Consider the following 51,154-nt stretch of genomic DNA (forward strand, 5'->3'; position numbering starts at 1 on the left):
CGCCGCTTTGCGACATACACTTTCTATGCGGGAGCGCGATTCCTTAAATTTGATGAACTTGGCGTCAGACTCTAGGAAAACACAGGCGAATATGATAAAATAACGACTGAAAAAGAAGCAATCACAGAATCAATTTCTGATGAAAAAGGAGAGATAACTATGTACAAGCGCATCCTGCTCAAACTCAGCGGAGAAGCTCTGTCCGGACAGGGAACCAATTTCGATCCCGAAATTCTGAAATCGCTGGCCAGCCAGATCAAGGAAATTCAGGATCTGGGTGTTGAAATTGCGATCGTCGTCGGCGGGGGCAACTTCATCCGCGGCAAAATGGCGGAAAAAATGGGGATTGAGCGTGTTCAGGCCGACTACATGGGCATGTTGGCAACAGTGATCAACGCGCTGGCGATTCAGAGTTCGCTGGAACAGATCGAAGTGCCGACGCGTGTGCAGACCGCGATTGAGATGAACAAGGTCGCCGAACCGTTTATTGCCCGCCGGGCGATCCGGCATCTGGAAAAGGGCCGCGTCGTGATTTTCGGCGCCGGCACTGGCAGTCCGTTCTTCTCGACCGATACGACTGCGGCGCTGCGGGCTTCCGAGATTAAAGCGGACGTTATTCTGATGGCGAAAAACGGCGTTGACGGCGTGTATTCCGCGGATCCGAAGCTGGATCCCAATGCGGTTAAATATGATCGCCTGACGTATATGGATCTGATTCAGAAGGGACTGGCGGTCATGGACACGACTGCGACCTCCATGTGCATGGACAACCACATCGACCTGATCGTCTTCAATATGAATCAGGAAGGCAACATCAAGCGCGCCGTCATGGGCGAAAGCATCGGCACAATCGTAGAATAAACAGGGAGGAATCATACGATGATGAAAGAAATACTGGATAACAGCCGTTCTAAAATGCAGAAAGCGATCGACACGTTCAGCGAACATCTGGAAACCATCCGCACCGGCCGCGCCAACGCCGGCATGCTTGCGGGGGTGGAAGCCGATTACTACGGCTGTCCGACGCCGATCAATCAGATCAGCTCGATCACCGTGGTTGAAGGCCGCCAGCTGGTCGTCAAGCCGTACGACTCGAGCTCGTTAAAAGCGATCGAACATGCGATCAACAAGTCGGATCTGGGATTAAATCCGCAGAACGATGGTTCTGTCATCCGCATTAACGTTCCAGCTCTGACGGAAGAAACCCGCAAGGAATTATGCAAGAAGGTTTCCAAGCTGTCGGAAGAAGCGAAGATCGCGGTCCGCAACCTGCGCCGGGATGCGAATGAAATCGCGAAGAAAGACGACACGCTGACGGAAGACGCAGAAAAAGAATGTCTTGAAAAGATTCAGAAGCTGACGGATGAAATGATTAAGAAAGTTGATTCCATCGCGGCTGAAAAAGAAAAAGAAATCATGACAGTGTAACGGCAAAGCTCACCTTGTAGTGAGCTTCTTTGATAAGGAGCAACGGTATGGAAGAAAAAATTAGACATGTAGCGATTATTATGGACGGCAACGGACGCTGGGCGAAAAAGCAGGGCAAGGTCCGCACGGCCGGTCATTACCAGGGCGTGGAAAATGTGCGCAACATCGCGATCGCTGCCAACGATCTGGGAGTGGAAGTGCTGACGGTGTTCGCCTTTTCGACGGAGAACTGGAAGCGCCCGGAGGAAGAAGTCAGCTATCTGATGAAGCTGCCGTCGGTCTTCTTTAAACGGTTCCTTAAGGAACTGATGGAAAAGAACATCCGGATCACGATGATCGGTGAAATGGATCAGATCCCGAAGGAGACCGCCAGGGTGCTCCAGGCGGCGATCGACGATACGAAGGCCAATACCGGCATGATCCTGAACTTCGCGATGAATTACGGCGGCCGGCGGGAAATTGTGTTAGCCGCCCAGGCGTATGCCCGCGACGTGCGCGACGGCAAGGCCAGCGATACGATCAGCGATGAGCAGTTCGGCCAGTATTTAATGGGCGCGCAGTTTCCGCCGCTGGATCTGTTGATCCGCACCAGTGGGGAATACCGGATTTCTAATTTCCTGCTTTGGGAAATTGCGTATGCCGAAATGATCTTTGTCGATGAAGCCTGGCCGGAATTCACGCCGGAGCTGCTCAAGCAATGTCTGGATCAGTTCAGGCAGCGTGACCGGCGGTTTGGAGGCGTCAAGTGAAACAGCGCATCCTGACGGCGGCGCTGATCATCGCGGTCGTTTTGCCGCCGTTAATTCTGGGCGGGGCGCTGATCGACCTGTTGATGTTGTTCTGTCTGGTCACGGGGGCGTATGAAATCACGCATTGTCTGAAGACACCGCGGAAAAATGGATTGATGATCGCAATGATCGCGGTCATGATCGGTTTGGCGTTAGTCGGCCCGGAGTGGCTGGGTGCCGGTCTGGCGCTGACGCTGGTGCTGCTGTTTGCGGCGTCCATTGCGGATCCGCAGCTGAATCTGAACGATATCACGCTGGTTTTCGCGATGCTGACGGTGTTCGTCATGGCTGTGCGCTCGATCATTTCGATTTATGACCGGAACTCGTGGCTGATGATGTATGTGATTCTGGCAACCTATCTGACCGATACCGGCGCTTACTTCTGCGGTTATTTCTTCGGCAAGCATAAGCTGATCGAACGGATTTCCCCAAAGAAGACGGTTGAAGGCGCGATCGGCGGCTGGCTGTGCGGGACGGCAGGAGCGTTTATCTTCGCCTGGGCGATGCTGCCGGAGCTGCCGTTGGGCTTGGCCCTGTTTGGAGCGGCGACGATGGCGGTTGTCGGACAGCTGGGCGATCTGGCGTTCAGCCTGATCAAGCGGCATGTCGGAATCAAGGACTTCGGTTCGTTCCTTCCCGGACACGGGGGGATTTTGGACCGGATCGACAGCTTACTGTTTAACTTATTGTATTTTACGCTGATTTTAGCGATGGTGGTGTAATATGAAACGTTGTTGTGTATTGGGCGTGACCGGCTCGATCGGTGTGCAGACGGTTGACGTTTGCACAGCGCATCCTGAAGCCTTTCAAATCACGTCGATCAGCGCGGGCCGCAACATCCCGCAGCTGAAAAAACTGATCGCGCAGCTGCCGCAGTTAAAGGCGGTCTGCGTGCAGGAGGAAGCGGATTGTCAGCGCCTGGCTCAGGAATATCCTGATCTGGAATGGGTCTGGGGAGAAACCGGGCTGCTGCGCTTAAGCGAACGCGACGATTACGACGTGCTGGTCAACGCGCTGGTCGGTTTTGTCGGCCTGAAGCCGACGCTGCAGGCGATTGAAGCCGGGCACGATATCGCGTTGGCGAATAAGGAAACGCTGGTCGTGGCCGGAGCCTTTGTCAACGCTGCCTGCCGTAAGCATCACGTGACGCTGCTGCCGATCGACAGCGAGCATTCCGCGATTTTCCAATGTCTGCAGGGCAGCCGCAGGGAACAGCTGAGCCGGCTGATCATCACGGCCTCCGGCGGCAGCTTCCGCGATAAGACGCGCGAAGAACTGCGGGGGGTGACGGTCGCTCAGGCGCTGGCGCATCCGAACTGGTCGATGGGCGCTAAAATTACGATCGACAGCGCGACGATGATGAATAAGGGGTTTGAGGTCATTGAAGCGCACTGGCTGTTCGACGTCGATTTTGATCATATCGACGTGCTGATTCATAAAGAAAGCGTGATCCATTCGCTGGTCGAATACCAGGATCACGCTGTGATCGCCCAGCTGGGCACGGCTGACATGCGGCTGCCGATTCAGTATGCCCTGAGCTACCCTGAACGGCTGGAGCTGTTCAACAGTCAGCCGCTGGATCTGGCCGCGGTCGGAACCCTGCATTTTGCCCCTGCCGATTTTGCCCGCTATCCGCTTTTGGGGTTAGCATATGAAGCAGGAAGAAAACAAGGAACGATGCCGGCGGTAATGAATGCCGCCAATGAGGAAGCCAACGCTGCATTCCGTGAGGGGAAAATTTCATTTTTAGACATTGAGGAGCTGGTGATCGACGCCTGCCGCACACTCGCTTTCACGGAAACACCATCCCTGGATGCGATTTTTGAGGCGGACCGCCAGGCCCGTGAATTTGTGAAATCACATCTGAAAGGAGCCTAAGCAATGGCAATTTTGTATTTTATCATCCTGCTTTCCGTCATTATCATCGTGCATGAATGCGGTCATCTGATCGCTGCGAAGTGTTTCCATGTTTATTGCGGAGAGTTTTCAATCGGTATGGGACCGAAGCTGTGGGCCTGGAAGGGCAAGGAAACGACTTTCACGCTGCGCGCGCTGCCAATCGGCGGTTACGTCGCGATGGCAGGCGAGGAAGGCAGCGAGTTTGAAGGCGTGCCGCACGAGCGGACGATCAAGGGCGTGTCGCATTGGAAGCAGATTGTCATCATGCTTGCGGGTGTGATCATGAACTTCGTGCTGGCCTGGCTGATCTTCGCTTCGATCATCCTGATCAACGGCAGCTACAACATCGCGCCCAAAGCGGTGGTCGGCGGCGTGGTCGAAGGATCGCCGGCGGAAGCCGCGGGCTTTGTCGAGGGCGATGTGATCACCAAGGTCGTGTTCGCTGACGGAACCGTCGTCAAGCCGTCCAACTTTTATGAGATCCTGACGTATTCGATGGACAATACCGAGCCGGTGACCTACACGCTGAAGCGCGGCGATGAAACGCTTGAAAAAACGGTGACGCCGGTGTATAACGAACAAGAACAATCGTGGCTGGTCGGAATCAAAATTCCGCCGGCGACGCAGGTCAAGACCACGCTGCTCAACAGCGGTTATTACGGCGCTCAGTATATGGGGCAGACCGTGAAAGAACTGGTCACCGCTCTGACCCGCTTAGTCAAGGGGATCGGCTTTGAAGACCTGTCCGGGCCGGTCGGAATTTATCAGGTGACTGAGCAGCAGGCCAGTCTGGGATTACAGAACTACATTCTGCTGATCGCGCTGTTGTCGCTGAACGTCGGCGTCTTCAATTTGCTGCCGCTGCCGATCTTAGACGGCGGACGGATTCTGCTGGTGATCGTTGAGATGATTATCGGCAAGCCGCTGAATCAAAAGCTGGAAGCCGGAATCACGGCGGTCGGCGTCGCGCTGGTGCTGCTTTTGATGGTCTACGTCACATGGCAGGATCTGATGCGGTTGTTTATCTGATAGCTTCATTTCCTCAAAGGCGAGGAAGGCATAGAAATAAACAGGAGGAACGAACATGAGTATTTTAGTCACAGGCGGCACCGGCTTCATCGGCAGCCACACAACGGTGGAACTGATCAACGCCGGCTACGACGTTGTCATCATCGACAACCTGGTCAATTCCTGCAAAGGCGTGATCGATCGGATTGAGAAGATCACAGGCAAGCGTCCGCGCTTTTATGAAAACGATCTGTTGGACAAAGCCGCGGTCGAAAAGGTATTTGAAGAAAATGAAATCGAAGCGGTCATTCATTTCGCCGGATTAAAAGCGGTGGGCGAATCGGTGACGATTCCGCTGACGTATTATCATAACAATCTGACCGGTACGCTGATTCTGTGCGAGGTCATGAAGGCGCATAACTGCAAGAAGATCGTATTCTCGTCCAGCGCTACGGTCTACGGCGATCCGCATAAGGTGCCGATCACAGAGGACTTCCCGCTGTCGACGACCAATCCGTACGGGTCGACGAAGCTGATGATCGAACGGATCTTAAGCGACGTGTTCGTTTCCGATACGGAATGGAGCATCATGCTGCTGCGCTACTTCAATCCGATCGGCGCGCATAAGAGCGGGCTGCTGGGAGAAACGCCAAACGGCATTCCGAACAATTTAGTGCCGTACATCGCCCAGGTCGCGACTGGCAAGCGTGAATTCCTGCGGGTCTGGGGCAATGATTACAATACGGTCGACGGAACCGGCGTGCGCGATTACATCCATGTCGTCGATCTGGCGCTGGGCCACATCAAAGCCGTGGAATACGTGCTGAAAAACAAGGGCGTGGAAGCGGTCAACCTGGGAACCGGCCACGGCTATTCCGTGCTGCAGGTCAAGGACGCCTTCGTCAAAGCGAGCGGCAAAGAAATTCCGTTCAAGATCATGCCGCGCCGGCCGGGGGATATCGCAACCTGTTACGCCGATACGACCAAGGCGAAGAAACTGCTGGGCTGGAGCGCCCAGTATGGCATTGATGAAATGTGTCAGGATTCCTGGTATTTCCAGCAGCAGAATCCGGACGGTATCACCGAATAACAAGACAGGAGCGAGGAAGCGGTCAAAACGACCGCTTTTTTTTGATAATTGGCGGTGAAGACGATCGGTAGGTCTGAAGGGAGGTCAGAAAAAATTCGGGAGGAATAAGGGGGAGCAGCGCCTGAGGATTGCCGGTTCATCAGAAAGTTTAAGAAATTGAACTTTTCGTTGATGGATAACATCATGTGAAAATGTTATCATGAAGACGGAGGGAAGGAAAATGAAAAAATTGATCATTAGTATTCTGTCTTTATTGATGGCCGTGTCGCTCACAGCGTGTTCGTCAGCCAAGGAAGAAACCTTTGAAGGCTCAGCGCAGGGATACGGCGGAACCGTGACTGCCAAGGTTACGTTCAAAGCCGACAAGATTATCGCGGTTGAAGTCAAGGCGCCGGATGAAACCGAAGGCGTCGGATCCCGGGCAGCCGAAGAACTGCCGGAGAAAATTGTTGCGGCCAACAGCGCGGACGTGGACGTTGTCGCCGGCGCGACGATGACATCCAAAGCGATCCAGTCTGCCGTGCGCCAGGCGGTAAACAAGAAAAACGGACAAACGGAAACGGCGGTTCATTTGAATGCCGGCACCTATTCCGCAGTTGTCACAGGTCACAATGGTGAAATGACAATTGAAACGACCGTTGATGAAACGTCGATCAAGGAAGTCAGGGTGATCGAGCACACAGAAACGTTTGGCATTGGCTATGGATCCGTGATGACGCCGGTTGAAGTCTTGTCGGAGCGGATCGTAAAACATCAGACAGTCAGCGTTGATAACGTCTCGGCGGCGACCGTGACGTCTTCCGCAATTAAGGCCGGCGTCCGGGACTGTCTCACTCAGGCCGGGGCTGAGGAAACGGCGTTCAGCGAACCGGCACCGATTGCGAATCCGACGGAAAGCGAATATACCGTAGATATCGCGGTCGTCGGCGGGGGAGCTGCGGGACTTACGGCAGCCAATACGGCGCTGGATGAAGGAAAATCGGTGCTCCTGGTTGAAAAAACGGGAATCACTGGAGGATCCACCGTGCAAAGCGGCGGCAATATTTTCGCTGCCGAGACAGCGGCGCAGAAGGCAAACGGCGTGGAAGACAGCGCTGAGGAGCTTTATCAGTTTTTAATGAGCTATGATGAGGACCATCTGTTGAATGAAAAGATGATTCATGACTATGCCTATGGTATCGGCAAGGACTTGGATTATCTGGCCGATAACGGCGTTGCCGTTACCTATGTGACCACCGCCCAGCCGACGCTGACGCCGAACCGCCTGCATTTGACAAGCCCGAAGAATGAAATTGCTTCCGGGATTGGCGGCGGGATTACCGTGCCGCTGACAAAGTCAATGCTGGAAAAGGGCGGAACTTTACTGCTGGAGACTCGCGCAGAAACACTTCTGACGAATGAACAGGGAGAAGTCATCGGCGTTCAGGCGGTGAATCAGGCGGGCGAAACCGTAACGGTGAAAGCCAAAGCGGTGATTCTGACAACTGGCGGCTATGGCTCAAACCCAGAGATGACAGCGCGGTTCGCGGCGTTTAATCCAATTTTCAACTCTGCCGCCAGCAGCACCGGCGATGGTCTGACGATGGCCGGCAAGGTCGGCGCACAGATCTTTGAGTCCGACGGCATGCAGCTGCAGTATGTCGACTTCAATACTGGTGAAACCGGCAGTACCGCCTCCGGACTGGTGGTCGATATGAAGGGAAACCGGCTGGCGAACGAACACAGTTATCAATCTGTTTCCGCAGAAGCCTTTAAGCGTGAAAACAATGCGGTGAATTACTATATCACAGCGACGCGGGACGGCGTCTGCGCGGAAAGCTATCCTACTGTCCAGTATGGCGTCACGCTGGAAAACGCGGTCAAAGCATCCAGCCTCGATGAGCTGGCAGCCTTGATCAAAGCCGATCCGGAAACGCTGAAAGCCACTGTCGCGCGCTATAACGAGTTATGCGAAAAAGGAACGGATGATGATTTTGGCAAGCCTTCCGACTATCTGATTCCAGTCGAAGGTGATACCTACTATGCCTTTGCCCGCTATCCGGTTGCGGCGGCGACCTTCGGAGGGTTGGTTATTGACGAAACCGGGCATGTCCTGAATCAGGAGAATCAGGCGATCTCCGGTCTGTACGCGGCAGGAGAAGTCGCGCTGACCGGCGTGTTTGCCAACGTGTATCCAAGCTGCGGTTTGGCGATCGGCAATTCAATTCACATGGCCCGCAACGCGGCAGCGGCCGCCTGCGGAGAATAACAGAAAACGGCGCTTTGCTTTCGCGCCGTTTTCTTGTTACAATGAAATCATGAATATTAATGAGCTGAAATATTTTATTAAGGTCGCGGATCAAGGAAGCTTATCCAGAGCGGCCAATGAATTGTATATCTCCTATCAAGGTCTGTCGAAGTCGATCAAGAACCTGGAAACGGAGCTGGATTGTCCCTTGTTTGAAAAGCTGGGGAGTGGTTACAAACTGACGGAATATGGCGACGAACTGTATCCTGCCGCAAAGCGGATCGTCAGCGAATGGGAGACGCTCCAGCTTTCCTTAAACCAGATCCAGCGCCGCCGCCATCAGTTTTATCACATCGGTGTGGCGATGGGCGTCGACACGCCGTTCGTCAATTTTCGCAGCCAGCTCGATCAGTTTCTGAGAAAGCATGGCAACGTCGTCATGATCGACGCCTGGGATTCCTATTGTGAGGAAAAGATTGAAAGCGGAGAACTGGATATCGCAATCACGTTCGGGCCGGTGGATGACGTGCGTTTCGACTGCACGGTGCTGCATCAGGGAACACTGGCGGCCCTGGTGCATCCGGAAAACGTTCTCTCAAATAGAAAAAGCCTGCGGATTCAGGATTTAGCGGATCAAAAGATCATCACCGTAAACCGTTACTTCCGAAATTATGATATTTTGATGCAGGCCTGTCAAAGCTGCGGCTTTAAGCCGAGAATTGTGTTGAATACCGTAAATTTAACCGCGACGCTGTTCGGTTATCAGGACAGGAAGGCGATCGGGATTTCCAACAATCTGTGTTATCCGACGGAGTCCATTGGAGAATACAAGGTGATTCCCGTGCTGGATCAGAAGACGACCTGTCAGATCAATCTTTTAATTCATCCCAGGCAGCGCAAAAATAAGGCGATTCAACAGCTGAAGCAAGAGCTGCTGCAATGCTTTTTCATCAATACCGACGTTAAGTGTTGATACCATCATTCTGGAAAAGGGCAGGGAATTGAAATGAGCTGGCCCGGCGCAATAGGGATAAGCGGAAAAAATGGTCAGATCAAGCTTGCGGTAAAGGTTGACGAGTTCAGAATTTCTCAGAACATTTTGAACTGAAAAACGGAGGTTATCGGCATTTTTTCCATAGAAGGCGGTCTTTTTGACCGTTTTCATTTTATGAAGAAACAGATTTGCAAGCTTTTTTAAATCCAAAGAGGAAAGAAACAAGGGGAGAGAAAAACAAGGGGAGAGAAAAACAAGGCGGTGTCGAGATGAATAATTTACCATAGTAAACCTTGTTGCCAAATGAGGACTATGGTACAATGATACCAGTGGCAAAGGAGGAGTTTTATGCCCCGATACGATCAGTTGTTTCAGGAAATTGTCCACACGATCAAAGAAGATTACGCCGGCTTTGCGATGTGCCGGGATCACCACGATCCACGTCCTTACGTCCATACCATCGGGACGGCGTTTATGAAAAAAGAATTGGATGCGGATTTGTTTTTCCGTCAGGTCAATCAATATCTTGCGGAAACCGGCGACCGCAACCTGCGTTTTTTGCGGCATCCCGGCCCGGATTACCAACCCTTTACCAACGGCTTTTTCACCCGACGCAAAGGCGAGGTACTAATGGTCAGCGAGGTGCATCAGGAAGATCAGCTGCAGCCAAAGGACGAGATTATCGCGATCAACGGCCAGCCGCTGTGTTTTTATACGGAAACATTGAAAAAGCGGGTGTTCTATTCTGATCAGAATGACCGTCAGATCTGGACGGGGTTTTTGAAAATGGCCGATCAGATTACGGTGCGCCGGAACGGACAGACCTGGGTTATGCCGCTGCGTCGTTTTGCCAGGACAGAAGTGCTGAAAACAAATACGATAGTCGTTGAAGAGGGGAGTGCGGTGCTTAAAATCGAGCGGATCGACGAAACCCTGGAACGACTGGTGGAAGAAAACAGAGAGCTGCTGACGAAGGCGGATTCGATCATTCTGGATCTCAGGCGCTGTGAGGAAGGGTGGGAATCGTCGATGTTCTGCCTGCTGCCGTATATTTTGGATCAACCGGTACCGGTGTGCGAGGTCATGGAAGGGCAGGGACTTCTGACCCATTATACCGGGAAAAATTGCCATCGCCGGATTGATCAGCTGAAGACGATGATGACGGACCCGGATCTGGCTCCCATCGCATCCGAAATGATCGAAGAACTGGAAGCGAAAGCGGATCTGGGCTGGGTTCTGGAAACAGAAGCTGATTGGGGCGCAGAGGAAGACGCGCTGATTCAGCCGGTTAAGCCGGAGCGCAGAACGGTGCTGATCACCGATCTGTTTACCGCCGGGGTCGCGGAAGAGCTGGCCGATCTGGCCTCCCGTTCATCACGCTGCACTCTCGTCGGAAGACAAAGCAGCGGCCGTTATCAAACCTGCAATCTGATCTCCGTCGTATTTGACGATTTGTTTCAGCTGGATTATCCGATCAGCCGCCGCCAAGCGTGGACAAGAGATCAGCCGGCGGGCGTGCCTTGCGATATTGAAATCGAATGGACGCCGCGGGAATGTGATGAAGATCTTCTGATGATCAAAGCCAAAGCGGCTGCCAAGGATACGGACAATTAAAAAAATTTTAAAACAGGAGAAAATTCAACAGGAGAAAATTGAACAGGAGAAGATAAATCAGGAGAAAATACAAAAGCCAGCGGCTGCGGCGGGATTCCCGTTTCACAGCTTCCGGCTTTTTTCTGTATAAAAAGACGCCGGAACCGTTCACGTTGTTCCGTCGTCCAGATTTTATTCCTCGCTGATGAACTGACCTGCCAGCCGGCCATGCGTCACCGCCATGCCAATCGAGTTGCCTGCGCATGGCGTGGAGTAGCCTAAGCCGTAGCGTCCGCCCAGGCAGTTGCCCGCGGCATACAGCCCTTTGATCTTCTTGCCGCTCATGTCCAGCACGTTCTGGCGTTTGTCGGTGACCAGACCGGACATCGTGACCATCATCGGCGTCGGCTTGTCGTTCTTCTCGCTCTTGACCGCGTAGAACGGGGCTTCGTCGACTGGAATCATGCAGGAGGCGTCTTTGCCGTAATCGGTGTCCTTGCCCGCGTAACAAAGCTGGTTATAGGCTTCGATCGAGGCCAGGAAGGTTTCTTTCGCCGCCCCGGCATAGCCCAAGTAGTCCGCCAGCTCCTCCAGCGTGTCCGCCTTGATGACGGTTGATTCCATACGTTCAGCGACGGTGCAGCCGCGGATGGTGCCGCCTTCCGGTCCGCTGACCAACGCATCCATATCGTTGATCAGATCAATGTAATACTGCGGCCGGCCGGCGTTCGGTCCGCCGTGCTCCAGCCCCGAAGCACAGACCGATTTCAGCCATTTCTTATCGGTAACTAAGCACAAGGTGCCCTCCGGCTGACGGGCGCAGGCGGTTTGCGCCGCGGAGAGGTTGCCTTCATTGGTAAAGCGCTCGCCCTCGCTGTTGAGCCACAGCATCGCGTTGCAGCCCCAAGGACCGCTCGGACCGCCGCCTAAAAGCATGCTTCCGCGCGGCGCCGGTTCGATCATGCCGCCGGCCCAGCAGCCCATCTTGACCGCTTCACCCTTGCGTCCGCCCATGAAGGAGAAGAAGTCCGGCTGTTCGCCGCCGGCCCGCTCAAAGCGTTCCATGTATTCGTTCAATAAGGCCCAGCACATATCCGCGTTGCCGGCATAATCGCCGCCGCACAGGATCGCGCCTTTGGTCGTATTGAATTTAATATAGCTGCCGTCGCTCGCTTTGCCCGCGACGCCGATGATGTCTTTCGCCTCGTTTTGAAGCAGGACGATGGCTTCCGTACCGTAGTACCACTCAGCCCCCAGCTGCTTTGCCTTGTCGATGCAGGCCTGGTTGATCAGCGGCAGCACCGAGTTTGCCGCGACGCCCTGGATCGGCTGGTCGTTGTACTGCCCCATAAACTGCGCTGTGGCCGCCCAGGTTTTGGTGCCCGGGGTCATCGGGTAATCGTAGCGCAGGCAGTCGTACATGTCGTTGCCGGCCTGAATTTTCTCATAATCCATGTTCGCCTGCATGATCAGCCAGCCCTCTGGCGTATTGTCATACGTGTAGGCCTTGGGATCAACGCCCATTTCCTTGGCGACTTCCAGCATGTGATCGAGGGTTGGGCCGGAATTGTGGACGTAAGACTTGACGATCGCCGGGAAGCAGCGGCCGCCGGAACGGGTGACGAATTCGTTGACGACTTCGCCCAGATCATAGGTGCCGAAGCCGATCTCCTGCTGGAGCTTGGAGTTGAACGCGCCGATATCTTCGCCATACCAGGTAAACAGGTCTTCCTCCATCCGCTCTAAGACTGCGACTTTCAATCCCGCTTCCGCAGCAGCTAAGGCCGCCTGTACGCCGGCGTGACCGCCGCCGACAACGACGACGTCGACATTGACTTCCTTAGCATAATCGCTGATGACCGGAGCTTCGCCGAGCCAGTCGCCCGGGCCTGAATAACCGGTGATCCGACCGGTTGGCGTGGACGGTGTGGCCGAGGCGTCCGGGGATGCGGTAGGGGTCGTGGATTCCGTGCTGCAGCCGGCTAACAGACCTGCGGCGGCGACGCCAAACGCACTGGCAGCGGCGCCTTTAATGAAATCACGACGGGAAATTCCTTTTTTGTAACTCATAAGTTCTCCTTCCTCATAATAATTTAATCAGATAAAATATTTACCATAGTAAAATAATTTATCTGTGAATATCTTATCACAATAGTTTATTGGAGTAAATTAGTATTCAAAAGTTTGTCCTGGAAGTTTCGACAAAGTTTGACTTTCTGAAGTGATTGCATGATAATTGATTCGGTGATGATATTATGACGATGAATAAAAATGCCGACAGGTCGCTGATTCTCGATTCCATGCCGGTAAAGCAGGCTTTAATCCGCCTGGCGGTTCCTTCCATCCTGGCCTCGATGGTCACAACAATCTATAATATCGCGGATACGTTTTTCATCGGTCAGCTGCACAACACGGCGATGATTGCGGCGACAACGGTCGCGATGCCGATCATGATGCTGACGCACGCGTTCGGCGAGTCGATCGGCGTCAGCGCCGGCAGCTATATTTCGCGGCAGCTGGGGGCGGGCCATCGGGATCAGGTCAGCCGGATTGTTCAGACGACGATGACGCTGGTCGTTTTGATCTCCATCGTGCTGCCCATTTTGTTTATTACTTTCCTAGGTCCGTTGTTGGGAATGTTCGGAGCGGAAGGCGACGTCACGATGTATGCGGCGCAGTATGTGACGATTTTACTGGTCTTTGCGTTTTCGCAGATCATCAAGCTGACGATCGTCCATCTGTTAAGAGCGGAGGGCGACGTGAATTTTCCCATGGCCGCGATCTTTGCCGGGGTGGTGGCGAATCTGATCCTTGATCCGATTTTTATGTTTGACTGGGGTTTGAATTTAGGGATCGCCGGCGCGGCGTGGGCAACGGCTGCGGCCCAGTGTCTGTCGTTGGTCATGTTGTTGGGGAGGTTGTTGTTTAAAGCTGAGGCTGTGCGCTGGAATCCGCGGGTATGGATGCTGGATAAAGCGGCGGTGCAGGAGATTCTGAGCCTGGGGGTGGCGGTGTTTGCCCGCCAGGCGCTGCCGAGCGTCACTTACAGCTGTCTGGCAATGCAGGCCAGCGTGTATGGAACCGATTTTCTGGCAGGGATCGGCATCGCGAAGAAATGTCTGAATTTAGTCATGTTCGCGATCATCGGCTTCGCGCAGGGGTTCCAGCCGTTTGCAGCGTATAATTACGGTGCCGGCAACCGGCCGCGGCTGAAGCAGGCGCTGAAAAGCGCCTTGACATGGGTAACGGTATACGGCTGTTTTGCGGCGGTCTTCTATCTTACGCTGGCGCCGCAGATCGTGCAGATCTTCTCCCGCGAGGCGGCGGTTATCGAAATGGGCCGGATGATGCTTTATGGCTATGCGGTCTCGATGCCGGTCGTTGGAGCTTATAATATCGCGGCGGTGCTGCTGCAGGCGCTGGGAGAGAAGCGTTCGGCGTTCTTTTTGTCGATCGCCCGCCAGGGTTTGTTTTATATTCCGATCATCTGGGTTCTGCCGACGCTGCTGGGCAAGCTGGGCATCTTCATGGCGCAGCCCTGCGCCGATTATCTGACGATCCTGACGGTGATCTTCTTGTGCCGGCATTTATTTGTCGATTTGATGAAAGGTTAATATTGGTAAGGAAAAACAGGTTTTAACGCGCCCCGGTTTATGGTAGAATACCATTAGACTGGGGTAATGTTACTTATGAGAAAAATGAAGAATAAAACGACGATGCTGCTGGCCGGCGGCCTGGCTGTCGTCTTGATTCTCTTTGCCGCAGCGGCAATTTACTTCGGAATGATCGTGAAAGATCGTTCCGGATCGCAGCTGCCTGAAGAAACGGAAAAGCCGGTGATGGTCGAACAAGGCGGTCAGGAAAAACCGCAGGAAACGCAGGGACTGGACGCCGTCGAGGTCGATCTGGTCAACGCGACGGTCTATCGCTTTGATGAACTGGACTTCCAGTTTGCGATCGCGAAGGTCCGGGTGAAGGCGGAAGAACCGATTAATATTTCGCTTGAGCATTTCGCAACGTCCGAAGGCGTCAAGCTGAATGACATCGACAGCTATCTCGATCAGCTGGATAAGAATGGTTTATATATCGGCAAGCAGAATGTCTGGTTTGAATTGGTGTCCAGGGAAAACAGCTACGTTGCCAATATCTTTGTGCCGATTAAGGATAAAACGGCGCAGTCGGCGGCGATTAACGTGGATTTCGGCGATAACGCGCCGATCCAGCTAAATCTGAAGGAAGCGACGGGGACCCGCGAGATGCTGGGTTACGTCGCGGAAGACGTGATCACTGATGGCAAGACATATCAGATGCAGGTCGGCGTCGCTTTCCAGATCGCCAGCGAGGAAATGTATCGGACCTTCGACGATGGCAGTGTGGAGACCGCGGGTCTGCCGTCAACGGCTGAAGTCTATGTGTTCCGCCTGGACGCGGTCAGCCTTTGGGGCGACGAACTGGTCGTTGAAGACGCGGTTTATCAGGTCGAGGGCAGCGGGAATACATTCCAGGCGCTTTCCTCGAATTTCCATTCAGAAAAATATGATAACATCCTGGGTAAAACGATCAAGGAAAAAGACAGCGGCGTTTTATTCTTCATTACGTATAATCCGGAGAAGGAACCGATCACTTATCAAGGCAAGCTGAAGCTGAAGATCAGGGGACAGGAAAACTGGATTGAAATTACCGTCAGTTTATAACAAAGGGGGAAGACGATGAAACAAATCTGGAAAATGGCTTTGGCTTTGGCAATGGCCGTCACGTTGGTTCAGGGTTATCCCTCGGCTAATGGAAAAATGGATGTGAAAGCAGATGAAACTTATCCGATGGGCTGCGGTAATTTCGAGGTCGCTTATGTTACGGATAACGGCGGTTTCAGCACGATTGGCTGCTATAATGACTTTACGCAGGCTAAAAATGAAATGTACGCGCACGGCAACGATGCCGTCGTTCGTCATAATTCCAGCAAATCACCGACAAAGATTATTGCGATGACCTCAGGCGTAGCGGCCAGCTATTCTTACCGGCGCGGGTATGCCGACGGCAGTTCGCGGCGGGCCTACGCCACGATGGATATTACGCAGTATCTGTCGACGACAACCAATGAAAAGACGACATACGTTACCAGCCACCGTGAAATGATCTATAAAGGAACTTATTCTTACAATACGGGCAATGGTTCCGGCCGGATCGCCGTGAATCTGACTGGCTTTGACGGGTATACCAATCTGGATCAGGTCGATCTGATTCCGACGAAATTTCTGACCAACAACATGCGGATTTTGTTAGGCGGCAACAACGACGGCAGTCCGTGGGAATCGCCGTTCTGGGTGCGGCCGCGGCAAAGCTATTATGAGGTCGTACAAAACGGGAATTATAAAGAACTGATCTATCACTGCTGGTCGTATTGGGCCAAGTCGGATACGCCGCAGGATTATTCACAGACAATCGGACCGGCTGAAAGCTGGATGAACGTCGGCGCAGTTTATTACACGAATGATATGCATGCTTTGTATACGGACCGGTATTTCCAGAATCCGGTGATGGTTGAAGGCAGTCCGGCGAAGTATTATAACTACTACGAATTTCTGCCGCTGCGCAGCCGTACGAAATTCAACGGTGATCAGCTCAACGGCTTCCTGAACAGCCGCGGTTATAACGAAGTGGCTTATGATTATGATCATCTCCAGAGCAATCAATCCAAGATGGTGAATTCCGGCTGGTTCTTTGTCAACGCGCAGGAAACCTACGGTGTGAACGCGCTTTTGGCCTTCTGTATGGGGCTTTTGGAATCCGGCTGGGGCCGTTCTTCCATTGCGATCAATAAAAACAATCTGTTCGGCTGGAATGCTGTGGATTCCAATCCAAGCGGCAGCGCTGATAAATATGACAATATCGAATCTGCGGTCACGCAGCACATGGCGGTGAATCTGCGCGGGTATCTGGATATTAACGACGCCCGATTCTTCGGTTCTCATCTGGGCAACAAGGGCAGCGGGTTTAACGTCAAATACGCGTCTGACCCATATTGGGGATTAAAAATTTCGGCACTGGCTTATCAGGTCGATAAATATGTTTCCGGCAACGACGGTTCGCTGACGGATTACGGCACCTATTCGTTAGGCGTTATCAACCAATATGACGCCGCGGTTAAGCGTTATGCCGACGCCAATTCACAGACGCTGTATACAACGCGCTATGGCGCAACCTATCAGAATGACTTCACCGTGATTCTGCAGTCGGAAAGCAATGGCTGGACGGGTTTCCCGACAACCAACGGCGTCCGCTCGGATGGAGCGTTAGTGCCGCATAAGGGCAATGGTTACGAAGCTTATAACTGGCAGAACAGCGTCGGTTATCTGCAAAGTTCAAAGATTTCCAAGCTGTCCGCCGGAATCTTTGACAACAGTCAGATCGGTAAAGTGCCGACTGGGGACGCGGTGCAAAAAGTAGCTGCGATGGCGTGGAAGGACAATCTGATCGCCTTGAACGGACAGGCCTACCGTCCGGGAATTTATGTTACAGATTCCAATAAAGTGACGCAGAAGCTGGTCGTTTATAACCAGTATTATGATACGAAAGAATTTGAATTGACAAGTACTGTCGCTGAGAAGGAACAGGTCAGCTTTAAAACGGAGGCACTGGACTTCACGACCCTGGCGGAAGGCAGTTACTTCTTTGAAATCCAAACGGAATACAGCGAGCTGAGCGATTACAACAACAGCTTCTATATCGGCGCGTTGGAGACGTTGCCGGAGACAAAGAAAGTGGGCAATAAGACTTTCAGCTTCAGCGTAAAGGACAATGTCCTGTTCATGTCAGTCATGTTGAGCGGCAGTGAAGAGGGCGGCGAGTCCGGCGATCATCTCAAGAGCACTGTACGCCAGGCACTGTCCAAATTTGAATATGCGGATGAGCATACACTGCTTATCGAAGGGACAGCGTTTATCAATGGTTATGATTTCAAGGAGGATTCCGAGGTTTCGCATCAATTACTTCTGACGAATCTGGAAACCGGTGAAGTTACAACGATTGAAGCGGTCACGTTGCTGGCGCCAAATCCGATCAACCTGTACGACGGATTTACTTACAGCAAGATTAATTTCAGCGCTTCCGTCGATCTGGCGGCGCTGACGCCGGGCAGCTATTCGGTTAAAATTCAGATCCGCAACGGCGAAGTGAAGATGTACGCGAATCTGACCAGCTTTGATTCCAATTTCCTGCCGGAAATGAAGACGTTGGGGGATTACCGCGTCCAGATTGTCCAAAATCAGCTGTATAACTACCGGTATGAGATCAACATTGAAAAATCAGATCTGGATTATTCGCTGATTAACAAACCGACAAAGCGCAATTCGGCGTTTGATTACACGAAGCTTTCGCTGGAAGGCGGCCGTCTGAATCTCAACGGTATGGCCTGGATTTACAACGCACAGTTCAAAGCAGAATCACAAGCTTCTCATGCCTTGATCGCCGTCGATGAAAATGGCGTGTCTTATCCGCTGGAAGCGCAAAATCAGGCTTGCTCGGTTGACTATGCGGAGATGCTGGGATCGAAATTCAGTATGAAGAATGCCTGCTTTACCAGCGCTGCGGATTTAAGTCAGCTGCCGGAAGGAGATTACCGGCTGTATTTGGATATCAGTGCGGAAGGATATCGGGATATTTATGAAATGACGGACATTTACTCACGAGCGATTGAAACGGTTACTGTAGACGATCGCAGTTATGCTCTGTTTATTTCTCCGGTTCGCTATCGGATGGTGCTGAGCATCACGCAGAATGGACCGAACACTGACGGCGGTGACGATAAAGGCGATACACCGCCAGCGAATGCCGTACAGGCGTCAGAGCTGCCGGTTGAAGATCAGCCGGTTGAAGCTCCGAGGCCAAGTTCGCTGGTTGTTCCAACCCCGAGCGCTATACCGGACGGGGAAAACAACGAAGACGAAACACCTGCTGAATAAATAAAAAAATGCAGAAACAGAGTAAAATCTGATTCTGCATTTTCATTTTATGAAGTCGGATGATAGCGATATCGCACGTCTTTCCAGGTTGATTATTGTCTTAGGGAAAAAATGACCGTCTGTTTATTCCCGTTTTTTGATTTTCTGGTAATGGTAACGGTTGGACAACAAGGCGACAGCGCCAAAGGCTGCTGTGCCGATACCCGCTAAGGTATAACCCAGAATCAGCTGGCTTGCACCGCCGAAAAGAAAAACTACGCTGGCAATACCGCCGATCATCGTTCCGATTTTATCCGCAGCCGGGGAGGGGGTGCGCAGCGCCTTTGATTTCTCGATCAGGGATTGGGTTATTACGGATGTTTTAGCCGTCGCTTTTTGTGTTCGCTCCATGGCGGTCTGAGTCAGATCGGTCGGCGAGGGGATGGAATTTCTGACTGTGTTCGGTGATTTTTCTTGATTCATAAATACCTCCTGATTTTTTGTTTTTTAAATGGACGATCGTGGTTTAGATGGAAGCGGAGAAGAGTGATTTCAAAGTATAAAACCGACCGTCGGTCTTTAATCCTGCTAAGAAACAGGCTGCCATTTTACAGCCTGTTTATAAGCTACTTGGATCGAATTTCACAGGGAAGTCAGATTATTGGACATAGGCTTGGATCAAATCAGCGATAAGCGAATCATCAATTAAATCTAAGCCTAGCTGAATCATCACCGATTGCAGATAGCGCAGCCGGATTTCAGTTTCTTCGCTGTTTCGATGAAATAAAACGGGATTGACCCAATAGTTCAGCAGCATTAAGAAGACTTCTGCACAAAGCTCAGGCTGCTGGACGTGCAGCGAACCATCATCGTTGCCTTCCCGGATGAGTCCGGCAACGATCGGCGCATCTTGTTGAACGCAGGTCTGAATTCCATTGACGACAAAATGCGGATCGAGCTGGGATGCTAAAGCCTGATCCAGCGCATGTGTTTCGGCATCCGCCGCCAGCTGTCCCAGGATCTTCTTCAGTTTTTCTTTGGCGTTTTTACCCGGCGTATCACGGATCAGTTCCTGAAACCGCTTGTTCACGTATTGAATTCGCCGCTGCATCACCGCGTTCAGGATCTGTTCTTTGGATTTGAAATGATGATAAAGTCCGCCCTTGGATAATCCGGTCGCGTCAAGAATGTCTTGAACGCTGGTTTGTTCATAGCCCTTTTCAACAAAAAGTCTGGCCGCGGTAACGATGATTTTTTCTAACGTTTGTTCCGGATGTTTATTTCTTGCCATAGCTTCTCCTTATAAACCGACGGTTGGTCTGTATATATCTTATCTGGGATTGTTAACCGCGTCAAGTTAAAGTCGTCGAAAATGAAAATTGTGACTTTAATTTAATTTTATCTTTTTAAACATAAAAGAACTGTCCTGGACTTGTTTCTGAATTGGGAACTCGTCAAGACAGTTCTATTAATTAATGATGCGGATCAATCATGGTCAGCTGAACCCGGTGACGTTCTGCGTCGATCCCGTAAACCCAGACCTTGAGGATGTCGCCAATGGATACGACTTCGCTGGGGTGGGAGATCCGGCCCTGTACCATCTTGGAAACATGGACCAGACCATCCTCATGCAGACCGATATCAACGAAAGCGCCGAAATCAACGACGTTGCGGACGACGCCTTCCAACTCATCGCCCGGATGCAGATCTTCCAGCGTGAGGACGTCATGCCGCAGCATCGGTCCGTCGAATTGTTCACGGTAATCGCGCAGCGGCTGGGAGATCGCTTCAATCATGTCTTGAAGCGTATACACGTCCGTGTCAAGCTGTTCGGCGGTTTTTTCCAGATTTAACTGGCTCAGTTTCTCGCGGCATTCATCGCTGCCGAACTGGCTGATGCCTAACAGTTGGCACAAGCGGTGAGCGGCCTGGTAGCTTTCCGGATGGATCGGCGTTTGATCCAGCGGTTCCTCTCCATCGTGAATCCGCAGAAAGCCCGCCGCCTGCTGGAAAGACTTCGCGCCCAGCTTCGGCACTTCCAATAACTGCCGCCGGTTTTCAAAGCGGCCGTGTTCGTTGCGGTAGGCGACGATCGCGTTGGCGGAGGCTTTTGTCAGACCTGAAACATGACATAAAAGCTCGCTGGAAGCCGTATTGACGTCGACGCCGACGCGGTTGACGCTTTTTAAAATCGCGAAATCAAGCCGCTCATTTAAAGCCTTTGCGGGCAGATCATGCTGATACTGACCTACACCGATACTTTTCGGATCAATTTTAATCAGTTCAGACAACGGGTCCAGAATTCGTCTTGCGATCGAAACGGCGGAGCGCTGCTCGACGTGCAGATCCGGAAATTCCTTCCGCGCTAATTCGCTGGCGGAATATACCGAAGCGCCAGCCTCGGAAACCAGTGTGTAATCGACGTTCAGGTTTTCTTTTTGAATGATCTCGGCAATGAAGCTTTCAGTTTCACGGCTGGCTGTACCGTTGCCGATCGCGATGACTTCGATTGGATATTCTTTCAGAATCGACAGAAGTTTAGCTTTGGCTTCAGCTTTTTTGTTTACCGGCGGATGTGGATAGAAAACGTCGATTTTCAGCATCTTACCCGTGGAATCAATGACAGCCAGCTTGCAGCCGGTCCTAAACGCCGGATCGACGCCGAGGATCATTTTGCCTTCCAGCGGCGGCTGCAGAAGCAGACGTTCAACGTTCATTGAGAAAATCTCAATCGACTGCGCCTGCGCTTTTTCGCTCAATTCCCCGCGGACTTCACGTTCAACGCTAGGGAATGCGAGCCGCTTTAAACCATCCTGCGCCGCTTCCTCAATCAGACTCTGACAGACGGTTGTGCGGTCATGCGTCACACCGCGGATCGCGTAATTGATCAGAAACGTCTGGTTGTAGTCCAGGGTTACCGTGATGACTTTTTCTTTCTCAGCCCGGTCGATTGCCATAACCCGATGATTTGCCAGCGTGCTGATCTTTTCTTTGTAATCGTAATACATCTTATAAACTTTGTTTTCGTCTTCGTGCTTTTTCTTTTCCTTACAGAGAATAAAGCCGTATTTTTCAATTTGTTCCTTGATCTTCCAGCGCAGCTTTGCCTGGTCGCTGATGCGCTCAGCCAGGATATCCTTCGCTCCCTGCAGCGCTTCTTCCACTGTCGGGACCTGATCGTTCAGATATTTTTCCGCCTGAAGAGTTGGATCGCCCGAACGCGGGCAGGAAGCAATCCAATCTGCCAGCGGCGTCAGCCCTTTGGCCGCGGCATCCGTCGCGCGAGTCTTGCGCTTTTGTTGATATGGCCGGTAAATATCGTCAACCTGCGAAAGCTTGGTGCAGGCTAAAACCTGCTGACGCAGTTCCTCCGTCAGCTTGCCTTGCGTTTCAATAATCCGCAGTACGTCTTCTTTCCGTTTTTCCAGATTGCTTAAATACTGGACCTGCTGCTGAATGAACAAAATTTGTTCTTCATCCAATCCTTTTGTCATTTCTTTGCGGTAACGCGCGATGAAAGGAACTGTGTTGCCTTCTTCCAAAAGCTTTAATGTATTTCGCACCTGGGCTGGCTCAATGTTGAGCGAAGCCGCCACCGGCTGAATCAGCTGTTCAGTTTCCATATTCATTCCTCCTCGTGATGATTTTTATCATAACACGAAAATCTTTTCATAGCTTCAAAAATTTGTAAGAATTCAGACCAGTAACTTCCAAAGAAAGTCTACAAACGCCGTTTTTTAGGGATTGGAAATATGATATACTTGTTAAAGTACAGGAGGGCAATATGAATATAGATTTTTCGAATAAAAAGACGATTGCGCTGCTCAGTGCCGTCGGTGTATTAGCTATCGCGACGATCGCAGCCGTAGTCGTTTTGTTGACGCTGCCTGGTAAAGCGATTCAGGTAGAAGATTTCTCAGGGAAGACCGTCGAAGAAATCAAAAAATGGGCGACTGAGAATAAGCTGGGTGACAGTCAGTTGGTAGTCGAGTACGAATACAGCGATACCATTGATAAGGACAAGCTGATTTCGCAGAGTATTGCCTCAGAACAGAAGCTGAACAAAGACAGCGTTCTGACGGTTGTCTTCTCGAAAGGTCCGGATCCGGATGTCGAAGTAACGCTGCCGGATTTTAAAGACATGACCGAAGAAGAAATTGAGAAATTCGTGGAAACGAATAAACTGTTGGATGTCACGTATGAATACGCTGTCGATGAAAAGATCGAGAAGGGAAAATTCATCAAGGTCAATGTGACCGATACCGTAATCAAGCGCAGTACGATGCTGGTGTTTACGATTTCCCAGGGAAAAGACGGAACGGGTGAACAGATCATCGTCCCGGATTTCAGCGATTATACCAAAGCGAAGATCACAAACTGGGCGAAAGCGAATAAAGTGACGATCAACTGGAAGGAAGAAGCCAGTGATAAGATTGCGAAAGACAAAGTGATTTCCCAGGATCCAAAGGCTGGGGAAACGATCAAGACCGGCGATAAGATCACGGTAACGATGTCGTTAGGGAAAACGGTAACGATGAAGTCGTTAGCGAAAATGAGCAAGGATGAAGCGAAGAAGTGGCTGAATGACAATGGTCTTGTCGGTGAGTTCAGCGAAGCGTACAGCGGCTCCATTGAATATGGCCATGTCATTTCCAACACGCCGGAAAAGGGCGACGTGAAACAGGGAAGCACGGTGAAAGTCAAGATTTCGCTGGGTAAGATCAAGCTGGAATCGTTTGTCGGCAAGAAGAAAGAAGATGCCGAAAGCTATAAAAAGAAGATCAATAACCTGGAAGGCAATCTTACCTTTACGTACAGCGAAGTAGAAAGCACAGAGCCTGTTGGAACAATCGTTTCTCAGGGGTATGACGGGGGAACTTATCTGGCTCCGGGAACAACGGTTAACTTCCAGATTTCCAAGGGAAAATCAATCACCGTTGAAAACAAAGCCGGTGTCAGTGAAGATGAATTCAAGAAATATATCAGCGGCTTGGGTTTAAGTCTGGGTACCCGTTCCACGGCGTATTCCGATAAGGCGGCCGGGACGATTCTTGAAAATGAAACCGGCAAGAAAGCCGCAGGATCTACGGTTTGGTACAAGGTATCGTTAGGTCAGTTCAGTCCGGTGGCCGGCGACTTTGAAAATAAATCGGTTGCGGAAGCCCGGAAGATTATTGAAAATGCCAATAATTCCGGGGCCGGCTGGAGTTTCTCAGAAGGTGCCAGCGAGTTTAACGACAGCGTTGCTTCCGGCAATACCTTCGGCTGTTCCATTTCGGGTAAAACGGTAACCTGTAAGGTTTCTAAAGGAAAAGGGATTACGGTTAAGAATTATGTTGGCGGTTCCGCGCCATGTTCCACAAACAGCTGTTCTGTCGACGGCGTAACGATTAAGCAGGTTTATCAGTCGGATTACAGCGATGTTCCTGCAGGACAGGTTGTCGATCAGTCGGTTGGCGCCGGTACTGTTGTTTCTTCGGGAACGGAAATTACATTGACTTTGTCGAAAGGACCGAAGCCGGTTACAACGGCGAAGGTTCCGGATGCTCCATTAACAGTCTATAATGGTACGAGCTATGAGGATTGCAAAGCAAAGATTCAAAATGCTTTCAACAATGCAGGATTTAAAAATCTGACTTTTGTGAAAGTAACGGGCGAAGTAGACAATAAAGATGGTATCAATGGCGTTGTAAAATCAATTTCCGTGGATTTAGGTGCAGAGATAGAAACATCGACGGAAATTATCATTGAGATTTATTCCGCCAGCTAAAATCGGTGAATGAGAGGAAACAGGATGATGCGCGACAAAACGCTCATCCTTTTTCTTATTCCGAAGCAAAGGAAAATTAAGCGATAATTTTTAACTTTCACGATTAATTTAATGATATAATGAGAACCAAGAGGTATTATATTTTGACCTTGTTGATAACTGAGGATTAAAAGCTGAATTTTAAGATCAGAAAAGGTTATTCGCATAAACGATGAGATTGAAATGAATAAATTGATTTACTGTGGGTGGAATGCTGAAATACAGGAAGTTTCAAGGAAAGGAAGTAAATACGATGTTTGATTTGGAAAAAGCAGATCAGTTTATACAAAAACAAATTCAGACACATCCGTTATTTGAATTTTACCGGATTGTCGACGTGAATACGTATGAGGTTCATGAATGGAGAAAGTCACAGTTGGTCGCGAACGGCGAACATTGTTTTCAGGTGTGGAGTCGTAATTGTGCCTGCCGCAACTGTGTATCCCGTTTGGCTGTAGATGAAAACCGGCCGATAATCAAAATGGAGACGACGCAGGATAACCGGATTTTTCTGATTGAATCAGTGCCGCTGACTGAACTGGGTGATCATTACGCGCTGGAATTGATCCGTGAAGTTACAGATAATCTGTTGTTCACCGATCCTGATCATAAAAACAACGTCATGTTGACAGACATTATTTACAAAATGAACGAACTCTCGACGCATGATTCCTATACGGGACTGTACAATAAGCGTTTTATGGAACATGAGCTGAACCGGGATATTTCAGAGTGGAAAGAAGAGAAGCCGCTGACGATCGCCTTGCTAGATATTGACCAGTTCAAGGCGGTCAACGATACGTACGGACATTTGATGGGCGACCGGGTTATTTTAGCTCTGTCGCAGGCATTGAAAACCTGTGCGGAGAGCCATGGCGGCTGGGCCTGCCGAGTTGGCGGCGACGAATTCCTGATTACGTTTAACGGTTTAAATCAAGAACAGGCAGCGCAGGTAATTCAGGCATTCCGTCAGGAAATGGCGCAGCTTCAATTCAGCGAAGCGGCGCGAGACTATCACATGTCGATCAGCGTAGGCATCGTAGAATACAAACCGGAAATTCAGGATTGGGAAACCTGGTTTACATTGGCTGATCAGGCAATGTATCAAAACAAGCAGAGCGCGGATCAGAATAATAAACTTGCCCATTCTTAGACTCTCCTTTACAATAAAAACATAGAGCGAGAAGGAGGGACGCAGGATGTTGACAAGGCAGGAATATCTTCAAAATCCATGCCGGGCTTCGGCGCTTCCCTATTGGAAACTTTGTGCTGGAAATCTGCCGGAAGGTGTTGAGGTCATTCACGAAAAAGAAGCTGGAAAAAGGATCGGAGACGTCAGCACTGCGGTTGAATGCTATTTCCGGCTTTTTCATCATCTCGATACTTTGTCCATAGACTCTCATTCAGAAATTGTGCTGCAGACGGCTTGGAAAGAAGTAAACGTATTCGCGGAAATCATCAATGCGTCATATCCGGATCTGCGGGTCAGCGAAGCGCAGCTGCTTCAATTACAGGCGCAGGCCTGTTTCAGCCCTGAGGGTTGGGTTGTAGCTCTTGATCGCCAGAGCGGCAAACCGCTGGCCTGCGGAATTGCGGCGTTGGATCGGCAGATGCAGGAAATCAGTCTGGAATGGATTCAGGTTTTGCCCGGGAAGCGCGGCCGCGGGATCGGCAGAAGTTTAGTCATGCAGCTGTTGTCCAACATGAAGGACAGGGCACGCTTCGCCACAGTCAGCGGCAGGGCGGATGGCCCCTGCTCCCCAGAGCTGTTTTATCGAAAATGCGGTTTTACCGGTGATGATATTTGGATAGTCAGGCGGGAAACGCTGCAGGCGAAGCAGAAAGCGGGATCATCAGGAAGAGAATCAAAGAAGTAAATAAAAATCAACAAACAGGAATGACGAATATAGAGGTCAAAATCCGGGATGTCATAGAAGAAAGGGGGACTGAACGATGATAAAAAGAAAATGGCAGAGAAAGGGAACCGCGATAACTTTGATGTTTCTTTGCGCTCTGTCCCTCGTCAGCTGCGCTTCGATCCATTATTACTGGTATACGCAGTCGGAATCTTCCATAAAACTCAGCGTCAAAGCTGGAAAAGTCCAACGGATGCTTATTATTACCAATGTAAGTCCGTCGGAAGCTGTGAAGCTCAACAAGGAGAAGGCATGGCTGGAAGGGCTGGACGTCGGCGATTACTTTGAAATCGGAGAACATCCCGAAACGTTTTTTCTAGTCCATTATACGGATCCGGGAAAAGGCGGAGTGGTTTTCTATAACTTTAACTTTGAGGCTTCCGACTTTGATCCGAAAAAGGAAGACGTGATCGCTATTCTGGATCATTTTGGGTTAACTGAATCTCTAAATTGGAAAACCAGAACGATCAGCTTGAAAACGTTAACTTCTTCGCAGACATGCCATTTCCATGCGCTTTTTGAATTCGGCGACTTCCAACGGTTAAAAAAACCGGAATGGTTTGAGGAACGCTGGCAATCGAACTAAACTGCCACGCCTTACGAATTTTGACAGGACGATCACGCTCTGTCAGAATTCGTTTTTTTTGTTGCTGCCTTGAACCGAAGCAAAAGACCAAATAAAGGGTGAAAACAAGAAAAGTTAGAAGTTTTTCGAAGAATGAGAAAATAAGTTGGAAATTGAACAAAAGAGCTTGCAATTAATGACTACAAAGTGTAGTATGATAATTGACTACAAGATGTAATAAAAAGGGAGGGAGAAGAGAACATGGAACTGATGTCTGATTCTGAAAAGGAAATCATGAGATTGATCTGGGATCATGGGGGTACGATGACGATCAGTGAATTGCTGGACCAGATAGAACAAACTGACCATGATTGGAAACGCACGACAGTGCGGACCTTTATCTCCAGATTGATCGACAAAGGAATGCTGATCAGCCAGAAGGAAGGCCGGGGCGCGCTGTACGTCGCGCGCATCAGCGAGGAAGAATATTTGAAAACTCAGTCGGTTCAGTTTGTGAATCAGGTGTTTGGCGGGAATGTCAGTACGCTGCTGACGTCGCTGTTCGGGCAGCAATGCCTGGAATCCAAAGACATTGAAGAACTGGAAAAATTTTGGGAGCAGGGGAAGGAGAAATTGAAATGAACACCTTCATGATCGGTTTCCTTTCAGTTTCGGTTTCCGCGTTATGGATGGCCGGCATCGTTGTACTGCTGGAAAAGCTGCTGAAAAATCATTTGAGTTTCCGTTTTCGCTACGGACTCTGGCTGGTTGTGATTCTGCGGCTTTTAATTCCGGTATCGCCGGTAGCCGGGGTTGTCGGTACTTTGTTTTCTGAGAAAACCTGGAACCCGCAGCCGCAAGCTCAGCTTGCGGCAAGGACGCCGGAAACCATCAGGAATCCTGTTGCGGATCAACAAACAAAACAACCGGAACAGGAAGTCCAGAGCGATCCGGTTCAGGATATCCGATTCCTTCCAACACCGGCGCCTTCCCGATCAACCTGGCAGGTTGATCAGCCCGCCTGGCTGGACGATCTGATCCGATCAGCCTGGGTGCTGTGGTTAAGCGTTGCCGTGGTGCTGATGGTTCGTCGGATCACGAGCTATCAAGGATTTCTGCGGTTTATTAAAGCCGGCAGTTTTCCATCCAGCCCGAAGACCCGGCAATGTCTGGACGAGGTTCGCCAGAAAATGGGCATCCGCCGCCAGCTGCCGGTCTGGATTAACAAGCTGGCAGTATCGCCGATGCTGCCCGGTGTCTTTCATCCGATGATCATTCTGACTACGGAGGATTGCGGCCCTGAGGAAATGCAAATGATTCTGCGCCACGAACTCACGCATTATCAGCGCAAAGATATCTTTACAAAATGGCTGGTTCAGCTGGCGGTCTGCATTCACTGGTTTAATCCTGTTGTTCGCCTGATCGGCCGCCATATGGAAAGTCTGTGTGAGCTGGCCTGCGATGAACAGGTGCTGCGTTCTCTCTCGGCGCGGGAAAAACGCTGCTACGGCGACACGTTGATCCACACGTTAAAGGATAAGGGAACCTATGGCGATATCATCGTATCAATTACGTTGAATGAAAACTTGAGCTTGTTAAAAGAAAGGCTGAGTGCAATTATGGATGAACAAAAGTCAGGAACTGCACGGGCGTTGATCTCGATGGCCGCCGGGGCTGTATTGTTTGCCAGCGGTATTCTGTGCGGTTCTACGTTGAGCTGGAAAACACCGACGCCGGCCGCGGCGCCGGTGATGACGGCCACGACCTCGACAAACCAGAGAACCTTCTATTTTTCCGGCAGCGTCTATACGCAGGGCTACATCGTGACGCTGAACTGGGCGGGAGCCGACCGGTCGGAGGATGGCAGCGTGTATCAGGATTCGCTGATCAGCGTCGCCTTTGACGAAAGCATGAAAGCGGTCATGGACAATGAGGAACAGATGGAAGCCGTCCGTCAGGCGGTTTCCGAACAACATGCGCGGTTGGTCCGCAACAACAGCTCACTGGCTTCGCGCACGCCGCTTTTGACCTCGATCGAAGGTCCCTACACCGAATCTGCGGAGGAACTGGCTGTCCGCTTTCATAAGGAAAAGAAAATGTCGCAGTTCAGAGCTGTGGCTGCGAAGCTGAACGAGGAAGCGGCTGTAAACATGGCCCGCACCTTCTATGCATCGAAGGAAATGGATTATTTTGCGGTGCTGGCCGACGCGCTTCCGGAATCCGAAATTCTCGATTTGAGCCGGCAGGCTTATCAGAGTCGGTATGAGGATGCGTTTGATCTGTTGGTACCGAAGCTGCCGCAGGAGCAGATTGAGACGTTGGCGCAGCAGGCTTATGCGGATATGCGGCTTGATGATTTTGAAATCGCGCTGCTTTCCCTGCCGGCTCCGCAGCGGTCTGAATGGGCGGAGAAAGCCTATGCGGATAACCAGTTGGCGTATTTTATGGAAACGATTCAGGATCTGCCGACAGATCAGCTCGGTGCGTGGGCCGACCGGATTTATGCCGATCAGCGTCTTGAATTCTTTGAAGAGATCGCAAGTTCGCTGAGTTCCAGGCAGCGGGAAGCTTTGGCAGAAAAAGCCTATGCCGATAACCGCGTCGAATATTTTAAAGAAGCTTTCTATGATTTGCCACAAGAGAGCGTCGCGGCGTATGCTCAGCGAGTGATCGACGATCAGCGCTCCCGGGATTATCTGTTTGTCTTTGACGGGGATCTGCCTGGCGAGCTGATGGATAAGCTGGCGATCCAGACTTATGATGAAAAGCAGGATGAGCTGTTTGACCGAATTATCTGGGGCCTTTCCAAGGAAACCGCGAAGACGCTGCTTGAGCGGGCGTATGCCGACAATCGGACAGAAGTGCTTTACCGGCTCTATTCCAAAGTTGATAACGAAACCCTGAAGGCGCTGGTAGATCAAGCCTTTAACGATCATCGCACGGATGTGTTTATGAATTTGTGCAATGATTTGACCAGCGAACAAAAGGCCGAATATGCCAATCAGGCCTATGAGAATCAGAATCTGGATATTCTGTCAAACCTGATTTACGATCTTCCGCACGATCAGGTTCTCTCGCTGGCGCAGAAGGCATATGATGATCAGCAAGTCCGTTATTTCGAGATGGTGGTCTGCGAATTGAATGCGGCGGATATCGCTAAATTCAGAACGCAGGCGAAAAAAGACGGACGCGACGAGTTTTATTCTATGCTGGAAAATTATTGATTCAGAAGTTCGCCTTCTGACAAACTGGCGATCAACTGCCGGTCAGGCTCTCTGTCAGGATTTCTGACTAGTCCGCCCTTGTTTGGCATCGCTGAATCCAGTTTGAAATTAAAGATGTTCAGAAATGTCAGAAAATTCATTTCAGGCTTTTTACCGGAAGTGGATGAAATCGCCGCTTAGTTATGTTATAATGAAAACCGCATAGGGCTTTTAAGCGGATCCAGAGAGATCGCAAGGCTGAACTACATTAAGGGGAAAGTCCTTTTGCACAAAACCAAAAGGGCTTTTTATTTAAGCCCGGAAAGGGGTATTTATGTCACAGCGAGTAGAAATGATCCTCGACGTCAACGAAAAACCAAAACCGACTCAATGGATTCTGTTAAGTTTCCAACATGTCTTTGCGATGTTTGGCGCCACCATCCTGGTCCCGGTGCTGACCGGCTTTCCGATTTCCGTCGCCTTGTTTGCTTCCGGCATCGGAACGATTATTTACAGCTGCATCACCCGGTTTCAGGTTCCGGTCTACTTAGGTTCTTCCTTTGCCTACATCAGTGCTGTCCAGATTGCGGTCGCGGCGATGAGCGGCGATGTCAGTGCGGCGCAGACCGGGTTAATCCTGATCGGTCTGGTCTATGTCGTCGTTTCGATTCTTGTCCGTTTCATTGGCAAGGACTGGATTGACAAGCTGCTTCCGCCGATTGTCATCGGTCCGATGATCGCCGTTATCGGTCTGGGCCTGGCGGCCAATGCGGTCGGCAACGCCGGCTTTGTGACCGGCGGGGATTGGAAAGTCATGCTGACAGCGGTCTTTACCTTTATTCTCACTGCCTTGATCTCCACGAAGGCAAAAGGCTTTTTCAAAATCATTCCATTCCTTTGCGGAATCTTGGGCGGTTATGTGTTTGCGCTGGCTTTAGGCATTGTGGACTTTGCGCCGCTGCAGGAAGTTCTGCAGTCAGGAAAGTTCTTGTCGCTGCCGGAATTCATTCTGCCGATTGCCGTGCCGGGGTTTAAGAGCTATCACCTGTATTTCGGACCGGAAACATTCGCGATCCTGCCGGTGGCGCTGGTGACCATTTCCGAGCATATCGGCGATCACACCGTGCTGGGCAAGATCTGCGGCCGCAATTTCCTGAAGGAACCGGGCTTGGATAAGACGTTAATGGGCGACGGTATCGCGACGTCCATTTCGGCGCTGTTAGGCGGACCGGCGAATACAACCTATGGCGAAAATACGGGCGTCATCGGGATGACGAAGGTGTCCTCGGTGTACGTGACTGTCGGCGCGGCCTGCATCGCGATCGTGCTGAGCTGCGTCCCGATTGTATCGGCGTTCATCTCAACGATTCCCAACGCCGTGTTGGGCGGAATGTCGATCATTCTGTACGGCGTCATTGCTTCCAACGGTCTGCGGGTTCTGATCGACAATCAGGTCGATTTTGGGCAGCAGCGCAATCTGATCATCGCTTCGGCCATGCTGGTCATCGGCTTGGGCGGCGCCGTTCTGCCGTTAGGCAAACTGGTCACCCTGTCGGGCACCGCGCTGTCGGCGACTGTGGGCATTGTGCTGAACCTGATCCTGCCGCGGGAGAAACAAACTGCGGAAAAATCAAAATAAATCTCAGATTTCACTCAGAAAAAAAGCAGCATGCCGCTGCTTTTTTTCTGACGGCGAAGATGGATCAATTCCAAGTTTCGGATTGGTTCACAAGAGCTGGGTCGTTTCGTTGCTTTTTTAGCCCGGAACGGCTTTCCTGATTGCCAGGCGGGATTTTCATTCCCTTCCGGCCTGTTTTCTGGTAAAATAAAGCACGGTGATAACATGCAGCAGATATTTATACAACAGAAAACCCACGTCGGAAGCGTGATCGAACCGGATCCGCAGCAGCGCCATCATTTACAGCGTGTCCTGCGGATGAAGGAAGGGGAAACCCTGCGCGTGATCGACGCGGAAGGCGCCGTTTTTTGCGGCGTGCTGGACGGCGCGGGTCAGATTCAGATCACAGAACTGCTGGACGAGGACCGCGAGCTTCCGGTAACGCTGACGTTAGTCGCTGGTCTGATCAAAGGCGAGCGCTGGGACTGGCTGCTGCAGAAATGCACGGAGCTGGGCGTCAGCCGGATCGTTCCGTTTCAATCCAGCCGCACGGTCGTGAAGCTGGAACAGGATAAAATAGATAAAAAATTAGAGCGCTGGCAGAAGATTGTTCAGGAAGCCAGCCAACAATGCAAGCGTACGCAAAGGCCGCAGGTGTGCGCACCGATCGAATTGGCCGACGCCGGCGCGTGGCGGAGCGAGCAGAACTTCGTGGCGTATGAAGATGAAGCTTTGCACGGCGGTTTGCTGAGCGCTCAGCTGGAAAAGGGCCGCAGCGTGACGCTGGTGATCGGCCCGGAAGGCGGTTTCAGTCCGGCTGAGATTGAAAGGCTGCAGGCACAGGGCTATCGCTGCTGCTCGCTGGGCAAACGGATTCTGCGGGCAGAAACGGCGGCAGTGGCGGCGGTCTGTCTGGCTGGAGCCGTGCTGGAGGGTTAAATGATGAATCCGAAAATGATTAAAATTCTGCGCAAAGGCAACGATCGGGAATTTCTGAAACTGAATGAGGTCCGCAAGGAAACCGCGCGCATCAACGCCCGGCTGAAACCCTATCAGCTCGATCGTCCGGTAAAAACGGCGCGGGATGTGTATACGCTGAGCATTCTGGAAGAGGGCTTGAAAAACAAGCAGAAGATTGAGGAGCTGTACGAACAGACGCGGACGGAAATGCTGGATATCTGGGAGATCATCGACTATCCCAAACGCAATGAATTCGTACGGCCGAGAATTCAGGAAGCAATCGCGGACATGAAGAAATTTACGGTTGAGGACAAGCTCGTGATGATTCCGTTCTTCGATCCGCTGATCAACGCGCTGTACGATCACGAAACCGCGGTGCTGGAGCTGCCGCAGTTTTTCAAGATGGTTAAAAGTTTCGCAGATAAGATCGTTGATCCGTTAATCTATGGACGACTGCCCTATGACGCGGGCTTTGCCTCGCCGCAGGTGATTTTCCAGAATGAGCAGGGTTTTGCGGTTTACGAGGGCCGCGTGCACTGTCTGGAAGTTTTTGCGTTTGACGGCACGGAAACCGAGCTGCCGCTTTCACTGGTCTGTACCGGTGAAAAGCTTGATCCCGCTCAGGGCGCGCCGCTGGCGGCCGCGGTGCTGAGTCAGGATCCGCTTCAGATCCGCGATGCGTGCTGCGCCAGCGGCTATATCCTGCCGAAACTGAAATCAAAAATCGCCCGCATTTCAAGGCCGTAAGGCCTTTTCCTTTGGCAGGGCGAGAATGACCGTTAAAAGACTACCTCCGGGGTTAAAAGTTTGGTATAATATCCATCATGGAAGGGGACGAATTCATGGCGAGTGTCGCAATTTCAACGTTGGGCTGCAAAGTCAACGCCTACGAGTCGGAAAGTACCGCTCAGGCGCTGCGGCAGCGCGGCTATCAGACGGTGGACTTCAAGGAGAAAGCCGACGTTTACATCATATTTACCTGTGCGGTGACCAATACCGCCGCCAGCAAGAGCCGGCAGAAAATCCATCAGGCCCGCCGGCAGAACCCGGACGCTCTGGTGTGCGCTGTGGGCTGTTACGTCCAGATTCAGGCGGAACAGATGTGTGAGCAGGAAAAGATCGACATTCTGGTCGGTTCCAGCGGTAAGGACAAATTGCCGCAGCTGATCGACGAAGCGCTGCGCCAGCGCCGCGAGCCGATTGTCGAGCTGCATGACGTGCGGACGTCCGCCGAGTTTGAAATGCTGCCGCTGGATGAATTTGAACATCAGACGCGCGCGTACTTAAAGGTGCAGGATGGATGCAACCAGTTCTGCGCTTACTGCATCATCCCGTATGCCCGCGGCCGGGAACGCTCGCTGCCGTTGGACGAAGCGCTGAAGGAAGCGCGGCGGCTGGCTCAGAAGCATAAGGAAATTGTTCTGGCCGGGATACATACCGGCCGGTATGGGAAAGATAGAGACACCAGCCTGTGCGAATTGATCCGCGGGATGTGTCAGATTGAACCGCTGGAGCGAATCCGGATTTCGTCGATCGAGATTACAGAGATCACTGATGAGCTGCTGACGCTGATGGAAACGCAGCCGAAGATCGCCCGGCATCTACATATTCCGCTGCAGGCGGGCTGCGACGCGACGCTGAAACGGATGGGCCGGCCGTATACGACGGCGCAGTTTCTGGCGCGGGTGGAAGAAATCCGCAGCCGGATTGACGGGATTTCAATCAGCACCGATCTGATCGTCGGTTTTCCGCAGGAAAGCGAAGCGGAGTTTGCTGCGACGATGGCCTTTCTGAAGCAGATTCAGTTCAGCTTCATTCACGTTTTCCCTTTCTCCCCGAAAACCGGAACCCCGGCGCAGCGGATGAGCGGTCAGATTTCATCAGAGGTGAAGAAGCAGCGGGCCCATCAGGTTGGCGAATTCTCCCGCAACAGTTATTACGCGGTAAAAAGCAGCTGGATCGGCAAGGACGTCGACGTGATTATCGAAACCTGTGAAAACGGCGCTGCGTTCGGTCACAGCAGCGAGTATCTGCCGGTGCAGATCGAAGGCGAGTTTGCCAGCGGACAACGGGTTGCAGCCCGCTGTACGCATATGCTTGGGGATCAGCTGGCAGCGCAGGCGCAAGGAGGTCAGGAAAAATGAAATTATCCGCATTATTTGACAACGCTCCGGACATTGAAATTGAAAATCTGATGGTGGACAGCCGGGATGTGCTGCCCAACTCCATTTTCTTCTGTATTAAAGGAATGATTCACGATGGTCACCGCTACGTTAACGCGGCCGTGAAAAACGGCGCGGTCTGCGTCGTTCACAGCGAGGATATCAAGCGCAACAACGCGAATGTCGTTTACATCAAGGTGCGCGACGTCATCGCCGCGCTCAATCAGGTCGCGGCCTGCTTCTATGGCTATCCGTCAAAGAAAATGGTGGTCTACGGCGTGACCGGTACTAATGGCAAGTCGTCGATTGCCTGCATGATCCGCAACCTGCTGGATCCGATCTATGCCTGCGGCTACATCGGTACCATTTCGATTGAGTATGGCGACACGAAGCTGCCGCCGTTACTGACGACCCCGGACATCGTGCCGCTGCAGCAGATTCTGCATGATATGGCGGAAGACGGGATGAAAGCCTGCGCGCTGGAGATCAGCAGCATCGGTCTGGAACAGCACCGCACGGACGGCGTGGACGTCGACATCGCGATTTTTACGAATCTGACGCATGATCATCTCGATTATCACGGGACGATGGAGAATTACTTTGAAGCGAAGAAACGCCTGTTCGACCAGCTGAAGCCGGATGGCACAGCGATTACCAACAAGGATGATCCTCACGGCATGGCGATCGTCGCCGACTGCCCGGCCCGCGTTGTTACCTACGGCGTGCTGGAAAAAGCGGATTATGAAGCGAAGGATATCCAGCTCAACGCGGACAAAACCATCTTTACCTTAGTTCATAATGGCCATGAATACCCGGTCCAGACCAATTTGGTTGCGATGTTCAATCTGTATAACCTGTTGGCGGTGATCGCCGCGCTGCATGAGGGCGGTTTGCCCATGGAACAGATTCTGGAACAGCTCAATACGATTCCGCAGATCGAAGGCCGGATGGAACGGATTGAAGAAGGCCAGCCGTTCAATATCATCGTTGACTTCGCGCATACTCCGGACGGCCTGGAACAGATCTTCAAGTTCGCATCCGCGATCACGCCGAAGGAGAAACGAATCATTTCCGTGTTTGGCTCCGCGGGGAAGCGGGATACGAAGAAACGGCCGGTTTTCGGTCAGCTTGCGGATAAATACTGCGACCTGATCATCTTAACCGAAGACGATCCGCGCGACGAGGATCCGATTCAGATTGCTGAAGAAATTGCTTCGGGTATTCAGAAGACCAACCGCATTATCATTGAAAGCCGCTATGACGCAATCCGTCAGGCGGTGGAAGTGGCCAATGTCGGGGATACGATCCTGATTTTAGGCAAGGGCGACGAAACCTTTATTTACCGGGAATTCGGCCGGGAGCCGTGGATGAGCGATCCGGCAGCGGTCCGTGACGCCTTGCGCAAGTATTATTTTGAAACGGAGGAGGAAGATGAAGATGAAACCGTTGAATAAGTACATTGATCACACTCTGCTAAAACCTGCCAGTACCCGCAGCCAGCTGGAAAAGCTGTGCGCCGAAGCCCGCGAACATGATTTCGCGACCGTCTGCGTCAATCCCTGCTGGATTCCCTTCTGCAAGCAGCAGCTAAAAGGCAGCGACGTCAAGGTCTGCACCGTCATCGGCTTTCCGCTGGGCGCGATGACCAGCGAAGCCAAGGCGTTTGAATGCCGCGACGCGATTGAAAAAGGCGCGGATGAAATTGACATGGTCATCAACATCGGCGGCGTGAAGGACGGCGATCATGACGGCGTTGTCCGGGATATCAAAATGGTCCGGGAAGCGGCGGGCGCACATACGCTGAAAGTCATCATTGAAACCTGCCTGCTGAGCGATGAAGAAAAGGTCTTCGCCTGCAAGGCCTGCATGGAAGCCGGCGCGGATTTCGTAAAAACCTCGACAGGATTTTCTACCAGCGGCGCAACGGTGGAAGACGTGCGTCTGATGAAACAGACGGTCGGCGATGTCTGCCAGGTGAAAGCGGCCGGCGGCGTGCGCAGCTTTGATGATTTAAAGGCAATGATCGAAGCGGGAGCCGACCGGATCGGAACCTCCAGCGGCGTCGCGTTGCTGGCGGGCCAGGAAGCCGCGGGGTATTAACCGCTGCTCTTGGAATTCGTAAAAAAGAAAAATAAAAAACCGGCACTGCCGGTCAACGAAGAGGAAGCTGAAAACTTCCTCTTTTTGCATGCAAAGAAGATTTTAGAGGTGTCTGATTATATCATCCAGCATAAAATCTCGAGTTGTTCCATGAAATAAATCAATTTTTAACCTGTTTCTCTTTTAAGCCATTCTGGTATTCTTCTTCAATCCGTTTTGTTTCTGCCACACTTTCCTGACGCTTTTGTTCTTTTGCAAGGGTTAATGCGATCCGCGGCCATGTAGACAACAACGCCGAAAGCAATGACAAGCCCACCGTAAAGAGAGGCATCAGAACAGGAGAGCCCCTGCATACTGTCTAAGATAATTCCCGTAAATATCTGCGCAATAAAGACCAGTGAGGTCAGCAAAAATGAAGAGAGTTTGGGAACAATGATGTTAAATAACATCACAACCCCCACACCCAGGACTCCGCCAAAATAAATCCAGGGTTGAGACGTTCCGCTTAACGGTGCTCTTTGGACAAGATCACTCCATTTCACGGTGGCTGCGGCGAGCAGTATTGTAATAGGAAGTCCGATCAGATGGTTGATCAGCGCGCCCTGCAGCGCTCCTGTTTTTTCTGCCAGATATGCGTTGATGGTTCTGGATAAGACCACGGATATGCCTGCGGCACACGCAATTCCAATCGCAACGACTGCATTTTCATCATCCAACATCATGAAGATTCCGAGAACTGAAAGACACAGACTGATCAGTGCTGATTGTGGAAACGGTCTTTTCTTCATCCCCAACAAACCCAGTTTATCAATGAACAAGGAGGCAGCTGTCTGCCCCAGCAATCCCAGTGCAACGACGCTGGTTATACTCATCGACTCTGCCGCAATACATTGAAATACAGTAGTGCAGACCCCGATCGCTCCGCCCAGATAAATCCATTTTGGATGATGCGTCCACAGTGGCTTTTTTCCTTTTTTCAAAAGGCAGAGAGATGCGGAAGCCGTGCCTGCGATATGAATCAATACGGATGCTGAGAATACGCCATATTGTTTCGATAATTCTCCGTTTATTGAAACCATAATGGCTAATAGTATACCGTTAACCAGCGCTAAAATCGGATACAATTCAGACCACCTCTTTACTTCGAGGATAACAAAATTCTGTTTATCCTGCATAGGACATAGGTCATAGTGCTTTCAAACGCATTCGTATATAATTGATTTGAGGTGATTGATATGGAGAATATACCCCTTACTAAAGCCCATGAAAATAAGCTCGCAGAATATGGCCTGGAAAATGTTCCGCTTCAATCTTGTGGCTGCCAGCGTTTTGCGCCCGGGGAAAATGTTTGTCAAGAAGGTGTTTCCATGCCATGGATCCTCATTGTGATCAGCGGCAGTGCGAAGGTTTGCCGGACAACGCCCGACGGAAAAAGCTTGATTTTGTGTTATTACATTTCTTCCGGTCTGATTGGTGATATTGAACTCATGATGAGACAGAAAAATGCCACAACGACGGTTAAAGCGATCACCGACCTGGACTGTATCGCCGTGAATTATCCGACATGTGCAGACGAATTATCAGTAAATCTTCGATTTCTTAATTTTTTAGGCGGCGAACTGGCAGCCAAGTTGTCTAAAAGTTCAGATAATTATACATTATCAGCGCTATGTTCCGGCGAGCATCGTCTATGTGCGTACATCCTGCAAAATTCGCATAAAAATGTATTTAGTGATATTCTTACTGATGTTTCTGCCTCAGTGGGGATGAGTTATCGGCATTTGTTCCGTATTTTAGGCAAGCTTTGCCGCGATGGAATTCTGGAGAAGAGAGAAAGTGGGTACTACATTCTGAATAACATTGAATTAAAGCGGCGTTCCTCTTTTTAAAAGATCGAGCATGATCCATCCCGGCTTCTGTTTCATCGGGTTCTTTTGAGATTGGGCTCTTTTTTAACAGGATGAATAAAAAGCGGGATCTGCCCGAATGAAAGCGCTGTCAATTTCGCAGCTGTGCAGTGCAGTCTTCCTGTAAGAAATAATGAATGAAAATTCTTGAAAAACATTCCTCAAATCGTTCCGAAAAGGTTGCTTTTTTCGGATGGTTTGGTTATAATATATCTGCTTGCATCAGAAGGGAGGGTAAGTATGCCAAGAGTTGTCTTAAAAGAGAACGAAGTATTGGATGACGCATTACGTCGTTTCAAGCGTCAGGTTTCTCGCAACGGAACCCTTGCTGAGGCTCGCAAAAGAGAGTTTTATGTAAAACCAGGCGTCCGTCGTAAATTGAAGTCGGAGGCTGCAAGAAAGGCTAGACGTTCAAAATAAAGAAGCGCAAGCTTCTTTTTTCGTAGGATGAGCTTTTCTGGCTGAAATGAGGACAGGCGGATGATCGCTGAATCCTTGAATCCTCAGTAACGGCCAGCGAAGGATCAAAGGGAAATCCGAAAGCAGTAAATTAAAGAACAGACTGAAATCAAAGCGGATCGGAAAAAGCGATCAGCGCGATGATGCAGGAAAGCATCAGAATGAAGGAGGAGAAGGTCACAATGCAAAGTTCAACACAAGCACTCCAGCAGTTTAAGCGGGCCTTAGCACATGTCTATCAGCAGTGGCGGGATAAGCAATGGGAAATGATGAACATCAAATTGGAGCTGCCGCTGTTTGACGCGCCGGTATGCGCTTCGTTTTTACAGATGGGCGAGGAAACGGTGCTGGAAATCTGTGATGACGACTGGGATCAGCTGGTCGGCAATTCGCTGGCCCAGGAGGATTCCTACCACATGGCGGTTCAGGCGTCGCGGCGGATCATGTGGCGGCCGTTTTGCGCGGAGGAAGCGGAGGTTGCTTTATTTCAGCAGGATGGCCTGCAGGTTTTTATCAACGATATTCACTGCGGTCTGCTGGAGGTGCGTCCTTCCTCCCGCTGGATTGAGGAAACCCGGCTGCTCGTCGAAGCGCTGAGTGAAATCCTGGCAGCGTACAACGGTCCGGAAACGACGGATGAACAATGGGTGGAAGCGGCTCGATTAAGTGATCAGAGCTGGCGTTTAGTGCCGAAAGAGGGCGCTGTGCGGATCGAAGGTCCAGCCTGTATGATCGACGAAGCGGCAGCCGACAAGCTCAGTCAGCTCAAGCATACGCGGGAAACCGCGCAGCTGGACGTGGTCAGCCTGATCGATCCGCTGGAAGCGGAACACGGCACTGCGGTGGCGTTTCGGATGTTGGTGCTGGTGTGCTCCAACCGGCATCAGACACATATTGAATTCAGCTTCCGCAAACGGGAAGATTTGTGCACAGCATTGGTAGAAGCCCTGCGTGAATTTATCCTGATCGCCGGGATTCCTGCCCGCCTGCAGGTCAATCACGGGCTGTATGAATTCATTCTGGCAGATCTGGCGCAGCGGTTGGGGATTCGGATCGTTCATGTGGAGAATCTGATTCTGACGGAACAGCTCAGCGAGGAACTGGCGGCCGCCCTGTCGCCGCTGACAACTCCCGAATCAATGAATTAGCGCGCTTTCGTCTCGTTGTCATTTTGATCTCACAGGATCATAACGCCTCAGCGTCCCTTTGCGGACGCTTTTTTCATGTTTGCCTGTGCTGGCGCATAACCTACATCAGAGGAAGGAGTGTGCGCGATGATCACAGTCAGTGAAAAACAGGCCATGATCGAAGACTTCGAGCGGCTGATCCTCGTCAGCCCCGAACAAATTATCACCGAGTCCAAACAGGGCAGAATGATCGTCGAAGGCAGCGGCCTTCATATCCGGGTGTTCAGCGCCGACGAAATCATTCTTTCCGGGCAGATCAGGCGGGTGAAGTTCGATGCGGAATAGACTGCCTTTTCTGTTCGGCATGGACTGCTGGCGGCTGAAAATACCGCTGACGTTTTTTCTCAATCAATGTCTGCGCCAGGATATCGAGGTCATGGAACTCAAGCAGACCCCGGAAGGGCTGGTTTTCTGGACGCCGGTGACGAGCCGGCGGCGGATTACCGGTTTGTTTCAGGACGCGGAATGTTTGCGGACCAGCGGCGTCACCGGTTTTTTGCTGCACCAGTTCCAGCAGCCGCTGCGGTTGTTTTCTGTCGCGTTATCCATCGCGCTGTGGATATTTTACTCGCATTGCATTGTCCAGGTCAGCGTGACCGGCACGGATCCAACCCTGCAGCGCCAGATCGAGCAGCAGCTGGCGGAGAACGGCTATGCCGCGCCGTTTTTCACCGCGGATCAGAATCTGGCGGAAACGATTGAATTTCTGATTAAGGAAAGCTTTGAGGATCGCCTGGGCTGGACCGAGGTCACCCGCACGGGCTCGCGGATTCAGCTTCAGTTTACAGACAAGGAATACGTTGAAACTCCGCAGCTGACCAACGATCCGATCTATGCGCAGAAGGAAGGCATGGTCGTGCGTTTTGACGTTCAGCATGGGGAGAAAAAGGTCAAAATCAACCAGATCGTTCACCCCGGGGATCTGTTGATCGACAATGAACTGAAAGATGCCTTCGAGGTGCCTCAGCCACTCTATGTCAAGGGCAAGGTTTACGGCTACACCTGGTATACCGTGGAAAGCTCGCTGTTAGATGCACCGGATTTCCCGCTGCATGACGCGCTGGCGTTTTTTCGTCTGTTGATGGACTGCCGCAGTCAGATCGCTGAGCAGCTGCAGGAGGATGAGAAAATTATCAAAGAAAATGTTTTACTTTTTGACAGGAATGCGGGTACAATAACGATGAAGATCCACTATACGTTATTGGAGGATCTGACACGACCTTAAATTCGAGGAGGAAAACCATGACCTATGTCCTGTCAATGGAACATCTGAGCGCGTCGGAAGCGGCTGAACTGATCGGCTACCAGGACCGCAACCTGAACTGCTTATGCGAACTGTACGGGGCGGAGATTGTCTTCCGCGACAATCAGTTTACGATCCGCTGCCAGGATCCCGAAGCGGTGGCGGAGATCCTGCAGGAAATGCTGAAGATGATCCGGCATTCCCAACAGATCAGCGAGCAGGAAATTCGATATTTGGTCCGCACGCAGCGCAAGCAGCAGGCGGTCGATCTGGGCGATCTGAAGTCCAAGGTGCTGGCCCGCGCCCATAGCGGCAAGGCGATATCGCCGAAAACCGAGGGTCAACGCAGCTTCATCGAAGCGATGGAAAAGAAAACGATTGTCTTCGCGGTCGGCCCCGCCGGCACGGGCAAGACCTATTTAGCCGTGGCCTACGCCGTCAGTATGCTGAAGAAAGGCGAGATTCACCGGATCATCCTGACCCGGCCCGCAGTGGAAGCGGGGGAGAGCCTGGGATTTCTGCCCGGTGATCTGAAGGAAAAAGTTGATCCGTATTTACGCCCGCTGTATGACGCGCTGCATGATCTGATGGGTGCGGAAACGACGGAGAAGCTGATCGAAAAAGGCACGATTGAGATCGCGCCGCTGGCCTATATGCGCGGACGGACGCTGGATGATGCCGTGATTATTCTGGACGAAGCGCAGAACACGACGCCGGCCCAGATGAAAATGTTTTTAACCCGGCTGGGCTTTCAGTCGCGGATGATCATCACCGGCGATGTGACGCAGGTGGATCTGCCGAAATCCCAGCGCAGCGGTCTGATGGACGCCGTCGGCCTGTTGAAAGGGATTGAGGAAATCGGCGTGCTGCAGCTGTCCAGCGACGATGTCGTGCGGCATCCGCTGGTGCAGAAAATCATTGACCGCTATGGGGCAAAGGGGGAATAGGTCATGCCGCGGATTCTTTTAATTGAGGATGAAGACAGCATCCGCCACCTGATCAGCTATGATTTGAAAAACGCCGGGTTTGACGTCACCGGCTGTCCAGACGGCGCCAGCGCCCGGGAAAAGGGGCTGAACGAAAGCTTTGATATCATGATTATCGACTGGATGCTGCCGGAAATCAGCGGGATTGAGCTGGTGCGGCTGTTCCGCGGCAAAGGCATTGACAGCGTCATGATGATGCTGACGGCGAAGGATGAGGAAGAAGACATTCTGGAAGCCTTCGAGGCCGGCGTCGACGATTACATCACTAAACCATTTTCCCCGCGCGAGCTTCTGGCGCGGATTCAGGCCCATGTCAAACGGATCGTCAAGACAAGCCGGAGGGTGCTGGAAATGGGTGGTCTAACGATGGATCTGGGAAGCCGGGAAGTGTCGGTCAACGGTCAGCCGGTCAGCCTGACGAAAAAGGAATTTGAGCTGCTGGAATATCTGCTGCGCAATCCGCAGATCGTTTTATCCCGCGACAACATCCTCAACGAGATCTGGGATTTTGATTACGACGGGGATACCCGGATCGTTGACGTCCACATTTTCAAGCTGCGCAATAAACTGCAGGGCAGCGGCGTGAAGATTGCCTCCCTGCGCGGGGTCGGCTATAAACTTGAAGTTCAGGCATAAACGGCGGAGGCAGGCATGAAAACGAGTGAAGCTCTAATTCTGATCGTCACTGTCGCGGGTCTGGCGCTGTTCTGTGCCCAGGGCTTATTGGAAGCCTGGAGCGCCCTGGTCTTGCTCGGACTGGTCGCAATGGCGCTGCTGTGGCACAGTCAGGATACGCTGCGCGAAACGATGCGGACGAAAGAACAGACGTTAAAAACGCAGGTTCGCAGCTCGGCCAAGGATGCTTCGCTGAAGCAGCAGCAGATCATGACGATCCTGACGAATATTCCTTCTCCCTTAGCCATGATGGATTCCTATGGTCATCTGATTTTATACAATGAAGGATTCAGCCGGTTTCTGAGCGAAGAGGGTGAGGAAGAATTCACGTATCGCGACGAGCGGATTGCTCCTGAGGTGCAGTTGTTTCTGAAGGAAGCGTATTTGAGCGAGAATGCGATCGTGCGCAATCTGTGCTATAACCACGTCGACTTCCAATGCCTGTCCGTTCCGATTCAGGAGAACGGCCGGTTTACCGGATGTCTGTTGGTGTTTCAGGATATTACGCAGGCGATGGAAAAGGAACGGATGCAGAAACGCTTCATCGCCGATGCGTCGCATGAGCTGAAAACACCGATTGCGGCAATCAAAGGGATGATAGAAATTCTGAACCGGGATGATTTTGACGATCCCAAGACGATGAAGGATTTTCATATCCAGATTGAAAAGGAAACGAAGCGGCTGGAAATGATAGTCGCCGATCTGTTGAAGCTGTCGCGCTTATCTATGAGTACGCTGGCGCTGGAGCTGTCGCCCTGTGAGATCAGCGGGTTGTTTGACAGTCTGATTAAGGAGGCAGCGCCGCAGGCAAAAAGTCAGGGCGTGATCGTGGAGGCAGAGGATCAAACCCATGAAACGTTCTGGCTGGATGAACAGAAAATTCATCAGGCGCTGGCCAATTTATTGAACAATGCGCTGGCGCACAGCCAGCCTGAGCATATCCGCATGCAGGCGCGGCGCCAGGATCATTGGCTGGTGCTGACGGTCAGCGATGACGGCTGCGGGATTGACGCCAAACATCTGGATCGGATTTTTGAGCGCTTTTACCGGGTAGATAAATCCCGGTCCCGAGCCAGCGGGGGCAGCGGTTTGGGGCTGGCGATCGTCAAGGCGATCGTGAGCGCGCATCAGGGCGAGATTGAGGTTGACAGCGAGGTTGGCCGCGGCAGTCGCTTCGTCATCCGCCTGCCGATTCGTTCCGACGCGGCGGATCAACCTTTGACGGCGGAACATTCTCCACGCCTTCCGCAACCTTCGCCGCAGAACACAAACGCTGGCGTCTCAAAGTGAAAGGTCGCGGGAAACGATCGTCCTCAGTCAGGGATTCCCTGGCTTTTTTTGTGCTTGTTTTTCGTTGGGAGCGGTGGATGGGAAAAAACGGAATGTCCTGACAGGAAGCCACCGTTTTTCAGCCTTGATTCATGATTTGGCAGCCAACCTGCCGGCTGAAAGCTGTTTTCCCATGTGGGGGAACAGAGAAAGGACAATGCTTTGGAAAATTTATTTTTTAACCGTTTCTTAACGCAAGCTTCATTTTCTGTTAATCGTAGCGCGGTAAACTGGGAACTGTTCAAGAAAGGGATGAATTGAAATGAAGAAATTATTTGTATTCGTACTGACAGCGCTGCTTGTCGCTGGCTGCAGCACAGCACCCAAGACAGAGCCAGCAGAGGGAGGAACGGCCACGCCGTCCGTGGCGGCGTCCATCAACGTCTATACCCGCGACGCGACTTCCGGTACGCGGGAAGCGTTTGAAAAAGCCGGAGATTTTGCGGAACAGCTGACGTCTTCCGCCATTGAAGTTTCCAGCAACGGCGATATGGCGACCAAGGTCGGAGCGGATGAAAACGGCATCGGTTATGTGTCGCTGTCCACGGATTTTGCGGCCAACGGCGTGAAGCCGCTGAACTTTGAAGGCGTGGCGCCGAGCGAAGCGACGGTTCTGGACGGAACCTATGGGATGCAGCGTCCGTTTGCCTTCACAACCCGGGCTGCCGGCGATTATGAAAGTGCGGAGAAAGAACAGCTGATCGCGGCGTTCTTAGACTTCCTGCAGAATTCCACAGAAGGCATGCTGGTGGTGGAAAAGGCCGGCGGCGTTGTCGATAAGAGCCAGGGGAAAGCCTGGGCGGAACTGGCGGCGAATCATCCGATCGTCAACGAAGACAACTCGGCGATCACAATCGCGACCTGCGGTTCGACATCCGTGGAGAAAACGCTGAAAGCTGCGCTGGAAGCGTTCCAGCCGTTGGCGGGTAACTTCCAGTTCACGATGAACCAGACCGGTTCGGGCGACGGCTACAAGCGCGTCCTCGGTTCAGAAAAAGACGGTGCTAACCGCGCGGATATCGGCTTTGCTTCGCGGGCTTTCAAAAGCGGCGAGGAAGACACATCGGCGGCGATGGCCTCAGGCCAGTATTGCATTGATGCGGTGGTGACGATTGTCAATGAAGCGAATACGGCCGTTGCCAATCTGACGCAGGCTCAGGTTCACGATATCTTTACCGGCACGGTGACGTCCTGGGATCAGATTCAGTAATTTGTAAACGGGATGCGACCGCTTCCCCGGCTAGTTTGCCGGCGGAGCGGTTTCGTTTCGAAGGAAGGATGAGGTTATGGAAAGCAATCTGAAAGCGAGAATCCGCCCCGGCCAGGCCCGGCGTAAGCAGAGAACGGACCGGACGGTCAGAGCCGTTTTCTTTCTGGCGGCGCTGATTTCCGGCAGCTGTATCGTGCTGATCACGCTGTTTATTCTGATGAAAGGAATCCAGCCGTTTTTACCTGGCTATGCCTATGGCTCCATATCGCTGAAAGATTTCCTGTTAGGAACGTTGTGGCGGCAGGATCAGGGGGTCTACGGCGTTGGATTTATCGTGATCAATACGCTGATCTCCGCTTTTGGAGCGCTGCTGCTGGCCTTTCCCATCGCGGTGCTGACGGCGCTGTTCATCGTCAAGATCGCACCCAAGCCGGTTAAACCATTGATGAAAACGGTGGTGGAATTGCTCGCGTCGATTCCCAGCGTCGTCTACGGCGTCTTTGCGGCCGGGGTGATTACGTCGCTGGTGAAAGGGCTGGCGTCGCTGGCGGGGGTCAGTACAGCCGGGGGCAGTTCGCTGCTTGCGGTGATCCTGTTATTGGCGATCATGATCTTCCCGACGATCACCTCGCTGGCGGTGACGGCCATCGAAGCGGTCGATCCGGATCTGGAGCTGGGTTCACTGGCTTTGGGAGCGAGTGCGACGCAGACCCATTTCAAAGTTGTCCTGGCCAGCGCCAAGTCAGGGATTTTCGCCGGAGCAATTCTGGGGCTGGGCCGGGCGTTTGGCGAAGCGACAGCGGTCGCGATGGTGGCCGGCAACAAGCTGTTCGGCCCGACGTTCAACCTGTTCGACATCACCCGCACGCTGACATCGACAATGCTGGCGGGATTGAAGGAAACAACCGGACTGGATTACGATATCCGGTTCTCCGTCGGTCTGGTGCTGATGGTCGTGATCCTTTTGTCGAATCTCAGTCTGAACTGGATGAAGAAGAAAGTGGGGAATGGACAGTGAAAACCAATCGAATGCCGCGTGTGATCAGCGATCGTTTTCTGCAGCTGCTGACAGTGCTGAGCGCAGCGCTGGCCGTTGTGGTGCTGACCAGTCTGTTCGTGTATATTTTCAGTCATGGTCTGTCCTTGATCAACGCGGATCTGCTGCGCAGCGATTACTGGTCCCTCAGCAAGATCGTGGCTTTGGATGAATCACGCAATCAGCCCGGGAGCTATCCGCGACCGGAAAAGCTCGGTGCTGAGGTGGCGTGGAGCGAAAAGTGGGGTGTGGGCTTTGTCGACCATCTTTCCCATGAAAAGAAACAGCTTGTTCTGATCGAAGCCGTGGCGGAGAATTCGCCGCTGACGTCGGCTGTGGATACCAGCGCCGGGGCGAACCAGGGGAAACCGGTCGCCATGAGCGCCGGGCTGCAGGTGGAAAAAATTGATTTTACCGACGCTTCCGGAACAGCGGACTTCACCGGTATGCTCGCTTCCGCAAGCGCTGCTGAAGTAGTGGAAACATTGGATCGGTCAGCGGCGAAGCTGACGTCAATGTTTATCAAGACACCGGGCGGGGGCATCCGCGGATCGCTGGTGAGCACCGCGTACTTAATTCTGGTATCGCTGCTGATCGCGCTGCCGATCGGCATTGCCAGTGCTGTCTATTTAAGTGAAATGGCTAAAAAAAACAAAGTGAACGCCGCGATCCGCACCGGGATTGAAACGCTGACCGGCGTCCCTTCGATCGTTTATGGTTTAATGGGCGTCAGCGTGTTGTTTCCGATCACCGCGGCCATGGGGGCAAAGACGACGAATATTCTGCTGGGCGCGCTGACGATGGCGATCATCCTTTTGCCGACGATCATCCGCTCGACTGAAGAAGCGCTGCGGGTTGTACCTCAGGGTCTGCGCGACGCGTCGTTGTCGTTAGGTGCAAGCCAGACTCAGACGATATTCAAGATCACGCTGCCCTGTGCGATGCCGGGTATTCTCAGCGGGATTCTGTTAAGCATCGGCCGGGTAGTCGGCGAATCGGCGGCGCTGATCTATACGATGGGCACCTTTATTAACGATCAGCCAGGCTTGTTGAAGCAAGGCACTTCACTGGCCGTTCACATCTGGTCGGTGATGTCGGGCGAGCAGCCTAACTTTGAACTGGCCTGCGCGATCTCAATCATCATTCTGATCTTTGTGCTGATCTTGAATCTGACGGTCAAGCTGCTTTCGCGGCGGCTGCAGAAAAGCTTCCGCTAGAAAGGAATCGTTATGGAAACTTGTTTTGAAGTAAAAGATTTGAATTTATATTATGGTGAAAAACAGGCGCTGAAACAGCTGAATCTGACGATCGGCAAGAACCGGGTCACCGCGCTGATCGGTCCCTCGGGGTGTGGTAAATCGACGTTTCTGCGGTGTCTGAACCGGATGAACGATCTGATTGAAAATTGCCGGATCAGCGGTGAAATCCGCCTGTTGGGCGAGAATATTTATGATTCAAAAACCAACGTCGTCCAGCTGCGCACGGAGGTCGGAATGGTGTTTCAGAAGCCAAACCCGTTTCCGATGTCGATCTATGACAACATCGCTTACGGTCCTCGCTGTCAGGGAATCCGCGATAAGAAAGTGCTGGACGGCGTTGTGGAACACTCGCTGAAATCGGCGGCGCTGTGGGAGGAAGTCAGGGACCGTCTGCACGATTCGGCGCTGGCACTCTCGGGCGGTCAGCAGCAGCGGTTGTGCATCGCCCGGGCGATCGCGATGGAACCGGAGGTCATTCTGATGGACGAGCCGACCTCCGCGCTGGATCCGATTGCCACGGCGAAGATCGAAGAGCTGATCGAGCAGCTGAAGACAACCTATACGATCGTCATCGTAACGCACTCGATGCAGCAGGCTTCCCGGGTTTCCGATGATACGGCGTTCTTTCTGCTCGGTGAAATCGTAGAGGCCGACACGACCCGCAAGCTCTTTTCCAAACCGGCAGATCAGCGGACTGAGGATTATATCACCGGCCGGTTCGGCTAGGAATCAGGAGGAATAAGTTATGAAAATGGATGAATCGCTCGCCGCATTCCAGGCTTTGATCCTGCAGATGTACCGCAAGGTGAAAACGATGCACGAGCTGGCGCTGGACATTCTTCGAAGCGGCGATAAGGAGAAAGCGCTGCAGTTAATCTACATGGATGACTTCGTCAATCATCTGGAGGAGGAAATCAACGATCAGGCGCAGACGGTGCTGGCGCTGCTTTCCCCGGTGGCCACGGATCTGCGCAAAGTGATCGCCGGGATTAAAATCGCTTCGGATTTGGAACGGATCGGCGACTACGCTAAGAACATCGCGGACTACGTCATCAAAAAAGGCCCGGCGGAACCTCCGTTTGTCGGCGAACAGGCGGAAGCGATCGGGCGGTTGTTTCTGGCGATGCTGGACGCGGCGATGGACGCCTATCAGAAGGAGGATGTCGCGCAGGCGTATCGGATTCCGCAGCAGGACGAACAGATTAACGATCAGTTTGCCGAGCTGTCCGGACAGATTGAAACCGCCGTTATGCAGGGAATGCAGCTGGAACATGTCGTGCCGTTAGTCGCGATGCTGCGCAACTTTGAACGGGCCGGCGATCATACTAAAAATATCTGCGAGCACCTGATCTATCAGGTAAAAGGGCAGCACATTGATTTCGGATGAAGGCCCGCAAGGAATCCCGGCCGCCAAAGCGCGGGATTTTTTTGCTTTCAGCAAAGGATAACCCCGCGTCAAGTGGGATTTTGAGATCATGTCTTACGGGGAACGGGCTTCCGGGTCTTCGTGGGAATTTCTTCGCAGAACATTGACATCCGCGGGTCGGGTTCGCTATACTGAGGGTAAACTCAAGAGGTGAAGACATGAAAAAACTCTTTCTGCTGGGACTGACGTTGGCGCTGATCGCGACGATTGAGGGGTTCCAGTCCAGTGCGCAAAAGCAGATGATGGCGGAAATGCCGCGTTTAAAATGGGCGTCAGCGGGGTATGCGTCGGCTTGTTACGAAGTTCAGTTTACCGCGGGGCAGCAGGCGCGTCAGCGCGAGCGGATCGCGGAATTGATCGCGGTCGGTCAGGAAAGTGAAGCCAGCGAGGAAGACCGGCTGAATGCCCGCAAGCTGGCGGTAATGGAGGTCAAGCCGGACGCTGAATCCGGGCTGAGCTTTTATTACGGCGGGATGAAAAATCCGCTGCATGATTTGTTTCCGGTTTCCGGAACGCCGCAGATCAGCTTCAACCAGGCGCGGCCGGTGTATTATACGGCTGACCGAAAGGATTTATCGGCGCCGCACATGACGATGATTCAAAGCGCGGACGTTCGGGTCGAACCGTTTTACAACAGCGTGGAACAGACCGGGACTACCGCAACGCTGTGGTTCTTTGCGGAACAGCCGTCGGATTGGATCGCCTTGATTTATCAGCTGCGTCAGGAATTTCCGGACATGACATTCATCAAGCAGCCGATCGCCGTGGACAGCACGGTTTCCGATACGTTGGCGAATCAGCGGTCAGGACAGATTTTCGGGATTGCCGTCGGGAGCACCCTGGCCGCGCTGGCGTTGACGCTGCACGAAGTGCGCCGGCAGAAAAAACAGACGCCTGCGGCTTCCGCCCTGAATATTCTGGGGCGCAGCTGCGGTATGACCGGTCTGATCGCGGTGCTTGAAATTCCGGTTCTGATCATCCTGATCAACCGGCTGCAGGGGGTAGCCTGGAATTACTACACGAATTTCCTGTATACCAATCTGTTTCATCTGTATGGCTGGATTGCGGCGGGCTTTGGACTCTGCGCCGCAGTTGGATGGCTGATGGCACGTTCTGGCCGGCATTCATAACCGGTGC

General features: G+C 52.0%; 45 protein-coding genes. 39 read left to right on the top strand and 6 right to left on the bottom strand.

What is annotated here, in order from left to right; all coding sequences use genetic code 11:
* The first annotated feature begins 159 nt into the window (after nt 1-159).
* The 10 genes from pyrH to AC5OW4_RS02940 all read left to right on the top strand — a co-directional run bounded on the left by pyrH (nt 160) and on the right by AC5OW4_RS02940 (nt 11,048).
* Nucleotides 160-861 (top strand): UMP kinase, encoded by a 702-nt coding sequence (gene pyrH / locus AC5OW4_RS02895; protein WP_006060154.1) that lies wholly within the window; start codon nt 160-162, stop codon nt 859-861.
* Nucleotides 862-879: 18 nt separating this feature from the next.
* On the top strand, nt 880-1,428 hold the full coding sequence (gene frr / locus AC5OW4_RS02900) for a ribosome recycling factor (protein ID WP_072683522.1): 549 nt from the start codon (nt 880-882) through the stop codon (nt 1,426-1,428).
* Between the two features lie 47 nt (nt 1,429-1,475).
* A complete protein-coding gene (uppS, locus tag AC5OW4_RS02905; RefSeq protein ID WP_072683521.1) occupies nt 1,476-2,177 on the top strand; it encodes an undecaprenyl pyrophosphate synthase in 702 nt (233 codons plus the stop codon).
* The gene (locus AC5OW4_RS02910; RefSeq protein WP_072683520.1) at nt 2,174-2,938 is read left to right on the top strand and encodes a phosphatidate cytidylyltransferase; all 765 of its coding nucleotides are present in this window, start codon (nt 2,174-2,176) and stop codon (nt 2,936-2,938) included. The genes uppS and AC5OW4_RS02910 overlap by 4 nt, the downstream gene beginning before the upstream one ends.
* 1 nt (nt 2,939) lies before the next feature.
* Entirely contained in the window at nt 2,940-4,094 is a 1,155-nt protein-coding gene (locus AC5OW4_RS02915; protein WP_072683519.1) for a 1-deoxy-D-xylulose-5-phosphate reductoisomerase, read from the top strand.
* Between the two features lie 3 nt (nt 4,095-4,097).
* The gene (rseP, locus tag AC5OW4_RS02920; protein WP_072683518.1) at nt 4,098-5,144 is read left to right on the top strand and encodes an RIP metalloprotease RseP; all 1,047 of its coding nucleotides are present in this window, start codon (nt 4,098-4,100) and stop codon (nt 5,142-5,144) included.
* A 55-nt stretch (nt 5,145-5,199) separates the two neighbouring features.
* The gene (gene galE / locus AC5OW4_RS02925) at nt 5,200-6,213 is read left to right on the top strand and encodes a UDP-glucose 4-epimerase GalE (protein WP_072683517.1); all 1,014 of its coding nucleotides are present in this window, start codon (nt 5,200-5,202) and stop codon (nt 6,211-6,213) included.
* 220 nt (nt 6,214-6,433) lie between these two features.
* Nucleotides 6,434-8,461: an FAD-dependent oxidoreductase gene (locus tag AC5OW4_RS02930; protein WP_159432751.1), complete on the top strand. Its 2,028-nt coding sequence runs from the start codon at nt 6,434-6,436 to the stop codon at nt 8,459-8,461.
* A gap of 49 nt (nt 8,462-8,510) precedes the next feature.
* Nucleotides 8,511-9,413 carry a LysR family transcriptional regulator gene (locus AC5OW4_RS02935; RefSeq protein WP_072683515.1) on the top strand — a complete coding sequence of 301 codons (903 nt, stop codon included), beginning with the start codon at nt 8,511-8,513 and terminating at the stop codon, nt 9,411-9,413.
* A gap of 369 nt (nt 9,414-9,782) precedes the next feature.
* Nucleotides 9,783-11,048 (top strand): S41 family peptidase, encoded by a 1,266-nt coding sequence (locus AC5OW4_RS02940; RefSeq protein WP_072683514.1) that lies wholly within the window; start codon nt 9,783-9,785, stop codon nt 11,046-11,048.
* Here AC5OW4_RS02940 and AC5OW4_RS02945 read toward each other — a convergent pair.
* Both AC5OW4_RS02945 and AC5OW4_RS02950 read right to left on the bottom strand, forming a co-directional pair.
* Nucleotides 11,045-11,257, bottom strand: a complete 213-nt coding sequence (locus tag AC5OW4_RS02945; protein WP_139248552.1) for a hypothetical protein — start codon at nt 11,255-11,257, stop codon at nt 11,045-11,047. The genes AC5OW4_RS02940 and AC5OW4_RS02945 overlap by 4 nt on opposite strands.
* The gene (locus AC5OW4_RS02950; RefSeq protein ID WP_195547801.1) at nt 11,220-13,097 is read right to left on the bottom strand and encodes an FAD-binding protein; all 1,878 of its coding nucleotides are present in this window, start codon (nt 13,095-13,097) and stop codon (nt 11,220-11,222) included. Before AC5OW4_RS02950 ends, AC5OW4_RS02945 begins: the two co-directional genes overlap by 38 nt.
* Nucleotides 13,098-13,282: 185 nt before the next feature.
* Here AC5OW4_RS02950 and AC5OW4_RS02955 point away from each other — a divergent pair, with 185 nt between their 5' ends.
* The 3 genes from AC5OW4_RS02955 to AC5OW4_RS02965 all read left to right on the top strand — a co-directional run bounded on the left by AC5OW4_RS02955 (nt 13,283) and on the right by AC5OW4_RS02965 (nt 18,988).
* A complete protein-coding gene (locus AC5OW4_RS02955; RefSeq protein ID WP_006060175.1) occupies nt 13,283-14,641 on the top strand; it encodes an MATE family efflux transporter in 1,359 nt (452 codons plus the stop codon).
* Nucleotides 14,642-14,716: 75 nt separating this feature from the next.
* A complete protein-coding gene (locus AC5OW4_RS02960) occupies nt 14,717-15,721 on the top strand; it encodes a hypothetical protein (RefSeq protein WP_295769358.1) in 1,005 nt (334 codons plus the stop codon).
* A gap of 15 nt (nt 15,722-15,736) precedes the next feature.
* Nucleotides 15,737-18,988 carry a glucosaminidase domain-containing protein gene (locus AC5OW4_RS02965; protein WP_295769356.1) on the top strand — a complete coding sequence of 1,084 codons (3,252 nt, stop codon included), beginning with the start codon at nt 15,737-15,739 and terminating at the stop codon, nt 18,986-18,988.
* 123 nt (nt 18,989-19,111) lie between these two features.
* Here the strand turns inward: AC5OW4_RS02965 and AC5OW4_RS02970 are convergent, their stop codons facing one another.
* The 3 genes from AC5OW4_RS02970 to AC5OW4_RS02980 all read right to left on the bottom strand — a co-directional run bounded on the left by AC5OW4_RS02970 (nt 19,112) and on the right by AC5OW4_RS02980 (nt 22,596).
* The gene (locus AC5OW4_RS02970; RefSeq protein ID WP_295769354.1) at nt 19,112-19,450 is read right to left on the bottom strand and encodes a hypothetical protein; all 339 of its coding nucleotides are present in this window, start codon (nt 19,448-19,450) and stop codon (nt 19,112-19,114) included.
* A gap of 175 nt (nt 19,451-19,625) precedes the next feature.
* Nucleotides 19,626-20,258: a TetR/AcrR family transcriptional regulator gene (locus AC5OW4_RS02975; RefSeq protein WP_195397428.1), complete on the bottom strand. Its 633-nt coding sequence runs from the start codon at nt 20,256-20,258 to the stop codon at nt 19,626-19,628.
* Between the two features lie 181 nt (nt 20,259-20,439).
* A complete protein-coding gene (locus tag AC5OW4_RS02980) occupies nt 20,440-22,596 on the bottom strand; it encodes a Tex family protein (protein ID WP_370544663.1) in 2,157 nt (718 codons plus the stop codon).
* A 155-nt stretch (nt 22,597-22,751) separates the two neighbouring features.
* Between AC5OW4_RS02980 and AC5OW4_RS02985 the strand changes: the two genes are divergently transcribed.
* The 12 genes from AC5OW4_RS02985 (at nt 22,752) to deoC (ending at nt 37,300) form a co-directional block, all read left to right on the top strand.
* Nucleotides 22,752-24,737: a PASTA domain-containing protein gene (locus AC5OW4_RS02985; protein WP_295769350.1), complete on the top strand. Its 1,986-nt coding sequence runs from the start codon at nt 22,752-22,754 to the stop codon at nt 24,735-24,737.
* 292 nt (nt 24,738-25,029) lie between these two features.
* The gene (locus tag AC5OW4_RS02990) at nt 25,030-25,929 is read left to right on the top strand and encodes a GGDEF domain-containing protein (RefSeq protein ID WP_072683505.1); all 900 of its coding nucleotides are present in this window, start codon (nt 25,030-25,032) and stop codon (nt 25,927-25,929) included.
* A 46-nt stretch (nt 25,930-25,975) separates the two neighbouring features.
* The gene (locus AC5OW4_RS02995; RefSeq protein WP_072683504.1) at nt 25,976-26,653 is read left to right on the top strand and encodes a GNAT family N-acetyltransferase; all 678 of its coding nucleotides are present in this window, start codon (nt 25,976-25,978) and stop codon (nt 26,651-26,653) included.
* A 76-nt stretch (nt 26,654-26,729) separates the two neighbouring features.
* Complete coding sequence (locus AC5OW4_RS03000) at nt 26,730-27,278, top strand: hypothetical protein (RefSeq protein WP_295769346.1); 549 nt, start codon at nt 26,730-26,732, stop codon at nt 27,276-27,278.
* Nucleotides 27,279-27,518: 240 nt separating this feature from the next.
* A complete protein-coding gene (locus AC5OW4_RS03005) occupies nt 27,519-27,899 on the top strand; it encodes a BlaI/MecI/CopY family transcriptional regulator (protein ID WP_072683502.1) in 381 nt (126 codons plus the stop codon).
* A complete protein-coding gene (locus tag AC5OW4_RS03010; RefSeq protein WP_295769344.1) occupies nt 27,896-30,481 on the top strand; it encodes a M56 family metallopeptidase in 2,586 nt (861 codons plus the stop codon). The genes AC5OW4_RS03005 and AC5OW4_RS03010 overlap by 4 nt, the downstream gene beginning before the upstream one ends.
* 313 nt (nt 30,482-30,794) lie before the next feature.
* The gene (locus tag AC5OW4_RS03015; RefSeq protein WP_295769342.1) at nt 30,795-32,099 is read left to right on the top strand and encodes a uracil-xanthine permease family protein; all 1,305 of its coding nucleotides are present in this window, start codon (nt 30,795-30,797) and stop codon (nt 32,097-32,099) included.
* A 204-nt stretch (nt 32,100-32,303) separates the two neighbouring features.
* Nucleotides 32,304-33,017, top strand: a complete 714-nt coding sequence (locus AC5OW4_RS03020) for a 16S rRNA (uracil(1498)-N(3))-methyltransferase (RefSeq protein ID WP_493676637.1) — start codon at nt 32,304-32,306, stop codon at nt 33,015-33,017.
* Between the two features lie 3 nt (nt 33,018-33,020).
* Nucleotides 33,021-33,785: a hypothetical protein gene (locus AC5OW4_RS03025; protein WP_295771531.1), complete on the top strand. Its 765-nt coding sequence runs from the start codon at nt 33,021-33,023 to the stop codon at nt 33,783-33,785.
* 95 nt (nt 33,786-33,880) lie between these two features.
* The gene (mtaB, locus tag AC5OW4_RS03030) at nt 33,881-35,182 is read left to right on the top strand and encodes a tRNA (N(6)-L-threonylcarbamoyladenosine(37)-C(2))-methylthiotransferase MtaB (RefSeq protein WP_295771529.1); all 1,302 of its coding nucleotides are present in this window, start codon (nt 33,881-33,883) and stop codon (nt 35,180-35,182) included.
* The gene (locus tag AC5OW4_RS03035; RefSeq protein WP_493676638.1) at nt 35,179-36,654 is read left to right on the top strand and encodes a UDP-N-acetylmuramoyl-L-alanyl-D-glutamate--2,6-diaminopimelate ligase; all 1,476 of its coding nucleotides are present in this window, start codon (nt 35,179-35,181) and stop codon (nt 36,652-36,654) included. The genes mtaB and AC5OW4_RS03035 overlap by 4 nt, the downstream gene beginning before the upstream one ends.
* Nucleotides 36,632-37,300 (top strand): deoxyribose-phosphate aldolase, encoded by a 669-nt coding sequence (deoC, locus tag AC5OW4_RS03040; RefSeq protein WP_295770468.1) that lies wholly within the window; start codon nt 36,632-36,634, stop codon nt 37,298-37,300. The genes AC5OW4_RS03035 and deoC overlap by 23 nt, the downstream gene beginning before the upstream one ends.
* 206 nt (nt 37,301-37,506) lie before the next feature.
* Here deoC and AC5OW4_RS03045 read toward each other — a convergent pair whose 3' ends face one another.
* The gene (locus AC5OW4_RS03045) at nt 37,507-38,424 is read right to left on the bottom strand and encodes a DMT family transporter (protein ID WP_295770465.1); all 918 of its coding nucleotides are present in this window, start codon (nt 38,422-38,424) and stop codon (nt 37,507-37,509) included.
* 111 nt (nt 38,425-38,535) lie between these two features.
* Between AC5OW4_RS03045 and AC5OW4_RS03050 the strand changes: the two genes are divergently transcribed.
* The 14 genes from AC5OW4_RS03050 (at nt 38,536) to AC5OW4_RS03115 (ending at nt 51,147) form a co-directional block, all read left to right on the top strand.
* On the top strand, nt 38,536-39,189 hold the full coding sequence (locus AC5OW4_RS03050; RefSeq protein WP_295770462.1) for a cyclic nucleotide-binding domain-containing protein: 654 nt from the start codon (nt 38,536-38,538) through the stop codon (nt 39,187-39,189).
* A 258-nt stretch (nt 39,190-39,447) separates the two neighbouring features.
* Nucleotides 39,448-39,627, top strand: coding sequence for a 30S ribosomal protein S21 (rpsU, locus tag AC5OW4_RS03055; protein WP_020223152.1), 180 nt, complete (start codon nt 39,448-39,450; stop codon nt 39,625-39,627).
* Nucleotides 39,628-39,848: 221 nt separating this feature from the next.
* Entirely contained in the window at nt 39,849-40,814 is a 966-nt protein-coding gene (locus AC5OW4_RS03060) for a DUF6930 domain-containing protein (protein WP_295770457.1), read from the top strand.
* A 126-nt stretch (nt 40,815-40,940) separates the two neighbouring features.
* Nucleotides 40,941-41,138 carry a YabP/YqfC family sporulation protein gene (locus AC5OW4_RS03065; RefSeq protein WP_006060198.1) on the top strand — a complete coding sequence of 66 codons (198 nt, stop codon included), beginning with the start codon at nt 40,941-40,943 and terminating at the stop codon, nt 41,136-41,138.
* Entirely contained in the window at nt 41,128-42,078 is a 951-nt protein-coding gene (locus AC5OW4_RS03070) for a sporulation protein YqfD (RefSeq protein ID WP_308559764.1), read from the top strand. The genes AC5OW4_RS03065 and AC5OW4_RS03070 overlap by 11 nt, the downstream gene beginning before the upstream one ends.
* A 17-nt stretch (nt 42,079-42,095) precedes the next feature.
* Nucleotides 42,096-43,043 (top strand): PhoH family protein, encoded by a 948-nt coding sequence (locus tag AC5OW4_RS03075; RefSeq protein WP_295770450.1) that lies wholly within the window; start codon nt 42,096-42,098, stop codon nt 43,041-43,043.
* A 3-nt stretch (nt 43,044-43,046) separates the two neighbouring features.
* Nucleotides 43,047-43,718 (top strand): response regulator transcription factor, encoded by a 672-nt coding sequence (locus AC5OW4_RS03080; protein ID WP_278839284.1) that lies wholly within the window; start codon nt 43,047-43,049, stop codon nt 43,716-43,718.
* 15 nt (nt 43,719-43,733) lie between these two features.
* Nucleotides 43,734-45,047 (top strand): sensor histidine kinase, encoded by a 1,314-nt coding sequence (locus AC5OW4_RS03085; RefSeq protein WP_295770443.1) that lies wholly within the window; start codon nt 43,734-43,736, stop codon nt 45,045-45,047.
* 301 nt (nt 45,048-45,348) lie between these two features.
* Nucleotides 45,349-46,296, top strand: a complete 948-nt coding sequence (locus AC5OW4_RS03090; protein ID WP_295770440.1) for a substrate-binding domain-containing protein — start codon at nt 45,349-45,351, stop codon at nt 46,294-46,296.
* A 76-nt stretch (nt 46,297-46,372) separates the two neighbouring features.
* Nucleotides 46,373-47,314: a phosphate ABC transporter permease subunit PstC gene (gene pstC / locus AC5OW4_RS03095; RefSeq protein ID WP_195547793.1), complete on the top strand. Its 942-nt coding sequence runs from the start codon at nt 46,373-46,375 to the stop codon at nt 47,312-47,314.
* Nucleotides 47,311-48,549 (top strand): phosphate ABC transporter permease PstA, encoded by a 1,239-nt coding sequence (gene pstA, locus AC5OW4_RS03100; RefSeq protein WP_295770435.1) that lies wholly within the window; start codon nt 47,311-47,313, stop codon nt 48,547-48,549. Before pstC ends, pstA begins: the two co-directional genes overlap by 4 nt.
* A 12-nt stretch (nt 48,550-48,561) precedes the next feature.
* Nucleotides 48,562-49,317: a phosphate ABC transporter ATP-binding protein PstB gene (pstB, locus tag AC5OW4_RS03105; RefSeq protein WP_006060208.1), complete on the top strand. Its 756-nt coding sequence runs from the start codon at nt 48,562-48,564 to the stop codon at nt 49,315-49,317.
* Between the two features lie 19 nt (nt 49,318-49,336).
* Nucleotides 49,337-49,978 (top strand): phosphate signaling complex protein PhoU, encoded by a 642-nt coding sequence (phoU, locus tag AC5OW4_RS03110; RefSeq protein WP_072683483.1) that lies wholly within the window; start codon nt 49,337-49,339, stop codon nt 49,976-49,978.
* 197 nt (nt 49,979-50,175) lie between these two features.
* On the top strand, nt 50,176-51,147 hold the full coding sequence (locus AC5OW4_RS03115; protein ID WP_295770429.1) for a hypothetical protein: 972 nt from the start codon (nt 50,176-50,178) through the stop codon (nt 51,145-51,147).
* Nucleotides 51,148-51,154: the final 7 nt, after the last annotated feature.

The sequence above is a fragment of the Holdemania sp. genome, from assembly GCF_986127675.1.

Coding starts and splice junctions, on each gene's coding strand:
- galE (WP_072683517.1), top strand. CDS start 5,200: ATGAGTATTTTAGTCACAGGCGGCACCGGCTTCATCGGCAGCCACACA.
- AC5OW4_RS03000 (WP_295769346.1), top strand. CDS start 26,730: ATGATAAAAAGAAAATGGCAGAGAAAGGGAACCGCGATAACTTTGATG.
- AC5OW4_RS03015 (WP_295769342.1), top strand. CDS start 30,795: ATGTCACAGCGAGTAGAAATGATCCTCGACGTCAACGAAAAACCAAAA.
- pstB (WP_006060208.1), top strand. CDS start 48,562: ATGGAAACTTGTTTTGAAGTAAAAGATTTGAATTTATATTATGGTGAA.
- AC5OW4_RS03080 (WP_278839284.1), top strand. CDS start 43,047: ATGCCGCGGATTCTTTTAATTGAGGATGAAGACAGCATCCGCCACCTG.
- uppS (WP_072683521.1), top strand. CDS start 1,476: ATGGAAGAAAAAATTAGACATGTAGCGATTATTATGGACGGCAACGGA.
- AC5OW4_RS02940 (WP_072683514.1), top strand. CDS start 9,783: ATGCCCCGATACGATCAGTTGTTTCAGGAAATTGTCCACACGATCAAA.
- AC5OW4_RS03060 (WP_295770457.1), top strand. CDS start 39,849: ATGCAAAGTTCAACACAAGCACTCCAGCAGTTTAAGCGGGCCTTAGCA.
- AC5OW4_RS03070 (WP_308559764.1), top strand. CDS start 41,128: ATGCGGAATAGACTGCCTTTTCTGTTCGGCATGGACTGCTGGCGGCTG.
- AC5OW4_RS02985 (WP_295769350.1), top strand. CDS start 22,752: ATGAATATAGATTTTTCGAATAAAAAGACGATTGCGCTGCTCAGTGCC.
- AC5OW4_RS02965 (WP_295769356.1), top strand. CDS start 15,737: ATGAAACAAATCTGGAAAATGGCTTTGGCTTTGGCAATGGCCGTCACG.
- AC5OW4_RS02970 (WP_295769354.1), bottom strand. CDS start 19,450: ATGAATCAAGAAAAATCACCGAACACAGTCAGAAATTCCATCCCCTCG.
- AC5OW4_RS02995 (WP_072683504.1), top strand. CDS start 25,976: ATGTTGACAAGGCAGGAATATCTTCAAAATCCATGCCGGGCTTCGGCG.
- AC5OW4_RS02930 (WP_159432751.1), top strand. CDS start 6,434: ATGAAAAAATTGATCATTAGTATTCTGTCTTTATTGATGGCCGTGTCG.
- rseP (WP_072683518.1), top strand. CDS start 4,098: ATGGCAATTTTGTATTTTATCATCCTGCTTTCCGTCATTATCATCGTG.
- AC5OW4_RS03020 (WP_493676637.1), top strand. CDS start 32,304: ATGCAGCAGATATTTATACAACAGAAAACCCACGTCGGAAGCGTGATC.
- AC5OW4_RS02945 (WP_139248552.1), bottom strand. CDS start 11,257: ATGGCCGGCTGGCAGGTCAGTTCATCAGCGAGGAATAAAATCTGGACG.
- AC5OW4_RS02960 (WP_295769358.1), top strand. CDS start 14,717: ATGAGAAAAATGAAGAATAAAACGACGATGCTGCTGGCCGGCGGCCTG.
- AC5OW4_RS03075 (WP_295770450.1), top strand. CDS start 42,096: ATGACCTATGTCCTGTCAATGGAACATCTGAGCGCGTCGGAAGCGGCT.
- AC5OW4_RS03090 (WP_295770440.1), top strand. CDS start 45,349: ATGAAGAAATTATTTGTATTCGTACTGACAGCGCTGCTTGTCGCTGGC.
- deoC (WP_295770468.1), top strand. CDS start 36,632: ATGAAGATGAAACCGTTGAATAAGTACATTGATCACACTCTGCTAAAA.
- pstC (WP_195547793.1), top strand. CDS start 46,373: ATGGAAAGCAATCTGAAAGCGAGAATCCGCCCCGGCCAGGCCCGGCGT.
- AC5OW4_RS02955 (WP_006060175.1), top strand. CDS start 13,283: ATGACGATGAATAAAAATGCCGACAGGTCGCTGATTCTCGATTCCATG.
- AC5OW4_RS02935 (WP_072683515.1), top strand. CDS start 8,511: ATGAATATTAATGAGCTGAAATATTTTATTAAGGTCGCGGATCAAGGA.
- AC5OW4_RS02975 (WP_195397428.1), bottom strand. CDS start 20,258: ATGGCAAGAAATAAACATCCGGAACAAACGTTAGAAAAAATCATCGTT.
- AC5OW4_RS03115 (WP_295770429.1), top strand. CDS start 50,176: ATGAAAAAACTCTTTCTGCTGGGACTGACGTTGGCGCTGATCGCGACG.
- AC5OW4_RS03005 (WP_072683502.1), top strand. CDS start 27,519: ATGGAACTGATGTCTGATTCTGAAAAGGAAATCATGAGATTGATCTGG.
- AC5OW4_RS02980 (WP_370544663.1), bottom strand. CDS start 22,596: ATGAATATGGAAACTGAACAGCTGATTCAGCCGGTGGCGGCTTCGCTC.
- AC5OW4_RS03050 (WP_295770462.1), top strand. CDS start 38,536: ATGGAGAATATACCCCTTACTAAAGCCCATGAAAATAAGCTCGCAGAA.
- AC5OW4_RS03025 (WP_295771531.1), top strand. CDS start 33,021: ATGAATCCGAAAATGATTAAAATTCTGCGCAAAGGCAACGATCGGGAA.
- AC5OW4_RS03035 (WP_493676638.1), top strand. CDS start 35,179: ATGAAATTATCCGCATTATTTGACAACGCTCCGGACATTGAAATTGAA.
- AC5OW4_RS03010 (WP_295769344.1), top strand. CDS start 27,896: ATGAACACCTTCATGATCGGTTTCCTTTCAGTTTCGGTTTCCGCGTTA.
- AC5OW4_RS02950 (WP_195547801.1), bottom strand. CDS start 13,097: ATGAGTTACAAAAAAGGAATTTCCCGTCGTGATTTCATTAAAGGCGCC.
- phoU (WP_072683483.1), top strand. CDS start 49,337: ATGAAAATGGATGAATCGCTCGCCGCATTCCAGGCTTTGATCCTGCAG.
- frr (WP_072683522.1), top strand. CDS start 880: ATGATGAAAGAAATACTGGATAACAGCCGTTCTAAAATGCAGAAAGCG.
- pyrH (WP_006060154.1), top strand. CDS start 160: ATGTACAAGCGCATCCTGCTCAAACTCAGCGGAGAAGCTCTGTCCGGA.
- rpsU (WP_020223152.1), top strand. CDS start 39,448: ATGCCAAGAGTTGTCTTAAAAGAGAACGAAGTATTGGATGACGCATTA.
- mtaB (WP_295771529.1), top strand. CDS start 33,881: ATGGCGAGTGTCGCAATTTCAACGTTGGGCTGCAAAGTCAACGCCTAC.
- AC5OW4_RS02915 (WP_072683519.1), top strand. CDS start 2,940: ATGAAACGTTGTTGTGTATTGGGCGTGACCGGCTCGATCGGTGTGCAG.
- AC5OW4_RS02990 (WP_072683505.1), top strand. CDS start 25,030: ATGTTTGATTTGGAAAAAGCAGATCAGTTTATACAAAAACAAATTCAG.
- AC5OW4_RS03065 (WP_006060198.1), top strand. CDS start 40,941: ATGATCACAGTCAGTGAAAAACAGGCCATGATCGAAGACTTCGAGCGG.
- AC5OW4_RS03085 (WP_295770443.1), top strand. CDS start 43,734: ATGAAAACGAGTGAAGCTCTAATTCTGATCGTCACTGTCGCGGGTCTG.